The 46,008-nt window shown below is 72.4% G+C and carries 34 protein-coding genes, 1 rRNA gene and 1 pseudogene; 18 read left to right on the top strand and 18 right to left on the bottom strand.

All coding sequences use genetic code 11. The features are described 5' to 3' along the window. Positions 1-75 precede the first annotated feature (75 nt). The 4 genes from ACFV5H_RS31865 to ACFV5H_RS31850 all read right to left on the bottom strand — a co-directional run bounded on the left by ACFV5H_RS31865 (position 76) and on the right by ACFV5H_RS31850 (position 3,623). Positions 76-450 (bottom strand): RNA polymerase-binding protein RbpA, encoded by a 375-nt coding sequence (locus ACFV5H_RS31865; RefSeq protein ID WP_003977404.1) that lies wholly within the window; start codon positions 448-450, stop codon positions 76-78. Positions 451-727: 277 nt separating this feature from the next. Further along, entirely contained in the window at positions 728-2,074 is a 1,347-nt protein-coding gene (locus tag ACFV5H_RS31860; protein ID WP_385198376.1) for an MFS transporter, read from the bottom strand. Positions 2,075-2,124: 50 nt separating this feature from the next. After that, a complete protein-coding gene (locus tag ACFV5H_RS31855; protein WP_385198374.1) occupies positions 2,125-2,892 on the bottom strand; it encodes a glycerophosphodiester phosphodiesterase in 768 nt (255 codons plus the stop codon). Further along, positions 2,889-3,623 carry a YitT family protein gene (locus tag ACFV5H_RS31850; protein WP_385198372.1) on the bottom strand — a complete coding sequence of 245 codons (735 nt, stop codon included), beginning with the start codon at positions 3,621-3,623 and terminating at the stop codon, positions 2,889-2,891. The genes ACFV5H_RS31855 and ACFV5H_RS31850 overlap by 4 nt, the downstream gene beginning before the upstream one ends. Before the next feature lie 30 nt (positions 3,624-3,653). On the opposite strand from ACFV5H_RS31850, the gene ACFV5H_RS31845 reads away from it, so the two are divergent. Beyond that, positions 3,654-5,153, top strand: a complete 1,500-nt coding sequence (locus tag ACFV5H_RS31845) for a PLP-dependent aminotransferase family protein (RefSeq protein ID WP_385198371.1) — start codon at positions 3,654-3,656, stop codon at positions 5,151-5,153. Positions 5,154-5,335: 182 nt separating this feature from the next. Here the strand turns inward: ACFV5H_RS31845 and ACFV5H_RS31840 are convergent, their stop codons facing one another. Together ACFV5H_RS31840 and ACFV5H_RS31835 are read right to left on the bottom strand one after the other, a co-directional pair. Further along, positions 5,336-6,985 carry a hypothetical protein gene (locus ACFV5H_RS31840; protein WP_385198369.1) on the bottom strand — a complete coding sequence of 550 codons (1,650 nt, stop codon included), beginning with the start codon at positions 6,983-6,985 and terminating at the stop codon, positions 5,336-5,338. Between the two features lie 52 nt (positions 6,986-7,037). Next, on the bottom strand, positions 7,038-7,232 hold the full coding sequence (locus tag ACFV5H_RS31835) for a hypothetical protein (RefSeq protein WP_030832645.1): 195 nt from the start codon (positions 7,230-7,232) through the stop codon (positions 7,038-7,040). A gap of 262 nt (positions 7,233-7,494) precedes the next feature. Here ACFV5H_RS31835 and ACFV5H_RS31830 point away from each other — a divergent pair, with 262 nt between their 5' ends. The 3 genes and pseudogenes from ACFV5H_RS31830 to ACFV5H_RS31820 form a co-directional block, all read left to right on the top strand. Beyond that, on the top strand, positions 7,495-7,887 hold the full coding sequence (locus tag ACFV5H_RS31830) for an ankyrin repeat domain-containing protein (protein WP_385058003.1): 393 nt from the start codon (positions 7,495-7,497) through the stop codon (positions 7,885-7,887). A gap of 300 nt (positions 7,888-8,187) precedes the next feature. Then, positions 8,188-9,606 carry a HEAT repeat domain-containing protein gene (locus tag ACFV5H_RS31825; RefSeq protein WP_385058004.1) on the top strand — a complete coding sequence of 473 codons (1,419 nt, stop codon included), beginning with the start codon at positions 8,188-8,190 and terminating at the stop codon, positions 9,604-9,606. Positions 9,607-9,769: 163 nt separating this feature from the next. Next, a pseudogene (locus ACFV5H_RS31820) lies at positions 9,770-10,597 on the top strand (glycosyltransferase); the annotation flags it as partial. Between the two features lie 210 nt (positions 10,598-10,807). On the opposite strand, the gene ACFV5H_RS31815 reads toward ACFV5H_RS31820, so the two are convergent. The 5 genes from ACFV5H_RS31815 to ACFV5H_RS31795 are packed head-to-tail and all read right to left on the bottom strand — an operon-like array spanning position 10,808 to position 15,271. Continuing rightward, positions 10,808-11,695, bottom strand: a complete 888-nt coding sequence (locus ACFV5H_RS31815) for a biotin-dependent carboxyltransferase family protein (protein ID WP_385058005.1) — start codon at positions 11,693-11,695, stop codon at positions 10,808-10,810. Beyond that, complete coding sequence (locus tag ACFV5H_RS31810) at positions 11,692-12,315, bottom strand: allophanate hydrolase subunit 1 (protein ID WP_385058007.1); 624 nt, start codon at positions 12,313-12,315, stop codon at positions 11,692-11,694. The genes ACFV5H_RS31815 and ACFV5H_RS31810 overlap by 4 nt, the downstream gene beginning before the upstream one ends. Further along, the gene (locus ACFV5H_RS31805; protein WP_385058009.1) at positions 12,312-13,070 is read right to left on the bottom strand and encodes a LamB/YcsF family protein; all 759 of its coding nucleotides are present in this window, start codon (positions 13,068-13,070) and stop codon (positions 12,312-12,314) included. Before ACFV5H_RS31805 ends, ACFV5H_RS31810 begins: the two co-directional genes overlap by 4 nt. Before the next feature lie 39 nt (positions 13,071-13,109). Further along, a complete protein-coding gene (locus ACFV5H_RS31800; protein ID WP_385058011.1) occupies positions 13,110-13,955 on the bottom strand; it encodes a putative hydro-lyase in 846 nt (281 codons plus the stop codon). Next, positions 13,952-15,271: an MFS transporter gene (locus ACFV5H_RS31795; protein WP_385058013.1), complete on the bottom strand. Its 1,320-nt coding sequence runs from the start codon at positions 15,269-15,271 to the stop codon at positions 13,952-13,954. The genes ACFV5H_RS31800 and ACFV5H_RS31795 overlap by 4 nt, the downstream gene beginning before the upstream one ends. 134 nt (positions 15,272-15,405) lie before the next feature. Between ACFV5H_RS31795 and ACFV5H_RS31790 the strand changes: the two genes are divergently transcribed. The 4 genes from ACFV5H_RS31790 (at position 15,406) to ACFV5H_RS31775 (ending at position 23,336) form a co-directional block, all read left to right on the top strand. Then, positions 15,406-16,122 carry a GntR family transcriptional regulator gene (locus ACFV5H_RS31790; protein WP_385058015.1) on the top strand — a complete coding sequence of 239 codons (717 nt, stop codon included), beginning with the start codon at positions 15,406-15,408 and terminating at the stop codon, positions 16,120-16,122. 69 nt (positions 16,123-16,191) lie between these two features. Continuing rightward, positions 16,192-17,718: a hypothetical protein gene (locus tag ACFV5H_RS31785; protein ID WP_385058017.1), complete on the top strand. Its 1,527-nt coding sequence runs from the start codon at positions 16,192-16,194 to the stop codon at positions 17,716-17,718. 49 nt (positions 17,719-17,767) lie between these two features. Then, complete coding sequence (locus tag ACFV5H_RS31780) at positions 17,768-18,649, top strand: hypothetical protein (RefSeq protein ID WP_385058019.1); 882 nt, start codon at positions 17,768-17,770, stop codon at positions 18,647-18,649. A 34-nt stretch (positions 18,650-18,683) separates the two neighbouring features. Next, complete coding sequence (locus ACFV5H_RS31775) at positions 18,684-23,336, top strand: hypothetical protein (protein ID WP_385198368.1); 4,653 nt, start codon at positions 18,684-18,686, stop codon at positions 23,334-23,336. A 23-nt stretch (positions 23,337-23,359) separates the two neighbouring features. Here ACFV5H_RS31775 and ACFV5H_RS31770 read toward each other — a convergent pair whose 3' ends face one another. Then, entirely contained in the window at positions 23,360-24,157 is a 798-nt protein-coding gene (locus tag ACFV5H_RS31770; protein WP_385057510.1) for an IclR family transcriptional regulator, read from the bottom strand. A gap of 106 nt (positions 24,158-24,263) precedes the next feature. Next, the gene (locus tag ACFV5H_RS31765; protein ID WP_385057512.1) at positions 24,264-24,845 is read right to left on the bottom strand and encodes a hypothetical protein; all 582 of its coding nucleotides are present in this window, start codon (positions 24,843-24,845) and stop codon (positions 24,264-24,266) included. 418 nt (positions 24,846-25,263) lie between these two features. Between ACFV5H_RS31765 and ACFV5H_RS31760 the strand changes: the two genes are divergently transcribed. From ACFV5H_RS31760 to ACFV5H_RS31740, 5 genes are read left to right on the top strand one after another with little or no spacing between them, the layout of a single operon-like run. Further along, positions 25,264-28,254: a nitrate- and nitrite sensing domain-containing protein gene (locus tag ACFV5H_RS31760; RefSeq protein ID WP_385057513.1), complete on the top strand. Its 2,991-nt coding sequence runs from the start codon at positions 25,264-25,266 to the stop codon at positions 28,252-28,254. Continuing rightward, positions 28,251-28,685 (top strand): roadblock/LC7 domain-containing protein, encoded by a 435-nt coding sequence (locus tag ACFV5H_RS31755; protein WP_217129918.1) that lies wholly within the window; start codon positions 28,251-28,253, stop codon positions 28,683-28,685. Before ACFV5H_RS31760 ends, ACFV5H_RS31755 begins: the two co-directional genes overlap by 4 nt. A 9-nt stretch (positions 28,686-28,694) precedes the next feature. Continuing rightward, on the top strand, positions 28,695-29,090 hold the full coding sequence (locus ACFV5H_RS31750) for a DUF742 domain-containing protein (protein ID WP_385057515.1): 396 nt from the start codon (positions 28,695-28,697) through the stop codon (positions 29,088-29,090). 24 nt (positions 29,091-29,114) lie between these two features. Continuing rightward, positions 29,115-32,798, top strand: a complete 3,684-nt coding sequence (locus ACFV5H_RS31745) for a hydantoinase B/oxoprolinase family protein (RefSeq protein ID WP_385198367.1) — start codon at positions 29,115-29,117, stop codon at positions 32,796-32,798. Then, a complete protein-coding gene (locus ACFV5H_RS31740; protein WP_385057517.1) occupies positions 32,779-33,384 on the top strand; it encodes an ATP/GTP-binding protein in 606 nt (201 codons plus the stop codon). Before ACFV5H_RS31745 ends, ACFV5H_RS31740 begins: the two co-directional genes overlap by 20 nt. Positions 33,385-33,467: 83 nt before the next feature. Here the strand turns inward: ACFV5H_RS31740 and glpK are convergent, their stop codons facing one another. Then, positions 33,468-34,979: a glycerol kinase GlpK gene (glpK, locus tag ACFV5H_RS31735; RefSeq protein WP_385198366.1), complete on the bottom strand. Its 1,512-nt coding sequence runs from the start codon at positions 34,977-34,979 to the stop codon at positions 33,468-33,470. Positions 34,980-35,012: 33 nt separating this feature from the next. After that, positions 35,013-35,738: an MIP/aquaporin family protein gene (locus tag ACFV5H_RS31730; RefSeq protein ID WP_385057521.1), complete on the bottom strand. Its 726-nt coding sequence runs from the start codon at positions 35,736-35,738 to the stop codon at positions 35,013-35,015. A gap of 385 nt (positions 35,739-36,123) precedes the next feature. On the opposite strand from ACFV5H_RS31730, the gene ACFV5H_RS31725 reads away from it, so the two are divergent. Both ACFV5H_RS31725 and ACFV5H_RS31720 read left to right on the top strand, forming a co-directional pair. Then, on the top strand, positions 36,124-36,933 hold the full coding sequence (locus ACFV5H_RS31725) for a M15 family metallopeptidase (RefSeq protein WP_385198364.1): 810 nt from the start codon (positions 36,124-36,126) through the stop codon (positions 36,931-36,933). A 45-nt stretch (positions 36,934-36,978) separates the two neighbouring features. Then, positions 36,979-37,515, top strand: coding sequence for an NUDIX domain-containing protein (locus ACFV5H_RS31720; RefSeq protein WP_385057525.1), 537 nt, complete (start codon positions 36,979-36,981; stop codon positions 37,513-37,515). Here ACFV5H_RS31720 and ACFV5H_RS31715 read toward each other — a convergent pair. Further along, positions 37,506-39,884: a glycoside hydrolase family 31 protein gene (locus tag ACFV5H_RS31715; protein WP_385198363.1), complete on the bottom strand. Its 2,379-nt coding sequence runs from the start codon at positions 39,882-39,884 to the stop codon at positions 37,506-37,508. The two genes, ACFV5H_RS31720 and ACFV5H_RS31715, sit on opposite strands and share 10 nt — an antisense overlap. A gap of 213 nt (positions 39,885-40,097) precedes the next feature. Between ACFV5H_RS31715 and ACFV5H_RS31710 the strand changes: the two genes are divergently transcribed. After that, positions 40,098-42,074 (top strand): acetoacetate--CoA ligase, encoded by a 1,977-nt coding sequence (locus ACFV5H_RS31710; protein ID WP_385198361.1) that lies wholly within the window; start codon positions 40,098-40,100, stop codon positions 42,072-42,074. Between the two features lie 99 nt (positions 42,075-42,173). After that, a complete protein-coding gene (locus tag ACFV5H_RS31705) occupies positions 42,174-43,061 on the top strand; it encodes a hypothetical protein (protein ID WP_385198360.1) in 888 nt (295 codons plus the stop codon). 79 nt (positions 43,062-43,140) lie between these two features. On the opposite strand, the gene ptsP is transcribed toward ACFV5H_RS31705, so the two are convergent. Both ptsP and ACFV5H_RS31695 read right to left on the bottom strand, forming a co-directional pair. Continuing rightward, on the bottom strand, positions 43,141-44,811 hold the full coding sequence (gene ptsP, locus ACFV5H_RS31700; protein WP_385057532.1) for a phosphoenolpyruvate--protein phosphotransferase: 1,671 nt from the start codon (positions 44,809-44,811) through the stop codon (positions 43,141-43,143). A 77-nt stretch (positions 44,812-44,888) separates the two neighbouring features. Beyond that, a complete protein-coding gene (locus ACFV5H_RS31695; RefSeq protein WP_385057534.1) occupies positions 44,889-45,338 on the bottom strand; it encodes a PTS glucose transporter subunit IIA in 450 nt (149 codons plus the stop codon). A gap of 580 nt (positions 45,339-45,918) precedes the next feature. On the opposite strand from ACFV5H_RS31695, the gene ACFV5H_RS31690 reads away from it, so the two are divergent. Continuing rightward, positions 45,919-46,008: ribosomal RNA gene (locus ACFV5H_RS31690) — 16S ribosomal RNA — on the top strand; the annotation flags it as partial.

Genomic DNA, 46,008 nt, shown 5'->3' with positions numbered 1-46,008 from the left:
CGCCGTACGAGATGTACGGCGCCCGCGGTCCTGTACCGCTGTGCGTTTGTGGCCTCGCCCAGGTCCCCGGCGGGATCAAGCCGACTTTCGGCTGTCCCTGGGGTGAACCGCGATGTTCATCGCACCGGAGCGCAGAACGGCGAGACGCTCCTCGAGGACCTCTTCGAGTTCCTCTCGGGTGCGCCGCTCCATCAGCATGTCCCAATGCGTACGCGCGGGCTTGGCCTTCTTCTCCTCGGGGCCGTCGCCGTCCACCAGGAGTGCCTGGGCACCGCAGACCTTGCACTCCCACTCCGGCGGGATCTCCGCCTCGACCGAGAAGGGCATCTCGAAGCGGTGCCCCTTCTCGCATGCGTACTCCACGGCCTGGCGCGGGGCCAGGTCGATGCCGCGGTCCGTCTCGTAGCTGGTCACCACGAGGCGCGTGCCGCGAAGAGCTCGCTCACTCATGAATCGTGCCTCCCGGGCTTGTCGCCCACAGGACAGGTGTCGCTGTCGTCGTCATCCGGTCAACGTCCGGGCGGCGGTAAAGATTCCCGTCCGGAGTTCCGATCCGGGTCATGCGTCGCCGTCGTAGCCGCAGCCTTGTCAACCAGTGCAGTACCCCCCGACGTCCGGTTTGTCACACCTATAAGGAGATGCGACTCAGCGTTCGGCATCTTTGACGCGCAGTAACGGTACGCCTGGCAGGCCAAACGCGTACACTACAGCCCTTTCGCGCCCAACGCTAAATCCGTTCGGGGACCGGGTTGCCCGCTTCGGTGATCGCCCGCCGCACCGGCACCCGCGCGAGCAGCACGAATCCCAGGACGAAGAAGCCCACCAGGGAGATGATCGCGTCCCGGTAGCTGCCCGTCAGCTGGTAGGTGAGGCCGAACAGCAGCGGCCCGAGCCAGCTCGTCCCGCGGTCGCTCACCTCGTACGCGGAGAAGTACTCGGCCTCCTTGCCGGGCGGTACGAGATGGGAGAAGAGCGAGCGGGACAGCGCCTGGCTGCCGCCGAGGACCAGGCCGATTCCGGCCGCCAGCACGAAGAACCACACGGGGGCCCCGGCAGGCAGGAAGTACCCGGCGGCCAGGGTCAGGGTCCAGGCGACCAGGGAGCCGAGGATCGCGCGCTTCGCGCCGTACCGCCGGGCCAGCCGGCCCAGCGCCAGCGCACCCGCCACCGCCAGCACCTGGACCAGCAGCACGGCCACGATGAGCGTCGACTGTCCGAGCCCCAGCTCCTTCGAGCCGTACACCGAGGCCTGGGTGATCACCGTCTGGATGCCGTCGTTGTAGACCAGGTACGCCAGCAGGAACGCCAGCGTCAGCGGGTGCCGGCGCATGTCGCGGACGGTCGCCGCGAGCTGCCGGAAGCCCGGCAGGGCAGCCTCCCGCGCGGGAGCACGGCGGTCGCGCAGCCGGCGCAGCGGCACCAGCGCGAAGGCGCCCCACCACAGACCGGCCGACGCCAGACAGATGCGCACCGCCATGCCCTCGGAGACGCCGAAGCTCTCGTGACCGGTGTAGAGGACGAGGTTCAGAACGAGGACCAGGGACCCGGCCGCGTAGCCGAAGGCCCACCCGCGCGAGGAGACCGCGTCGCGCTCCTCGGGCGGGGCGATCTGCGGCAGGTAGGAGTTGTAGAGCATCATCGCGACCGACTGCGCCGCGTTCGCCACCACCAGCAGCAGACCGCCGAGCAGATAGCGCTCGCTGCCCAGGAAGAACATGCCCGTCGTCGCCGCGGCCCCGGTGTACGCGGCGGCCGCGAGCAGCGGCTTCTTGCGGCCGGTGCGGTCGGCGGCGGCACCCACCAGCGGCATCACCAGTACGGCCACGATCACCGACAGGGAGACCGCGTAGGCGAAGAAGGAGCCCGCGCGCACCGGTATGCCCAGCGGGTGGACGAACCCGTCCGCGTCCGCCGCGGCCTCGGCGACCGACGTCAGATAGGGGCCGAGGAACACGGTGAGCACGCTCGTGGAGTACACGGAGCACGCCCAGTCGTAGAAGTACCAGCCGCGCTGCTCGCGCCGCCGGCCGGCGGCCGCGTCCCCCGCCGCTGACCGCACGGTGTCGGTGTCCACCCGTGCCCTCGCTTCCCCGTGAGCGCGCGGAGGCGGTCGGGCGCGGGGCCTCAGACCCAGACGCCGCGGTCCTCCATGACCTTGCGCAGTGTGTCGATGTGATCGGTCATGATGCCATCCACCCCGAGGTCCAGGAGCCGGTGCATCCGCTCCGCCTCGTTGACCGTCCACACGTGCACCTGAAGCCCGTACGCGTGGGCGGCCCGTACGAACCGGTGGTCGACCACCTGGATGCCCGACTGCTGTTCGGGGACCTGGGCGGCGACGGCCGACCGGCGCACCGAGGCCGGCAGTCCCCAGGACCGCAGCCGCAGGTTCAGCACGCCCCGGGTGCCGTAGGAGGTGGCCAGCCGAGGGCCGGCCAGCCGCTGGGCGCGCACCACGCGGGCCTCGGAGAACGAGCCGAGGCAGATCCGGTCCCAGGAGTCGGTGCGCCCGATGAGGTCCAGCAACGGCAGGAGGGCTGCTTCGGCCTTCACGTCGACGTTCCAGCGCACCTCGGGGAAGGTCTCCAGGAGCTCCTCGAACAGGGGAACCGGTTCCGCACCCGCCACGCGCGCGTGCGCCACGTCCCGCCACGGCAGATCGGCGATCCGGCCCGCGCCGTCCGTCACCCGGTCGAGGGTCGCGTCGTGGAAGGCGACGAGCCGGCCGTCGCGCGTGGCGTGGACGTCGGTCTCGATGTACCGGTAGCCCGCCTCGACGGCGCACCGGAACTGCCGGACGGTGTTCTCCAGGCCGTCCGCCGCCCCGCCCCGGTGGGCGAAGGCGATCGGACCGGAACGGTCGAGGTAGGGGTGGCGTATCCGCGGGGTCACGGACGCAGTATCGCGCGCCGTGGTCGACCGGCGGCAACGACCGTGCTGCCGTCGGATGTCGAGGGGACGGCGAAGGCGCGCAGGAACAGCTGGGCGAGCGGGCCGATCGTCACCGCGTACAGCAGGGTGCCGACGCCCACCGTGCCGCCGAGGAGGAAGCCCGTGACGACCACGGTGATCTCGATGGCGGTGCGGACCAGGCGGACCGACACCCCGGTGCGCCGGTTCAGTCCCGTCATCAGTCCGTCGCGCGGGCCCGGGCCGAAGCGCGCCGCGATGTACAGTCCGGTCGCCGCGCCGTTGAGCACGATGCCCGCCGCCATCAGCGGCACGCGTACGGCCATGGCGTGCGCGTCGGGGACCAGGGCCAGGGTCGCGTCCATCGCCGCGCCGATCACCAGCACGTTGGAGACGGTGCCCAGTCCCGGCCGCTGACGCAGCGGGATCCACAGCAGCAGCACCGCCGCGCCCACGAGGGTCAGCACCACGCCCATCGACAGCCCCGTCCGCTCGGACAGGCCTTGGTGCAGCACGTTCCACGGTTCGAGGCCGAGCCCCGACCGCACCAGCAGTGCCGAACTCGCGCCGTACAGCGCCAGCCCCGCGTACAGCTGGAACAGCCGCCGCGCGAGATGCCCGTGCCGGGAGGAGTACCTGGCCAAAACGTGCCCCCTGTGGTGGAAGTGGACCGATGCGTGACACCCTGTGGCTTGGTCGATGATGTCATCCATGGCCAATCCGGGGAAGGTGGACTGATTATCATGGTGCAGTGGACCTCCGCAGTGGGGGCGGCGCAGCTCGCCCGGCTGCTCAACTCCCAGCAGGACCGCCCGGCCGGTCCCGGGACCCGCCGTCCGCCCGCCTACCGCGCGCTCGCCGACGGCATCCGCCTGCTGGTGCTGGAAGGGCGCGTACCGGTGGCCGCGCGGCTGCCCGCCGAACGGGAACTGGCCCTCGCCCTCTCCGTCAGCCGCACCACCGTCGCCGCCGCCTACGAGGCGCTGCGCACCGAGGGGTTCCTGGAGTCACGGCGCGGCGCGGGCAGCTGGACCGCGGTCCCGGCCGGCAATCCGGTGCCCGCGCGGGGACTCGAACCGCTGCCGCCCGAGACCCTCGGCTCGATGATCGACCTCGGCTGTGCCGCGCTGCCCGCGCCCGAGCCCTGGCTCACCCGGGCCGTCCAGGGCGCGCTGGAGGAGCTTCCGCCGTACGCGCACACCCATGGCGACTATCCCGCCGGGCTGCCCGCGCTGCGCTCGATGATCGCGGACCGCTACACCGCGCGGGGCATCCCGACCATGCCCGAGCAGATCATGGTGACGACCGGCGCCATGGGTGCCATCGACGCCATCTGCCACCTCTTCGGGGGCCGCGGCGAGCGCATCGCCGTCGAGTCGCCGTCCTACGCCAACATCCTCCAGCTGATGCGGGAGGCCGGCGCCCGGCTCGTCCCCGTCGCCATGGCCGAGGGCCTGACCGGCTGGGACCTGGACCGCTGGCGCCAGGTGCTGCGCGAGGCGGCACCCCGGATCGCGTATGTCGTCGCCGACTTCCACAACCCGACCGGCGCGCTCGCCGACGAGGACCAGCGACGCCGCCTGGTGGACGCGGCGCGTTCCGCGGGCACGGTGCTGGTCGCCGACGAGACGATGAGCGAGCTGTGGCTCGACCCGGACGTGGAGATGCCGCGCCCGGTGTGCGCCTTCGACCCGGCCGGGTCCACGGTGATCACGGTCGGCTCGGCGAGCAAGGCCTTCTGGGCCGGGATGCGCATCGGCTGGGTGCGCGCGGCGCCCGACGTCATCCGCAGCCTCGTCGCCGCACGCGCGTACGCCGATCTGGGCACGCCCGTACTGGAACAGCTCGCCGTGAACTGGCTGTTCGGCACCGGTGGCTGGGAACAGGCGGTGGAGGTACGGCGTGCCCAGGCCCGGCAGAACCGGGACGAGCTGGTGACCGCGGTACGGCGGGAGCTGCCCGACTGGGAGTTCGAGGTACCGCGCGGCGGCCTCACCCTGTGGGTGCGCACCGGCGGCCTCTCGGGCTCCCGACTCGCCGAGGCGGGCGAACGGGTGGGCGTCCGGGTCCCGTCCGGCCCCCGCTTCGGCGTCGACGGGGCCTTCGAGGGCTACGTACGCCTCCCCTTCACGGTGGGCGGCGCGGTGGCGGAGGAGGCGGCGGTACGCCTCTCCGCGGCAGCCCGAATCGTCGAAACGGGCGGCACATCCGGCACGGAGACCCCCCGCACGTTCGTGGCGTGACCGGGGTGCCGGTGCCGATTCGACCGCGGGCGGTCGTGCGGAGAGGCAACGGTGCCCCGCGACTGCGGGCAATCGTGCCTCCCCCGGTGCCTTGAAGGCCTGGGAGGTACTCCGGGGCGGCACGGGCGGGCGCAGCGGCACGCGCCGCACGGCCCTCCGGCAACGCCTCGTCCGGCAACCCGCTAGGAGGACGATTCCGCGACCGCCGTCTCCTCGGGCGCAGGCTCCTCGACACCCGTGTCAGCGGCGGCCTTCTCCACCGACGCCTTGTCGAGGCGCACGGCCTCCAGCCGCTCCGGCTCCTCATCCGCAGGCGTCGTCCGCGGCGGCAGCAGATCCAGCACCGCCTGCCGCTCCGCCTCACTGGTCGCGTCGTCGTACGGATCCGGCGTCGCCGGAACCTGAAGACGGTGGACCGGCCCCGAGCCCAGCCGGGCGTAGCCACGCCCCGGCGGCACCTGGTCGACCGGCGTGGTGTGCGGCGGCGCCCCCAGAACGGCCCTCAGCTCCTTTGCCGTCGCGGGCCCGAGGACGACACGCGCGCGCGTGTGCTGCCGTACCGGATCGCTGAGGCCCTCCAGACCGTCGAGCTGCTCGGCGACGACCACGGTGACGTTCGCCGGGCGGCCGTGCCGCAGCGGAATCTGGAGCAGCGACTGGGGATCCTCGCGGCCGTCCGCGGCGGCCAGGTGCGTGAACGCGCTCGGCCGGTCCAGCAGCAGCCACAGGGGACGCCTGGTGTCCTCGGGCGGCGGGTCGCCCGCCTGGTGCGCGCGGTTGGCCGCGATCAGCCGGCGCTCCGTCTCGTGCGCGGCCCACTCCAGGCTGGTCAGCGCCCCCGTCAGCCCGCACTCCACGGCGAGCACGCCGTCCCGGCCGGTCAGGCAGGCGTACTCGCCGGTACCACCGCCGTCGACGATCACCACGTCGCCGTGGTGCAGGGCCTGCAGGGCGATCGAGCGCAGCAGTGTCGAGGTGCCGCTGCCCGGCTGGCCGGTCACGAGCAGATGGGGCTCGGTGGAACGGATGCCGGTGCGCCAGACGACGGGCGGGACATCGCGCCGCTCCTCGCCGTGGACGCCGTGGGTGAGCGGCAGCGTCCGCTGCACCCCGGTGGGATCGGTGAAGCCGAGGACCGTCTCGCCGGGGGCCGTGACGAAGGGCTGGGCGGCGATGTCGGTGGGCAGGGGCGCGAGGACGCGGACCGTGAGCTGGTTGGCCTCCTCGTCCCATGCGAAGTGGTATTCGCGGCCACGCCCGGATTTCGCGCCGAGCAGATGCTCGATCCGCGCCCGGGACTCCGGCTCGCCGTCGGTGAAGTAGGCGGGGTAGCCGATCACCAGGTGCGCGATCCGGCCGGTGGAGTCGAACGCGTACTCGGAGAAGACCTTCCCCCAGTCGCCGCCGTGGGCATAGAGCGGTTCGGGGTCCTCGGCGGCGGAGAAGTACGGCACCAGGGCCTCGTAGAGCGACTTCAGGCGCTGGACCTGTGACGCGTCGGGGCCGGCGGGAGCCGAGGGGGCGCGGTCCCGGCCCTGCCAGGCCGCCGCCGCCATCAGGGTGATGACGGCGAGCAGGGGGCCGTACGGCGCGAGAGCCACGACCAGCAGGACCGACGCCACCAGGAAGATCAGCGCGCCGCGCCGGTCCTTGGGCGTGTCGGCCCATCTGCGCCGCCCGGCCGAGGCCATTCGACGCAGACCGCGCGTGATGGTGATCAGCGGGTGGAGGACGTCCGTGGCGCCGTCGGCCGCCGTCCTGGCCAGCTCCCGGCTCCGGGCGAGCTGTGCGCCGCCGTTGCTCAGGATGCGGGGGAGTGGGCGCCGGGCCACTGCTGTCTCCAGAGGGTGCGTACGGGCGGGCGGTGCTGCGGGGTCGGGCGGATCAGAATTTGAATCCGCCCAGGAGGCCGGCCAGGCTTTCGCCGCCCGCCTTGATGCTGGGTGCGATGGCCGTGCTGGCCAGATAGAAGCCGAAGAGCATCGCCACCAGGGCGTGTGATGCCTTCAGTCCGTCCTTGCGGAAGAAGATGAAGACGACGACGCCGAGCAGCACCACGCACGAGATCGAGATGATCATGTGAGTTCTCCTGGTTCGCGAGGGAAAGTCACCATGAGTACTTCCAGGATCACAGAATGTATCCATACGATAAAAGGTGCAACTGGGTCGATTCTCGGCTTTTGGGCCGGATGGGTCTGCCGTGATCATTGCCCCGGGCGCGACGGCTCATGTGCCCGGTGAGCCAGTACCCTGGCGATTCACCCGTACGGCTCTGCACCGCTCGCAGACGTACGTCCTGTCCCCGATGCGTGAAGCATGTGCAGTGAGAGGCGGTCCGGCGATGACTGAAGCCCCCGACCCCGAGGTCGTGGAGCTGGCGACCAAGATCTTCGACCTGGCCCGGCGCGGCCGGACCGAGGAGCTCGTGGCCTACGTCGACGCGGGCGTGCCGGCCGACCTCACCAACGACCGGGGCGACTCTCTCGTGATGCTCGCCGCGTACCACGGTCACGCCGAGGCGGTGCGCGCGCTGCTGGAGCGCGGCGCCGACGCCGACCGCGTCAACGACCGGGGCCAGACACCACTCGCGGGAGCGGTCTTCAAGGGCGAGACCGAGGTGATCCAGGCCCTTCTGAAGGGCGGCGCGGACCCGTCAGCGGGCACCCCCTCGGCCGTCGACACGGCCCGGATGTTCGGTCGTACGGAACTGCTCGACCTGTTCGGCGAGCGCTGAACAAGCCGCTCTGACCAGCGACGACACGGAAAACGGGGGAGGCGGTACAGGGCCGCCGAAATTTCGGTCGCGGTAGATGTGACCGCCGGGTCATCATGACGACGTGATTCACGGACGCGATGGCTGGGCAGGTGTTGCCGCACCGCGCGGGCCGTGATGCGGTCCGCATGGGCCACCGACGAGAGGCAGAGAGAGATGGTCTACAGCAAGCAGGAAACGGCGGGCGCCCCGACGTGTTGTCACGCGGCCAGGTAATGCACGTCCCCGGTTGCGTCGACGCTTGATGTGAGGCTGTTTCCCATGTTCGATCCGGTCATAGCGCCCAGCGGTACGCTGCTCGGCCTGCTCCAGCGGGGCCGTGGCGACGGCACGCTGCACGCGCTCACCGCCCCGCGCTCCGAAGCGCTCACGGCGCTGAACCACTGTGTGCTGCGCGACCCGCGCCACGACTGGCAGGTGGAGAACCGCTCCCTCTACTACGCCCGCCTCTACCTCGATCTGCACGGCGAACTGGACGCGATCGAGGCCCACCTCTTCGACCCCGAGGACGTCCTCGACACCGACGAGTCCCGCACCGGACTCGCCCTCGCGGTCCTCGGGCACCTCGCCTCCTACGGCAGGCGGGACGCCCTCGACCTGCTGCGCAGGTACGCCGCCCACGGCACCAACTGGGCCTGGGCCCTGGACGAGCTGGCCCTCCGGGACGACGACGCGGGCCTGCGCGCCCTGGCCGCCCCGGTCCTCGCGCGGTTCACCACCGACGCCGAGGGCGAGGCGGAACTCGCCGCCACCGTCCGCGACGCCTTCGAACCACGGCCCTGGCGATTGTGGGCCGACGACCCCCGCGAGGCCGTCGCCACGCGCGTGCGCGCCGCCCAGGAGGCCGGGTCCTTCGACCGCTGGCAGCGGCAGATGCGCCCCACCGGGCCCCGGCCCGGCTGGAGCGTGCAGGCAGTGTTCGAGTGGGCCCAGCAGGGCGTCGAGCGCGGTGCCGCGCTTCATGTCCCGGCCGCCCGCTGCCTCACCGCCGTGGCGGGCCCCGAGGACCGGCCCGAGATCGTCCGGGCCGCCCAGGACGGCACCGAGGGAGCCCGGTGCACCGCCCTGCGGTATCTCGCCGACGGCAACGATCCCGACGCCCTCGGCCTGATCGAGGGCGCCGTGACCACCGGCTCGACGGCCGTCGTGGAGGCCGCCGTCGACGCCTTCGAACGCATGCGCAGTCTCGCCGCCGTCGACCGGGCGCGCGGCTGGGCCCGCCGGCCCGACCCGCTCGGCGCCGCCGCCGGCCGGGTCCTCGCCTGCCGGGGCGGTGTCCAGGACCGGGACCTGGTCCTCGCGGCGCTGCGGGAGGCGGTACGGGGCGAGGGCCCCGACGCGCCCACCCTGTGGACCCTCGTCGACGGCGCCGGACGCCTCGGCATCGCCTGCGCCGCCCCCGTGCTCCGCCACATCTACCGCGAGACCGCCTCGTCCCACCTGCGGGGCCGCGCCGCCCGTGCCCTCGCCGCGACCGACCCCTCCTACGGCACCGGCTTCGCCGTCGAGTGCCTGTGGGACTGCGAGGAGTCCACCCGCGAGGTCGCCGCCCGGCACGCCGAGACCGGGGACACCCGGGTCGTCGAACGCCTGCGCAGGCTCGCCGCGGACCCGGCCGAGGAGGCCGAGGTGCAGACCGCCGTACGCAGCAGGATCGGTCCCGAGGAGACCGCCGTGTGATCCCTTCCGCCCGCGCGGTGTGAACGACGGGTGACCCGTGGGTCAGGTGTGCGTGGATGCCGCCTGACCTGCGCGGGTGAGGGAGGCAACGCTCACGGCGCGTCCCCCCGCGAGGAAAGATCCACGTTGACGTGACCACGTCCGGCGCGGCGACAACACCGGTATGCGTGTCGTCCTCGTCACCGAGTCCTTTCCCCCGATGTGAACGGCGTGGCCCACTGCGCGCTCCCAGACCGCCCGACACCTCGTCGACCGTGGCCACACCCCCTCGTCGTCGCCCCTGCCGTCGCGGGCGACGCACCCGGCGACGGGGCGCCCTGCCCCGTCGTCCGCGTCCCCTCCCTCCCGCTCCCCGGCTGTCCCCAGGTCCGCGTCGCCCTCCCCAGCCGGCGCCTGGCCGCCGCGATCGCCGGGCACCGGGCCGACGTCGTCCATCCGGCCGGCCCCTTCGTCCTCGGCGTGCGCGGCATGGCGGCCGCTGCCCGCCTGGGCCTGCCCACCGTCGCCGTCCATCCGGCCGGCCCCTTCGTCCTCGGCGTGTGCGGCATGGCGGCCGCTGCCCGCCTGGGCCTGCCCACCGTCGCCGTCCATCCAGACCGACCTCGCCGGATACGCCCGTACGCACATGGGTGCCGGCGAGGCGGCCGACTGGCGGCGCATCCGCTCCGTGCACACGGCCGCCGACGTCACCCTGGCCCCGTCCGGCGCCGCCCTGCGCGACCTGGAAGCACACGGCGTGCCCCGGGTCAGGCTGTGGCCGCGCGGTGTGGGCACCGTCCGCTTCCGGCCCGGCCTCCGCGACGAGGCACTGCGCCGCACCCTCGCCCCGAACGGCGAGCTCGTCGTCGGCTACGTCGGCCGCCTCGCCCCGGAGAAGCGGGTCGAGCTGCTGGCCGGGGTCTGCGCGCTGCCCGGAGTGCGGCTCGTGGTGGCCGGCACCGGCTGGCCAGCCCGGCGGTGCACCGACCTCCTGCCGCAGCTGATCTCGCTGGCCGCCGACGAGATACGCCACCACGCGCGGGGCACCGGCGTCCGCCTCGACCCGCGTGCCTCCGCCGCCGTCTCGGCAGCCCTGGCCGCACTGCCGACGGGGGAACGACGCCAGGGCGCCGCCCGGCCTGTCCGGACACGGGGCGTACCTGCCCTCCCGCGCGAGGGAGAGCCATGACGCCGACGCCCCCTGCCCGGCGCGACCCGGGTGTCATCCGCCGGGGAGGCGTCGACGGGGCCGTACGGCGACGAAGCGGACCGGGGTGCCGGGGGGTGCCTGGGCGGCGGCCGGGAGGTCGGCCGGGTGGACGACCGCGACCACCGGGTAGCCCCCGGTGGTCGGATGGTCGGCCAGGAAGACCACCGGCGTCCCGTCGGGCGGCACCTGCACCGCGCCCAGCACCATGCCCTCGCTGGGGAGTTCGTCCTGCCTCGCCCGTTCCAGGGCCGGTCCGGTCGTGCGCAGCCCGATGCGGTTGCTCGCCGGCGACACGTGGTACGTGCGGGACGTGAGGAGCCGTACCGCGGCCGGGGTGAACCAGTCGTCGCGCGGGCCCGGCGTCACCCGCAGCACGAGCTCGTCGGGGGGCGCCGGCTGCGGGGCCGCGTCCACGCGCGCGTGGGGCTCCCCAGGCGTTCCCAGGGGGAGCACGGCACCGTCCGTGAGGGGCGCCGGGCCGAGACCGGAGAGCAGGTCGGTGGAGCGACTGCCGAGCACCGGTTCGACGGCGATCCCACCGGAGACGGCCACGTAGGCGCGTACACCGGAGACCGCCGCACCGACGTCCAGCACGGAACCGGCACGCACGCGGACCGGCGCGCCCCAGGCGGCCGGCCGGCCGTCCACGGTGATCGGGCAGGGGGCCCCGGTGACCGCCACGGTGACCGTCGAACGGGGCCGCAGGGAGCAGCCGTTGAGGGTCGTCTCCAGGACGGCCGCGTCCGGCGGATTGCCGGCCAGCCGGTTGGCGAGCGCAGCCGCGGGCCCGTCCAGTGCCCCGGAACGGGGGACGCCGAGATGGGCGTGCCCAGGACGGCCCCGGTCCTGCACGGTGGTGAGGGCTCCCGCGCGGACGACGGCGAGCGCACGGTCCGTCATGCCGCGGCCCCCCTCACCGGGACGAAACGCACCCGCGTGCCGGGGGAGAGCAGCGCCGCCGGCACGCGCGCGGGGTCCCACAGCACGAGGTCGGTCGTACCGATCAGCTGCCAGCCGCCCGGCGAGGACCGCGGATACACGCCCGTGTACGGGCCCGCCAGCGCCACGGAGCCGGCCGGGACGGCGGTGCGCGGAGTGGGCCGGCGGGGCACGTCGTAGCGCTCCGGCAGACCGGTGAGATAGCCGAACCCGGGCGCGAATCCGCAGAACGCCACACGGAATTCGGTGCCCGCGTGGACACGGGCCACCTCCCGCGCGGGGACACCCCAGTGCGCGGCGACGTCCGCGAGGTCCGGGCCGTCGTAGCGCACCGGGATCTCGACCGTCTCCCACGCGCGCGGCGGCACGGGCGGCAGCTCACGCGAGGTCAGCTCGGCGGCCAGCCGGGCCGGATCGGACAGGCCGTCGAGCAGCACCGTGCGCGCCGCCGGGACGATCTCACCGACCGGCAACGAGCCCTCCGCGCGGCGCCGCAGCAGCTCCGCGTGGAGGGCCTGGGCCTCGTCGCCCGAGGAGACCTCGACGAGCAGGGCGTTCTCGCCGACGGGCAGCACCCTCATACGAAGGCCTCCACCCGCACCCCGGACGCCTCCAGCGCGTCACGCACCCGTCGCGCCAGATCCACCGCGCCGGGCGTGTCACCGTGCAGGCACAGGGAACGCGCCCGCACCTCGATACGCCGTCCCGAGTACGCGTCGACCTCCCCGTGGCGGGCCAGGTCCACCGAGCGGGTCACCACGGAGTCCGGGTCGGTGACCACGGCGCCCTCCTGACGGCGTGGCACCAGCGTGCCCCCGTCGGTGTACGCCCGGTCGGCGAACGCCTCCGTGACCACCGGCAGACCCGCCTTCCGGGCCAGTTCCAGCAGCCGGGAGCCGGGCAGGCCGAGCACGGGCAGCGTGGCGTCCGCCAGGAGCACCCCGTCGACGACCGCGCCGGCCTGCTCCTCGTCGCGCACCACCCGGTTGTACAGCGCCCCGTGCGGTTTGACGTACGCCACGCGGGCGCCTGCCGCGCGGGCGAACACCTCCAGTGCGCCGATCTGGTAGGCGACCTCGGCCGCCAGTTCGGCGGGCGGCACGTCCATCGCGCGCCGCCCGAACCCGGCCAGGTCCCGGTAGGAGACCTGGGCGCCGATCCGCACCCCGCGCCCGGCGGCGAGCTCGCACACCCGGCGCATGGTGGACGCGTCCCCGGCGTGGAAACCGCATGCCACGTTGGCACTGGTCACCACGGACAGCAGCCGCTCGTCGTCGGTGAGCCGCCAGCGGCCGAACCCCTCGCCGAGGTCGGCGTTCAGATCGATCGACGTCATGGGTCCTTCGTTTCTCCTGTCTCGTGCCGCACAGGTCGGTCAGGCCACGCGGAACTGCTCGTCGCGGGCGTCGCTGAGGAACATCTGCCCCGGTGCGTGCGTGATGGCGAACGGCGGACGGGAGGCCATGACCGCGGCCTGCGGGGTCACCCCGCAGGCCCAGAACACCGGGATGTCGTCCGGCTCGAAGTCCACCGGGTCGCCGAAGTCCGGGCGGCCGAGGTCGTCGACGCCCAGGCCGGAGGGATCACCGCAGTGCACGGGCCCGCCGTGCACCGCCGGCAGCAGACTGCTCTCCCGGATCGCCGCGGAGAGGTGCTCGGGCGGCACCGGCCGCATGGACACCACCATCGGCCCGCGCAGCCGCCCCGCCGGGCGGCACTGCCAACTCGTCACATACATGGGAACGTTGCGGCCCTGCTCGACGTGCCGGACCGGAACGCCCGCCGCCGTCAGCGCCCACTCGAACGTGAAGCTGCAGCCGATCAGGAACGACACCAGGTCACCGCGCCAGTGCGCCCGCACGTCCGTCGGCTCGTCCACCAGCTCGCCGTGCTCCCACACGCGGTAGCGCGGCAGATCGGTGCGCAGGTCCGCGTCCGGGGCGAGGACGGTGGCCGTGGACCCGGCGTCGGTGACGTCCAGGACCGGACAGGGCTTGGGGTTGCGCTGGCAGAACAGCAGCATGTCGTACGCCCAGTCGGCGGGCACCGAGATCAGATTGGCCTGGGTGTGCCCCGCGGCCACACCGGCGGTGGGGCCCGCCAGCCCTTCCCGGAAGCGGGCGCGCGCCGTGTGCGGGCTCCACGCGCGCGCGTGCTCGTCGGCCAGTGTCACAGGGCGGTCGTCCACCACGGTCGGCGGACGGTCGTCGGTGTGGTTCACTCCAGTTCCTTCCCACGTGTCTCCGGCAGCCCCAGCAGCGCCAGCGCCGCGATGCCGTAGCCGATCGCGCCGAAGACCAGCGCCCCGCCCACGCCCCAGCCGTCGGCCAGGAAGCCGACCGTCGTGGGGAAGACGGCACCCACGGCGCGTCCGGTGTTGTACGTGAAGCCCTGTCCCGTACCGCGCACCGCCGTCGGGTACAGCTCGCTCAGATAGGAGCCGAAGCCGCTGAAGATCGCCGACATGCAGAACCCGAGCGGGAAGCCGAGCACGAGGATCACGGTGTTGGCGCCGTTCGGGATGTTCGTGTACGCCAGGATGCAGATCGCGGACAGCAGCGCGAACAGCCAGATGTTGCGCCGCCGGCCCAGCCGGTCGGTGAGGTGGCCGCCGGTCAGATAGCCGATGAAGGCACCCGAGATCAGGAACGTCAGATAGCCGCCGGTGCCGACGACCGACAGGTCGCGCTCCGTCTTCAGATAGGTCGGCACCCAGGTGGCGAGGGTGTAGTAGCCGCCCTGGACCCCGGTGGAGAGCAGCACGGCGAAGAGCGTGGTGCGCAGCAGGCCCGGTGCTCCCGGCCGGCCCGGCCGGAAGATCGTCGCGAACGAGCCCTTCCGCGCGCTCTTCTCCCGCGCGGCGGCAGCCTCGGGAGCGTCCCGCACGCTGCGCCGCACCCACACCACGAGCAGCGCCGGCAGCGCACCGGTCCAGAACATCACGCGCCAGGCCAGGTCGTCGTCCACCAGCGAGAAGACCGCCGTGTACACGATCACGGCCAGTGCCCAGCCCACGGCCCAGGAACTCTGGACCGCGCCGAGGGTGCGGCCCCGGTGCCGGGCGCTCGCGTACTCGGCGACCAGGATCGCGCCGACCGCCCACTCACCGCCGAAACCGAGGCCCTGCAGCGCGCGGAACACCAGCAGCGTCTCGTAGTCGGGCGCGAAGCCGCAGGCCACGGTGAACACCGCGTACGTGATCACGGTCAGCAGCAGCGCCTTGACCCGGCCGATGCGGTCGGCCAGCACACCGGCGAGGGCGCCGCCGACCGCGGAGACCACCAGGGTGACGGTGGTGAGCAGACCGGTCTGGCCGCTGTCCAGATTGAAGTACGCCGACAGCGCGACCATCGTCAGCGGCAGCGTGAAGTAGTCGTACGAGTCCAGGGCATAACCGCCGAACGCGCCGCCGAAGGCGCGCCGGCCGCGCGGTCCCAGTGCGTGCAGCCAGCCGAACGCCCCGTCGTCGGGGGCGTGTTCGGGCGGTGCGGGGCGTGGGGTGTCGGTCAGGGCCCGCGGGGGAGGGGGCGTGCTCATGAGCACCTCGCAGAGGGAGGACGGAGGGTGCGGGAAGGGGTGAGCCGTGCCACTGCCCAGCAAGGTAGAGGATCGTTGAACGATCCTTCAATACCCATGTTGTCTCGTACTTCCGCGTGCGATTGAATTCCGGCATGGCAGAGCGGATGGGCGGACTGGCCGACGACCGTGCCCTGTTGGGCCGTACCAGCACCGCCGAACGGGTCGCGGACATCCTCAGGAGCCGTATCGCCGAGGGCTACTTCCCGCCCGGCACACGGCTGTCGGAGGACAGCATCGGCGGCGCGCTCGGGGTCTCCCGCAACACGCTGCGCGAGGCGTTCCGGCTGCTCACGCACGAACGGCTGCTCGTCCACGAGCTGAACCGGGGTGTGTTCGTCCGGGTGCTGACCGTCGAGGACGTCGAGGACATCTACCGCACCCGCCGCCTCGTCGAGTGCGCCGTCGTGCGCGGGCTCGGCGACCCGCCCTACCCGCTCGACGCGCTCACCGAGGTGGTGGAACAGGGGCGTGCGGCGGCGCGTGAAGGTGACTGGAAAGGCGTGGGTACGGCCAACATCCACTTCCACCGGGAACTGGTGGCCCTCGCCGCCAGTGAGCGCACGGACGAGCTGATGCGCAGCGTCTTCGCCGAACTGCGGCTCGCCTTCCACGTCGTGGACGAACCCCGACGGCTGCACGAACCGTACATCGCCCGCAATGTCGGCATTCTTCAGGCCTTGCGGGACGGGGACCGCGACAGGGCCGAGGCGCTGCTGGCGGCCTACCTCGAGGTCTCGCTGGAGCGGGTCGTCGAGGTGTACCGGCGGCGCGTCGGCGAGGACGGCCAGGACGGCCGGCCGGTGGTGTGACGACCGTCGCGCCGGGGCGCAACACGGTCGTTTGGGTCGTTGTCAGACCGAGGACCTAGTCTGTGCACCGTGACTTCGCCTGCATCGACGGACAGCGTTCCGCCCCAGCTCAGCGCGGGGCCGCGGCCCGCGCCGGGCCCGGCCGCCGACGAAGGGCTGGCGCGGCGGCTGCGCGCGCTCGCGTGCACCGCGCCGCTGCACGACCTTGACGCGCGCAAGGCCAACCTCGCCGGCGAGTACTCGGTGTACGGCATGGCGGAGATCGCCCTCGCGGGCATCGACCTCGTCACCCTGAACATGGACTTCGACACGGGCGCCGACCACGACCAGATAGTCGCCCGGCTCATCCCGCGCATCGCCGCCCAGGCGCCGCGCCGCCCCGCCGCCGAGCACGAGCGGGTGGCCCGCTGGGTCCTGGAGAACCTGATCAACGTCGGCAGCGTCGACCGCGGCTTCCGCGCGGTGTACGGCGTGTTCGGGGCGGACGGCACCTATGTGCGCCGCGACTACGACTTCAAGCTGATCGAGGAGGTCCCCGGCCCCGGTGGCACGGTGTACCTGCGGACCACCGACGAGGCGGTCAACGTCCTGGTCGGAGCCCTGGACACCGATGTCACCAGCGCGCAGATCGCCGCCGAGGTCAAACTGGAGGTGCTGATCAGCCGGGGCAGGCTCGCCGACGCCCAGCTCGCCGCCGAGCAGGCCCGCTACCGGACCGTGCAGTACTCCGAGACCCTGCGCCGGGCCCTGGACGCCACCCGCCGCAACGTCCGCGCGGTGGACTGGCTGAGCGCCGTGCCCGACATGATCGCCGAGGCCCTCGACCACGTGGCGGACCGCTACCGCCACGAGAACGCGATCCTCACCAACATCCGCAAGGCCCGCGACGAGACCGAGGAACCCGAGCACAAGCGCCGGGCGGCCGAGCTGGTGGACATCGTCAAGGACTGCATCCGGCGCCACACCCAGCTGCAGTCCCGGCTGCTGGAGGCCGGCCCGCTGTTCCGCGCGGAACAGGACCGGCAGGCCTTCGCCACCCCCGCGTCGGCCTCGGGCACCGACCTCTACGGCCACCTCCTCGCGCCCCTGCTGCCGCTGCCCGTGGAGCGGGCGGCCCGGGTCACCGACGCCTTCTTCGCCCACGGCACCGGACTGCGCACCCCGGTCTCCGTCCGGGTCGCCGACCTCGTCGAGATCCTGCTGACACCGCCCGTGGAGCGGGAACACCTCGGCGCCGAGATGCCCGAGCCCGACCTGATCGCCACGCCCGACGACAGCCGCTTCAGCGAGGAGCAGCTGGCGGCCGCCACGGAGCTGCTGGACCTGCCGGCCGACGCACCGCGCCGGCTCTCCGGACTGCTCGCCGACGCCCGCCGCCAGGACCCCGAACTGCCCTACCTGGTCGCCCTGCTGGCCATCCACGCCGCCAGCCCCCCGGTCGGCACCGCCTACCGCCAGGGCGAACCGAAACTGCTGTTCGCCGTGGACGACGGAACCGACCTCGACGACCCCGAGTTCGGCGGCGCCGACCTCATCGTCGGCACGGCCCTGCTGGACGCGGCGGGGATGGCCGCGGACCGGTCGGAGGCGGCATGACGGAGCAGGCAGTCCGAACCGAGGTGTCCCAGAACAAGGAGTCCCGACCGTGACCGAGCACGTCGAGTGGAGTGAGCCGGAGGCCGTAGCCGCACCGGCGAGCGCCGCCGTCACACCCGCCGACGCCGCCGACGCCGCGCGGCTCGTCGCCTTCGGCCTGCAGCCCAAGCTCCAGCCCGCCCGCGACCAGGAGTACGCCGACCTGCTGCGCCGCTACCGCGAGGACCCGCCGTTCGCGCGGCTCGCCGACGCCGTGGCCACCGGCCTCGGACTGATCGTGCTGGAGGTGTCCCCGCGCGCCGGCATGGCCGTCACCGCCGCCGAGGACTCCGTCTTCGCCGTCCGCATGGGCGACTACGCGCGCCGCACCTCCGCCGACGGCAGCGACAGGTTCCTGCACGGGCTCGCCCACCTCGCCGTCGCCGCCATGGCCTTCCCGCGCCCCGAGGACCTCGTCGACGACGGCTACATCGGGCGCGTCACGGTCAACGGTGTCGACGCCTTCGTCCGCCAGGCCTGCCACCGTCTGGAGGAGCGGGCCGCGGAGCAGGGCGAGAACACCGATCCGGCCAGCGACGCCCCCGGCCTGGAGGCCGCGTGGCGGATCTGGGCCAGACGCAGCTCGACCGGCGCCACCAAGGACGCACGCCGGCTCGCGGGATCGACCACCGGCATCGTCGCCAAGGCCGTCGGCTTCCTCACCGACTCCGGCTTCCTGCAGCGCACAGGCGACGACAACGGCGGCACGTACCGCACCACGGCCCGCTACCAGCTCCAGGTCCGCGACATGGCGGGCGGCGCCGCCATGGCCGAGCTGCTGGAGCTGGGCGTCGTCCCGGTCACCGACGGGACGCCCACCCTGCTGCCGCCCGAGGACGGCGACGACCTGGAGCTGGTCGCCGACGCCGGCCTGCCGTTCCACTCCGCCTGAACCCCCGTCTCACGAAGCCTCACGAGAGTCCGCCATGTACGAGCTGTCCCGGGTCCGCCTCTACTCCATCGGGCCGGCCGGTGCGCGCTACGCCGACACCGTGCTCGACCTGCGCGGTGTCGGCGGGGCCGTGCCCGACCCCGCGCCGACGCAGGCGGAGTTCTTCCAGGAGGAGCCCGTCGGCCCGCCGCGCCGGCCGGCGCCCGCCGGGGTGCTCTTCCTGGAGAACGGCGGCGGCAAGTCGGTCCTGCTGAAACTGATCTTCTCCGTGATGCTCCCGGGTCACCGCAACACCCTCGGCGGCGCCAGCTCCGGTGTGCTGCGCAAGTTCCTGCTCGCCGACGACTGCGGCCATGTGGCGCTGGAGTGGCAGCACGTGCAGACCGGCGAGTGCGTCGTCGTCGGCAAGGCCAGCGAGTGGCGGGGCCGCCAGGTCTCCAACGACCCCAGGAAGTTCGCCGAGGCCTGGTACTCCTTCCGGCCCGGCCCCGGTCTCAGCCTGGACAACCTCCCGGTCGCCGAGTCCACGGCCGTACGGCCGCCGGTCGAGGGCCAGTCGGGCGCGCGGGGACGGCGCCGCACCATGAAGGGCTTCCGGGACGCCCTCACGGAGGCCGGCAAGAACTACCCGCACCTGGAGGTGCACTGGGAGGAGATCCACGAGCGCTGGACCGAACACCTCGGCGAGCTGGGACTCGACCCGGAACTCTTCCGCTACCAGCGGGAGATGAACGCCGACGAGGGTGAGGCAGCCGGTCTCTTCGCGGTCAAGAAGGACTCCGACTTCACCGATCTGCTGCTGCGCGCCGTCACCGACACCCGGGACACCGACGGACTCGCCGACCTGGTCGGCGGCTTCGGCAACAAGCTGGGCCGGCGCGCCGAACTGATGGCCGAACGCGACTTCACCGCCGGGTCCGTCGACCTGCTCGGCCGGATCGTCGAGGCCGCCGAGGCCCGCACCCGCGCGCGGGAGATCCACACCGCCGCCGAGCGCCGCACCCGCACCCTGGCCCGCAGGCTCTCCGCGCGCGGCGCCCGGGAACGCGTCCGCGCGGCCGACCTGGCCGGGCGGGTCACCGCCGCCGCGTACGCCGTCACCCACGCCGAGTCGGCACGTGAGCACAGTGCGCTGATCTCCGCCGAACTCGCCTACCGGCACGCCTCCCTGGCGCTCGCCGCCGCCGAGAAGTCCGCCGCCGCCCAGAAACGCGAACTCGCCGACGCGCGCACCCTGTACTCGGCCTGGCAGGCCGCCGAGGCCGTGCTGCGCCACCGCGCCGCCGCCGACCGCGTCGCCAGGGTGTCCGCCGCCATCCAGGAGGCCGAGCGGGACGCGGCCCCCGCGCTGGCCGCGCGCGCCAAGGCCGCCGTCGACCTGGTACGCGCCCTGCACGCGGCCGCGCAGAACGCCGAGGACCTCGCCAACGAGGAGGAGGAGCGGTCCGCCGCCCTCCAGGAGGTCAGCGACGGCGCCTACCGCGACTCCACCGCCGCCGCCACCGAGGCACAGCGGGCCCGCAGCGAGGTCGGGCACCTGCGGCAGCGGCTCACCGAGGTCGAGCAGGAGACCGCCGAGGCCGTGCGGGCCGGCTGGCTCGACGACAGCGCTCCCGACGCCGACCCCGCCAGGGCCGCCCTCGCGGCCAGCGACGCCGAGAAGACGGCGGTCGCCGCCTGGGACACCGCCCGCGAGGCGGCCCGCCGGGCCACCGAGCACGCGCGGGAGGCGGCCGCCGCCGAGAGCCGCGCGGAACTCACCGCGGCCCGCGCGGCGGACGCGGCCACGGCGGCCGAGCGCGCCCACGAGGGCGAGCGCGGCACGGCCGAGGCCCTCGCCGCCGAGCAGCGGCTGGCGGAACTGCTGAGCCTGCCGGGAGCCACCGGCAGGCAGCGGGCGAATGTGTCGGGCCGACGCACGGACGCCGACCGCGTGGTGGGCGATCCCGACACCGGATCCTCCCCCGGCGAGGGCGCCCTGACCGCCGAGGAACTCGACCGCTTCGCCGACGAGCTGCGCGAACTGCTCGACGACGCCGTCTCCTCCGCCGAGCGGCAACTGTTCGACCTGCGGACCGCTGCCGCGGACGACGCCCGCATCCTCGGCGCCCTCGGCGACGGCGGGCTGCTGCCGCCCGGCCCGGACGTGCTGGCCACGGTCGAGTTCCTCGGCGAACACGGCATCCCGGCCCTCCCGGGATGGCGCTACCTCGCCCAGGCCGTCGACCCGGCCGACCACGCGCGCGTGCTCGCCGCCCGCCCCGAACTGGTCGACGGCGTCGTCATCACCGACCCGGACTCCCACCTCCGCGCCCGCGAGGCACTGAGCGACGCCGCGCTGCTGCCCCGGTCCGCCGTGGCCGTCGGCACCGCCGCCGCCCTGCTCGCCCCCACCCCCGCGCCGGGCACGGACACCGGGGACGTCTTCCTCGTACCGCCGAACCCGGCCATGCACGACGAGCACGCCGCCGACGAGGAACGGCAGACCCTGCGCGCCCGGGCGACCGAGCGGGACGAGGAGATCCGCGCGCTCGCCGCCCGGCTCGGCAAGGACCGGGAGCTGGCCGCGCGGCTCGCCTCCTGGCGCACCGGCTGCCCCGCCGGGCGGCTCACGGAGCTGGCCGGTACGGCCCACGAGGCACGGGCGTTCGCCGAGGAGTCCGAGGCCGAGCTGGCCGAGGCGCGCACCGTGCGGGCGGAGGCCGAGGAGGCCGCCGCCGAGGCCGTCGGCGTCCGTGACGAGCGGCAGGAAGCCGCGCAGAAGGCCCGGCGCGCGGCCGACGCCCTCGCCGGACTCGCCTTCCGGCTGCGTGAACGGGCCGGCTGGCAGGTCAAACTGCGCGAACTCGCCGACGACGCGACCGAGGCGGAAGCCCGCGCCCAGACCTGCCTGGAACGGGCGCGCGCCGCCGACGAGGACCGGCGCGGCGCCCAGCGGGCCGCCGACGACGCCCGGCGCACCGCCCGTGCGCTGCGCGCCGAGCGCTCCGAGATCGCGGGCGCCCCCGACGACGTGCCCGAGGACGGCACCGGAGTGCCGCAGTCTTCCCTGCCCGCCCTGCGCGAGGCCTACCGTGCCGCGTCCCAGGTGTACGAGAAGGTCGGCGTCGGCGCCGATCTGCGTGCCGAACAGGCCCGCGCGGAGAGCGACGAGAGCGCCGCCCGCGCCGAACTGGACCGGCTCAGCAACAAGGTCCGCACCCGCGCCGAGCAGTTGCTCCAGTCGCCCGACGGCTCCGACGGACCCAGCCGGCAGGCCGCCGCCGCCCGTGCCGAGGAGCTGGTGCAGCTCCTGGAGACCCGCATGTCCAGCGCGAGCGAGCAGCTCGGACGGCTGCGCGGCGAGGCCGAACGGCTCGCGCCCGAGGACGGCGAGGCGCACACCGGGCTCCCCGAGGAACTGGTGCCGCGCGACGCCGAGCACGCACAGGCCCTCCTGCGCACCGCCACCACCGAACTCGCCTCCCGCAGCGAGGCCCTGAGTCAGGCCCGGGAGGCCCACGCCGAACTCCTCGACGCGCACCGCGCCGCCGAGGACGCGGCCGGCGGCTTCGACGAGATCGCCGCCCTGCTCCGCGACCTGCTGCGCGAACACGCCCCCGAGGAGGAGCAGGAGCAGCCCGAGCCCTACCCGGGAGGCCTGGACGAGGCCCGGCAGTCCGCCGCCGAGTCCCGCCGCTCGCTGCGCGGCTGCGCCGCCGATCTGTCCGCCGCCGAGTCCGCCGTGCGCGAGGCGAGCGACATCCTCGTCCGGCACGCCAACTCCACGCGCTACGAGCAGGTCCGCACCCCCGCACGTCAGCAGATCCGCGAACTGCCCGCCTCCGCGCTGCCCGAGCACGCCCATAAGTGGGCGGACGCCTTCGCACCCCGGCTGCGGGTCCTCACCGACGAGCTGGAGCAGCTGGAGCGCAACCGCGACTCGATCGTGGACCGGCTGCGGGGCCTGGTCGAGTCCGCCCTCGCCACCCTCCGCTCCGCCCAGCGGCTGTCCCGGCTGCCGGAGGGCCTCGGCGAGTGGTCCGGGCAGGAGTTCCTGCGCATCCGCTTCGAGGAACCCGACCAGGCCACCCTCACCGAGCGGCTCGGCGAGGTCGTCGACGAGGCGACCCGGGCGGCCGTCAGGAAGAACTCCGACCTGCGGCGCGACGGCATGTCCCTGCTGCTGCGCGGGGTCGCCGCCGCCCTCCAGCCGAAGGGCGTCGCCGTCGAGATCCTCAAGCCCGACGCGGTGCTGCGCGCCGAACGCGTCCCCGTCGGCCAGATGGGCGACGTGTTCTCCGGCGGTCAGCTGCTCACCGCGGCCATCGCCCTGTACTGCACGATGGCCGCACTGCGCTCCAACGACCGCGGCCGGGACAAGCACCGCCACGCCGGCACGCTGTTCCTGGACAACCCCATCGGCCGCGCCAACGCCACCTACCTCCTGGAGCTCCAGCGCGCGGTCTCCGACGCGCTCGGCGTCCAGCTCCTTTACACCACCGGTCTGTTCGACACCACGGCGCTCGCGGAGTTCCCGCTGGTCATCCGGCTGCGCAACGACGCCGACCTGCGGGCCGGCCTGAAGTACATCAGCGTGGAGGAACACCTCCGGCCGGGACTTCCCCAGCAGGACCCGGCGGAGGAGGCGCACAGCGAGATCACGGCGACCCGCATGTTCAAGCGGCCCGCGGCGGCGAGCGGCTGACCAGGCGGCGTCCCGGACACGGCTCAGAAGCCGTAGCCCATGCGCCGGGACAGCTCGGCCGCCGCCGTCGCCGTCCGGCTGCCCAGCTCGGGCAGCCGGTCCGCACACAGCCGGTACACCGGCCCCGAGACACTGATCGCCGCCATCACCGTGCCGTCGTGCGAGCGGACCGGCGCCGCGACGGCCGCGAGCCCCAGTTCCAGCTCCTCGAGCGTGGCGCCGTACCCCCGCTCGACCACCGTCTCCAGCTCACCGCGCAGTTCCGACGCCGCGACGATCGTCCGCTCCGTGAACCGGCGCAGCGGGCGGGCGAGGTGGCCCTCACGGACGGCGGGTGGCAGGTGGGCCAGGAACACCTTGCCGCCGGCGGTGGCGTGCAGCGGGGTGCGCCTGCCGAGCCAGTTCTGCGCGGTGACCGACGCCGTGCCCCGGGCCTGCATGATGTTGACGGCGGCGTCGTCGTCCAGCACCGCTATGTTCACCGTCTCGCCCAGCTCGTCGGCGAGCTCCCGGCACACGGGGACGCCCTCCTGCGAGATGTCCAGCCGCACGGCGGCCGCTCCCGCGAGGCGCAGCACACCGGCACCCAGGTGGTACTTGCCGCGGTCCTTCGTCTGGGCCACAAGACCGCGGTTCTCCAGGACACCGAGCAGCCGGAAGGCCGTGGACTTGTGCACGCCCAGTTCGCCGGCGATCTCCGTGACCCCCGCCTCGCCGTGCCTCGCCAGGATCTCCAGCACACTCACCGCACGGTCCACCGACTGCACGGCACTCGTCGTGCCCCTCCCGTTCCCCCCGGGCTGTTTCCGCTCGCCGGTCATGGCTCGGCTCTCACCATCTGTCGGTAACCGTTGCGCAGGGCACCCTCCGGCGCGCCATGTGCGACTTCAGCGTATCGAGGGCCCCTGCCACGGCGAGCGAGCGGTCTCAGGGGTGCGACAGCTGCCCGGCTCCGCCCCGACGGCGTATTCGAGCCTGCGCCCGCTGGGCGGCCCGCTGCTGACGGCGGGCGCGGCGCCGCTCGCGCCGCAGGGCCCGCGCGGTGCTGCTGGGCGCGGACACCACGCCATTGCGCTGATTCCAGACCTGACGGGTCACCCAGACGTCCAGGACTCCCCAGGTCGCCAGGATCGTACTGACGACACTGCTGATGACCATGGGGAACGCCAGCCAGGACTCGGCCAGCGTGCACAGGAAGGCCACCATGGCCTGAATCAGCGTCACCGAGATGATGAGCACCGCCCGCACGGCCGCCGTCCGCACCGGGTCCGGCAACCGGCGCCGCCGGGCCGGCTCCTCGACCCACAGCGGCCGGTATGAGGCCTTCCCGCTGAAGCCGCCGGGCTCGCCGGTACTCCCTCTGTTCCCCCGCGCCGCGGCGCCGCGTTCGCCGGCCGTCCCGCGCCCGGACGCGGCTGCACCGGATCCGGGCGCCCCGGCATCCGACCGCGTCGTCACCTGCGCCGCCGCGCCCTCCTCGGGCGCCTCGCGCCGCTCCGCCGTGCCCATCAACGTGTCACTCCCCACCGCCAGCAGACCGCCCACTCGTGTCCGAAGACCCGGATCTCCAGTGGCTGCCCGGCTTGCGCCGTTCTACGCCGCCCAGGTGCGGGACACGGCTCTTGTGGCCGATTCCGCCCCCATTTCCCACAGAGAAGGACGAACGGCACGCCGTGAAGATTCCCGACTTGAAAAGAAACCGGCCAACCGTCCTCTCCTGTCCCGGAGATCGACCCCAGGAAGGTGCCCCGGATTCCGGGAGGCAATCTCCCGCAATGCCCGGACAACTCCCCATCTCCCGCCCCAGGTACGGAACTACAGCTTCCGGACGGCTCTTCGAGTTCACCCCGGCGCGGTAGTAGGCTCGCGCCGTTTGTTGACGCACATGTGTACCTCCGGCCGGTCGGGGGTCGAGCTGGGGGAGGCCATGCGCTTTCGCGGGAAGTCCATCCGCCGGAAGATCGTGGCGCTGCTTCTCGTGCCGCTGTTGTCCCTGACGACGATCTGGGCCTTCACCACGGTACTCACGGGCCGCGAGGCAAGCCATCTCTTCGACGTGTCGTCGGTGATGGAGGAGGTCGGCTATCCCGTCGAGGACACCGTCCGCGTCCTCCAGCAGGAGCGCCGGCAGACCCTCGTCTACCTCGCCGACCCCCGCGCCTCCGACGGCCTCGCCGCACTCCGGCGCAGTCGCTCCGCCACCGACGACGCGGTCGCCGGCGTCCGCAGGAGCGCGGTGGACACCGATGTGCGCGAGGCCATGCACGGGGACTCCGACGAGCTGAGCGCGGTACTGGACTCCTTCGAGGGCATCGAGTCCCTGCGCCGCAGCGTCGAGGACGGCACCGTCGACCGCTCCCAGGCCCTCGACCTCTACAACCGGCTGATCGACCCGTGCTACATCCTGCTGGCCAGTCTGCACGTGGTCGACGACGTCGAGCTCGACAAGCAGTACCGCGCCCTGGTCAGTCTCGCCCGCGCCCGCGAACTGCTCTCCCGCGAGGACGCCCTGCTCGGCTCCGCCCTGATCGTCGGCGAACTGTCCCGTGCCGAAGTGCGGGACATCTCCGACCTCGTGGCCCAGCGCACCCTGATGTACGACGCCGGTCTGCCGCAGCTGCCCGCGTCCGAACGCGACCGCTACGAGACCTTCTGGAAGAACGCCGCGTCCGCTCCGCTGCGCGTCGGCGAAGAGGCGGCCGTCTCCTCCGGCGCCGGGGAGCCCCGCGGGATCACGGCCAAGAGCTGGGACATCGCCGCCGGTAATGTGCTCTCCGAACTCGGCACCCTCAACGACCAGGCCGCCGACCGCTACCAGGACCGCGTCCGCCCCGTCGCCATGGGCGTCATCACCCAGGCCGTCATCGCCGGTGTCCTCGGACTGATCGCCCTCCTGGTCTCCCTCGTCCTCTCCGTGCGCGTGGGCCGCGGACTCGTCCGGGACCTCCGGCAGCTGCGCCTGGAGGCCCACGAGGCGTCCGGCGTGCGACTGCCCAGCGTGATGCGCCGCCTCTCGGCGGGCGAACAGGTCGACGTCGAGACCGAGGTCCCGCGCCTGGAGTACGACAAGAACGAGATGGGAGAGGTCGGCCAGGCCCTCAACACCCTCCAGCGCGCCGCAGTGGAGGCCGCCGTCAAGCAGGCCGAACTGCGCGCCGGTGTCTCCGAGGTGTTCGTCAACCTCGCCCGCCGCAGCCAGGTCCTGCTGCACAAGCAGCTCACCCTGCTGGACACCATGGAACGCCGGACCGAGGACACCGAGGAACTCGCCGACCTGTTCCGGCTGGACCACCTCACCACCCGTATGCGTCGGCACGCCGAGGGTCTGGTGATCCTCTCCGGTGCCGCGCCCTCCCGGCAGTGGCGCAAACCCGTCCAGCTCATGGACGTCGTACGCGCCTCCGTCGCCGAGGTCGAGGACTACGAACGCATCGAGGTCCGCCGGCTGCCGAGGGTCGCCGTCACCGGCCCGGCCGTGGCCGACCTCACCCACCTCGTGGCCGAACTGCTGGAGAACGCCACGGTGTTCTCCCCGCCGCACACCGCCGTCCAGGTCCTCGGCGAGCGCGTGGCCAACGGCTTCACCCTGGAGATCCACGACCGCGGGCTCGGCATGGCGGCCGACGCCCTCCTGGACGCCAACCTCAGACTCGCCGAGACCCCCGAGTTCGAACTCTCCGACACCGACCGGCTCGGACTGTTCGTGGTCAGCCGCCTCGCCCAGCGACAGAACGTCCGGGTCTCCCTGCAGCCCTCCCCGTACGGCGGCACCACAGCGGTCGTCTTCATCCCCGACGCGCTGCTGACGGACGACGTCCCGGACACCAACGGCGTCGGCTTCCGCCTCGACCGCCCCCGGCGCTCCACGGACCGCGAACCCGAGGAGAGCCGCCGCGCCGCCCTCTCCCAGGTGCCCGTACAGCTGCCCCGGCTCCCCGCCTCGCTGCTGGACGGCCCGGTCGAACTGGAGGCCCCCGTCGATCTGGACGCGCTCGACGGCTTCCCCGGAGCCCTGGGCGACGAGGACAGCCGGCGCGGCGGCCTCTTCCGCTCCCGCCGCTCCCTCACCGGCACCCAGGAGGAGCGGCCCGGCCGCGAGCACCATCAGCAGACCCCCGACACGTCCGAGGGCGCGGATCCGGACGGGGACGACCGGAGTGCCCCGGTTCCGTTGACCCGCAGGGGAGCACCCAAGCTGGTCAGCTCCCACGGGCGCCCGGTCCGTGAGGCGCGCGCCCGTGCGGAGCGCACGGAGGAGGGCACGCCCTCCGCGTCCACCCGGCCCGAACTGGAAGCAGCGTCTCCGCTGCCCGCCCGCCGACGCGGTGAGGACCCCGCGGGACGCCGGGGTACCGGCCGCCCGGGTGCGGAGGAACTGTCCCCGCTCCCCGCACGCCGCCGCACCGAACGGCTCTCCTCCGACGCCGAGCGCGAACAACCGGACGCGGAGTCACTGCCTCCGCTGCCCGCCCGTCGACGGGGCCCCGACCCCTCCGGTCCCAGGACCGGAACCGGGGACCGGAGCGACACTCCGGCGCCCTCCGGCCCCGTGCGCGACGACCGGCCGGAGCCTCCTGCCGGCCTTCCCCGGCGCACCCGCCGTCCCGCCATCGCGGCGAGCGGCCCCGACGACTCCTCACCGGCCACGGACGGCGAGGACACCGACGCCGTACGACCCGACGGCGGATCGCTGCCCCGGCGTGTACGGCAGGCCAGCCTCGCCCCGCAGCTCAAGCGCGGTGCCGAACCTCGGAACGAGGACAGGGCCCGGCCCGTTGAACGGGATGCCGACGAAGTCCGCAGCCGCATGGCCTCGCTCCAGCGCGGCTGGCAGCGCGGCCGCGAGGAGAACGCCGCCGGCGACGAAGCCGACAGCGGCACAGCACCACGACGAACGAACAAGGGGGACGGTCGATGACCGCACCGAGGGCCACCGGCCACACCACGACCGACAAGGGGGAGCTGAACTGGCTCCTCGACGACCTGGTGGACCGCGTCGCCAGCATCCGCAAGGCGATCGTGCTCTCCGGCGACGGCCTGCCCACGGGCGCGTCGAAGGACCTCACCCGTGAGGACAGCGAGCATCTGGCCGCCGTCGCCTCCGGCTTCCACAGCCTCGCCAAGGGTGTGGGCCGCCACTTCGAGGCCGGTGACGTCCGGCAGACCGTCGTCGAACTCGACGAGGCGTTCCTCTTCGTCACCGCCGCCGGCGACGGCAGCTGCCTCGCCGTCCTCGCGGACGCCGACTCGGACGTCGGGCAGGTCGCCTACGAGATGACGCTCCTCGTGAAGCGGGTCGGTGTGCATCTGGGCGCCGCTCCGCGCACCGATCTGCCCTCGGGCGGGTAGTGGGATGACATGAGCGCTGACGGGCAGAGCAGGAGCCACTGGTTCGACGACGAGGCCGGACCGGTCGTCCGTCCGTACGCCATGACGCGGGGCCGCACCACCAGTGCGGCCCAGCACCGCCTCGACCTGATCGCGGTGGTCGTCACGGAGCCGCACGCGGACGATCCGGAGGACGATCCCACGCTCTCCCCGGAGCACGTGGACATCGTCGAACTGTGCCGCGACACCTCGCAGACGGTCGCCGAACTCTCCGCCGAACTCGATCTGCCGATCGGAGTGGTCCGGGTCCTCGTCGGAGATCTCGTGGAATCGGAATTGGTCCATGTGAACCGGCCGGTACCCCCGGCCGAGCTGCCGGACGAGAGTATTCTGCGCGACGTGATCAACGGCCTCCGGGCGCTGTGACCGGCGCGGAAGCGGGATAGTGACGTGACAGGCTGGCAGTTCTGGGTCGACCGAGGCGGCACCTTCACCGACATCGTCGCGAGGCGCCCCGACGGCCGGCTGCTGACGCACAAGGTGCTGTCCGACAACCCGGCTCCGGAGCACACCCGGCGCCACGGGGGCCGGGGGACACGCGGCACCGACGCGGCGGTCGTGGGCGTCCGCGAACTGCTGGACGGATCCGACGACCCCGTCGACGCCGTACGCATGGGAACCACCGTCGCCACCAACGCCCTCCTCGAGCGCAAGGGCGAACGGACCCTGCTGGTCGTCACCCGCGGCTTCCGCGACGCGCTGCGCATCGCCTACCAGAACCGCCCGCACATCTTCGCCCGCCGCATCGACCTGCCCGAGCTGCTGCACGAGCGGGTCGTCGAGGTGGACGAACGCATCGCCGCCGACGGCACCGTCCTGCGCGCCCCCGACCTGGACGCCCTCACCGGACCGCTGCGACAGGCGTACGACGACGGCATCCGGGCCGTCGCCGTGGTCTGCGTGCACAGCCATCTCCACCCCGCCCACGAACGAGCGGTCGGGGAACTCGCCGCCCGCATCGGTTTCCCGCAGATCTCGCTGTCCAGCGAGGTCAGTCCCCTGATGAAGCTCGTCCCGCGCGGCGACACCGCCGTCGTCGACGCCTACCTCTCGCCCGTGCTGCGCCGCTACGTCCGCCATGTCGCCGACGAACTCGACGGCGTACGGCTGATGTTCATGCAGTCCAACGGCGGCCTCACCGAAGCCGGCCAGTTCCGCGGCAAGGACGCCGTCCTGTCCGGGCCGGCCGGCGGCATCGTCGGCATGGCCCGCATGTCGCAGCTCGCCGGCTTCGACCGCGTCATCGGCTTCGACATGGGCGGCACCTCCACCGACGTCTCGCACTTCGCGGGCGAGTACGAACGCGTCTTCACCACACAGATCGCCGGGGTCCGGCTGCGCGCGCCCATGCTGGACATCCACACCGTCGCCGCCGGCGGCGGTTCGGTCCTCCACTTCGACGGCTCCCGCTACCGCGTGGGGCCGAACTCGGCGGGCGCGGACCCGGGACCCGCCTGCTACCGGCGCGGCGGCCCGCTCACGGTCACCGACGCCAACGTCATGCTCGGCCGTGTCCAGCCCGCCCACTTCCCCACGGTGTTCGGCCCGGACGGGGACCAGCCCCTCGACGCCGCGCTCGTCCGTGACCGTTTCACGGACCTCACCCGCGAGATCCACGAGCGGACCGGCGACAACCGCACCCCCGAGCAGGTCGCCGAGGGCTACCTGCGGATCGCCGTCGCCAACATCGCCGGCGCCGTGAAGCGGATCTCCGTGCAAAAGGGCCACGACATCACCCGGTACGCCCTCACCACCTTCGGCGGAGCGGGCGGGCAGCACGCGTGCACGGTCGCCGACTCCCTCGGCATCCGCACCGTCCTCGTCCCGCCCATGGCCGGTGTCCTGTCCGCGCTCGGCATCGGCCTGGCCGACACCACGGCCATGCGGGAACAGTCCGTCGAGGCCCCCCTGGAACCGGCCTCCATGCCCGGCGTCCACAGGACCGCCGACGACCTCGAAGCCGCGGCCCGCGCGGAACTCCTCGCCGAGGACGTCCCCGAGGAGCGCGTCGAGGTCACCCGCCGCGCCCAGCTCCGCTACGACGGCACCGACACCACTCTTACCGTCGAGCTGACCGAGCCCGGCACGATGCGGCACACCTTCGAAGAACGTCATCGCGCCACGTACTCCTTCACGCTCGACCGCCCGATCGTCGTCGAAGCCCTCTCCGTCGAAGCCACCGGCATCACCGAACCCCCCGATCTCTCCGCCCTCGCTCCCTACGAAGGCACCCCCGGGCACCGCGCCGAAATCCCACGGACCGTCCGCCTCCACACCGGCGGCACCTGGCGCGACGTACCCCTCCACCGCCGCGAGGACCTTCCCCCCGGCGAAACCGTCACCGGACCCGCGATCATCACCGAGTCCGGCGCGACGACCGTCGTCGACGACGGCTGGCGGGCCGCGGCGACCGACGACGGGCATCTGGTCATGGAACGCGCCGCGGTCACGCAGAGTTCCGAAGTGGACACAGAAGCCGACCCGGTGCTGCTCGAGGTCTTCAACAACCTCTTCATGTCCATCGCCGAACAGATGGGCGCCCGTCTCGAGTCCACCGCCCAGTCCGTCAACATCAAGGAGCGCCTGGACTTCTCCTGCGCCCTCTTCGACCCCGACGGAAACCTGGTGGCCAACGCCCCGCACATCCCCGTCCACCTGGGCTCCATGGGCACGAGCGTCAAGGAGGTCATCCGGCGGCGCGGCCCGGCCATGCGCCCCGGCGACACCTACGCCGTCAACGACCCGTACCACGGCGGCACCCACCTGCCCGACGTCACCGTCATCACCCCGGTCTTCGGCACCGGGCCCACCGACGGCACGGAGAGTGACCGGAAGGTCCTCTTCTACGTCGCCTCACGCGGCCACCACGCCGAGATCGGCGGCATCGCCCCGGGCTCCATGCCGGCCGACAGCCGTACCATCGACGAGGAGGGCGTCCTCTTCGACAACTGGCTGCTCACCGAGAACGGCCGCTTCCGCGAGGAGGAGACCCTCCGCCTCCTCACCGAGGCCCCCCACCCCTCCCGCAACCCGAGGACCAACCTCGCCGACCTGCGCGCCCAGATCGCCGCCAACCACAAGGGCGTCGACGAGGTCGGCCGCATGATCGAGAACTTCGGACTCGACGTCGTCCAGGCCTACATGAAGCACGTCCAGGACAACGCCGAAGAGGCGGTGCGCCGCGTCGTCGACGCCCTCGACGACGGCGCGTACGCCTACGAGACCGACTCGGGCGCCGTCATCCGCGTACGCGTCCGCGTGGACCGCGACAACCGCCGCGCGACCATCGACTTCACCGGTACGTCCGCCCAGCTGTCAACCAACTTCAACGCCCCCTTCTCGGTCGTCAACGCGGCCGTCCTGTACGTCTTCCGCACCCTGGTCGCCGACGACATCCCGCTCAACGACGGCTGCCTGCGCCCGCTGGACATCATCGTGCCGCCGGGCTCCATGCTGGCTCCCGAGCCACCGGCCGCCGTCGTCGCGGGCAACGTGGAGACCTCCCAGGCCATCACCGGCGCCCTGTACGCGGCCCTCGGCGTCCAGGCGGAGGGCTCCGGCACCATGAACAACGTCACCTTCGGCAACGCCCGCCACCAGTACTACGAGACCGTCGCCTCCGGCTCGGGCGCCGGAGACGGCTTCCCCGGCGCCTCCGTCGTACAGACCCACATGACCAACTCCCGGCTCACCGATCCCGAGATCCTGGAGTGGCGACTTCCCGTCCGCCTGGAGGAGTTCGCGGTGCGCCGCGGCAGCGGCGGCGCCGGACGGTGGCGCGGCGGGGACGGGGCCGTGCGCCGGATCCGCTTCCTGGAGCCGATGACGGTCTCCACACTGTCCCAACACCGCAGGGTGCCCCCGTACGGCATGGCGGGAGGTGCCCCCGGTGCACCGGGCGCCAACCGGGTCGAGCGAGCGGACGGCACGGTCGTCCCGCTCGCCGGCAGCGACTCGGCGGACGTCGGCACCGGCGACGTACTCGTCATCGAAACCCCCGGCGGCGGGGGATACGGCCCGCCGCCCGAACCCCATCGAGCAGGAGAAGAGATCGATGATCTTCGGGCGTTCTGAGCGCGGCAAGCCCCCGGTCGAGCCCGTCACGCTCAAGATCCTGGTGGCCGGCGGCTTCGGCGTGGGCAAGACCACGCTCGTCGGCGCGGTCAGCGAGATCAGGCCGCTGCGCACCGAGGAACTCCTCACCGAGGCCGGGCGCCCGGTCGACGACACCTCCGGTGTGGAAGCGAAGAACACCACCACCGTGGCCATGGACTTCGGCCGCATCACGCTCCGCGAGGACCTGGTGCTGTACCTCTTCGGCACGCCCGGCCAGGAGCGGTTCTGGTTCATGTGGGACGAGCTGTCCGAGGGGGCCCTCGGAGCCGTCGTCCTCGCCGACACCCGGCGCCTGGAGGACTGTTTCGCGGCCATCGACTACTTCGAGCGACGCGCCATCCCGTTCCTCGTCGGCGTCAACTGCTTCGAGGGAGCGGCGCGCTACCCGGCCGGCGACGTCCGCCGCGCCCTCGACCTCGACGACCACGTACCGCTGCTGATGTGCGACGCGCGGGACCGCGAGTCGGTCAAGGAGACCCTCATCGGCGTCGTCCAGCACGCCATGGCCCAATCCGCACAGCGACGCCAGACGGTCACCACCTGACACGCCGGCAGGTTCGCGGCCCGTACTCCCGCCGACCGGAGTACGGGCCGAGGCGCGGGGAACGACGCACCACGCGAGCGTGGTCAGCCGTCACCCTCCTCCATCCAGCCGAAGCTCTTCTCCACCGCCCTGCGCCAATTGCGGTACTCCCGGTCCCGCACCGGCGCCTCCATGGCCGGCGTCCACTCGGCGTCCTTCCGCCAGTGCGACTTCAGCTCGTCCAGGCCGTTCCACACGCCCGTGGCGAGCCCCGCCGCGTAGGCGGCGCCCAGACAGGTCGTCTCGGAGACCCGGGGCCGGATCACCGGCACGTCGAGCACATCCGCCTGGTGCTGCATCAACAGGTTGTTCTTCGTCATGCCCCCGTCGACCTTCAGGGTGGTGATCCGCACCCCGGAGTCCTGGTACATGGCGTCCACGACCTCGCGCGTCTGCCAGCTCGTCGCCTCGAGCACCGCACGCGCGAGGTGCGCCTTCGTCACGTACCGGGTGAGTCCCGTGACCACACCGCGTGCGTCGGAGCGCCAGTACGGTGCGAAGAGGCCGGAGAACGCGGGCACGACGTAGGCGCCGCCGTTGTCCTCCACGCTCGCCGCCAGCGGCTCGATCTCGTCGGCGGTACGGATGATGCCGAGCTGGTCGCGGAACCACTGCACCAGCGCGCCCGTGATGGCGATCGATCCCTCCAGACAGTAGACGGGCGCCTCGTCGCCGATCTTGTAGCCCATCGTCGTGAGCAGCCCGCTCTTCGACGGCACCGGCCGGCTGCCGGTGTTGAGCAGCAGGAAGCTGCCCGTGCCGTAGGTGTTCTTCGCCGAGCCCACGTCGTAGCAGGCCTGCCCGAAGACCGCCGCCTGCTGGTCGCCCAGCGCGGAGGCGACGGGTACGCCGGAGAGTTGGCCCACGGCGGTGCCGTAGACCTCGGCGGAGGACCTGATCTCCGGCAGCATCGCCTCGGGCAGGTCCATCGCGGCGAGGATGGACGCGTCCCACCGCAGCGTCTCCAGGTTCATCAGCATGGTCCGCCCGGCGTTGGTCACATCGGTGACGTGCCGTCCGCCGTCGGTGCCGCCGGTGAGGTTCCAGATCAGCCAGGAGTCGATGGTGCCGAACGCGATCTCGCCGTTCTCCGCGCGGGCCCTGAGCCCGGGCACGTTGTCGAGCAGCCAGGCAGCCTTCGGCCCGGAGAAGTAGCTGGCCAGCGGCAGCCCCGTCTGCTCGCGGAAACGGTCCTGGCCGTCCGAACCGCCGAGTCGGTCGCAGAGCGCGGCGGTCCGCGTGTCCTGCCACACGATCGCGTTGTGCACGGGCTTGCCCGTGTCCCGGTCCCACAGGACCGTCGTCTCCCGCTGGTTGGTGATGCCGAGCGCGCTCAACTGCTCGGCGCGCAGACCGGCCTTGGCGAGCGCCCCGGCGACCACGGCCTGCACCTTGGACCAGATCTCGGTGGCGTCGTGCTCCACCCAGCCCGGCTTCGGGAAGATCTGCCGGTGCTCGCGCTGGTCGACGGCGACGATCGCGCCGTGCCGGTCGAAGACGATGCACCGGCTGGAGGTGGTGCCCTGGTCGATCGCGGCGACGAACTTGTCCGTCATGACGTCCCCTTTGTCGTATGTGCGGAGGTCCGTTCAGAATGCTGCCTTGAAGACCAGCCCGGACAGTGCCCCGCCGATGAGTGGTCCCGCGATCGGAATCCACGCGTAGCCCCAGTCCGAGGTGCCCTTGTTGGGAATCGGGAGCAGCGCGTGCACGACGCGCGGCCCGAGGTCACGGGCCGGGTTGATGGCGTACCCGGTGGGGCCGCCGAGCGACAGGCCGATGCCGACCACCAGGAACGAGACGATCAGGATCGCCGTGCCCGACTCGCCGAGCCCCTTGGTGAGCCCGAACGCCAGGACCGGCAGCACCAGGCCCATGGTCGCGATGACCTCGGTGACGAGATTGGCGACGGGGTTGCGGATCGCGGGGGCCGTGGAGAAGATCCCGAGCGTCGGCTGGGCGATGTCCTCCTCGGCGTTGGCCTGGAACTGCGCGTAGTAGACCAGCCAGCACAGCACGGCGCCCAGCATCGCGCCGACCATCTGCCCGGCGACGTAGACGTGGACGTGGTCCCATTCCCCGGTGTCGATGGCGATCCCGAGGGTGACCGCCGGGTTGAGGTGCCCACCCGACAGCGGGGCGGCGGTGTACGCCCCGGCCATCACGCCGAAACCCCAGCCCAGCGCGATGACGACCCAGCCGGCGTCCTTCGCCTTCGAGTAGTTGAGCACGACGGCGGCGACCACGCCGGCGCCGAACAGGATCAGGATCGCGGTGCCGATGGTCTCCCCGACGAATATGTCTCCGTTGCTCATGGCGGCTCCTAGGCCCCGGCCCGGGACGATCCGCCCCGGACCTCGCGTGCAGGGTGCGTTTCCCATGGCGACTTCAGCCGGAGGCGGGGAGGATCCGCGCCCCGCCCGGCGTCCGTGACGAGCGTGCCGTCGCAGCCGAATCGCCCGTGGGGGAGCCTTGTCACAGGAGAACCCAGCGGTGGCGTGCCGGAATGCGCCGAGATGTACGGCGATGTCGACTGACACCGGGAAGTGTTCACCGGCACTCGGGGGGCGTCAAGGTCGCCGACCGCAACGGTTATCGGCCACCCGGCCGGAAGCGCCACCTCCGTGGCGGCGCGGACACTCGGTGGTCGGGGAACGGGTCCTTCCCCGGAGGAGCCGACTCCTGATAGATGCAGGAGACATGACACGACTCTCCCGCGCGGTACGCGGTCTGGTCACCGCCGTCGCCGCCCTGCTCGCCACGACCGCCGCCTCCGCCACCGCCCAGGCGAAACCCGAACCCAAGGCGCCCCGCGACTTCGTGGCACTGGACAGCGTGGACCCGACGATCATCCAGGAGATCCGTTACTTCACTCCGCACAACTTCGTCGGCGAGCCCATCGACGGCTACCGGCAGCCGCTGTGCATCCTCACCCGCCCCGCCGCCGAGGCCCTCCACACGGCGCAACAGCAACTGCTGCGCGAGGGCTACTCCCTGAAGGTGTACGACTGTTACCGGCCGCAGCGCGCGGTGGACCACTTCGTGCGCTGGGCCGAGGACCTCGACGACCAGAGGATGAAGGCCGAGTTCTACCCGAACGTCGACAAGACCCGGCTGTTCGCCGACGGCTACATCGCGGAGAAATCCGGCCACAGCCGTGGCTCGACCGTCGACCTCACCATCGTGGAACTCCCAACGAAACCGACCAGGCTCTACCATCCCGGACAGTCCCTCACCCCCTGCTTCGCCCCCGAGGACGAGCGGTTCCCCGACACCTCCGTCGACATGGGCACCGGCTACGACTGCTTCGACACCCTCAGCCGCACCCTCGACCCGCGCGTCCAGGGAGAACAACGCGCCAACCGGCTGCTCCTCAAGGGCACCCTGGAGGACCTCGGCTACGTGAACCTCGCCGAGGAGTGGTGGCACTACACCTTCAAGCCGGAGACCCACCCGGACACCTACTTCGACTTCCCGGTGTCCCGAAGGTCACTCACCGGCCACAACTGACCGACCCCCGGAGACGCCCCCACCGTGATCGGATACAGTCCGCGCGTGTCCGAAACTCATGCCATGGCTCCCAACTCCGCGCCGGACTCCCACTGTTCGAGCTGCGGCACGGCCTTCGGAGAGGGCGTCTCCGGCTGGCCCCGCACCTGCCCGTCCTGCGGCACCGTCGCCTACCGCAACCCGCTGCCGGTCGCGGTCGCCCTCCAGCCCGTGTACGACACACAGGGCACCGGCCTCGTCGTCATCACCCGCACCATCGCACCCGCGCGCGGGCGTACGGCCCTGCCCGGCGGTTACATCGACGACCGGGAGGACTGGCGTCAGGCCGTCGTCCGTGAACTCGAGGAAGAGACCGGCATCAGCGCGGCGAGCCGCGACGTACGGCTCGCCGACGCCATGAGCTCGCCCGACGGACACCTGCTGCTGTTCGGACTCCTCCCGGAACGCCCCGCGGAAGACCTGCCGCCCTTCACCGCCACCGACGAGACCGAGGACCGCCACCTGCTGCGCCGCCCGGAGGAACTCGCCTTCCCCCTGCACACCCTGGCCGCACGGGCCTGGTTCGAGGGCCGCTACATCTGACCCCCGCCGGTGCCCACCCCGCGGACACGCACCGGGCAGGACGGCTCGACCCCGCCGTCCTCGCCCTCCCGCTCCACGACGACCCGCGGCCCCGACCACCGCACCGTGTAACGCTCGATCTCCGGCTCCTCCCACCCCTCGCCGGCGTCCGGCACCACCAGCCCGCTCCCGGTCCGCCCCCGGGCCGGTGCCCACACCTCCAGCTCCGGACCACCGTCCTCCCCCAGCACCGGAAGAACGGCGCCCCCGCGCGCGAACACCGGTATCCGTCCCAGCGGCGCGTCGACCCACACCAGGGCCGGCCCGTCGTACGCCCGTCCCGTCGCCGTGTCGTACCACCGCCCGCGCGGCAGCCGGACCGCCCGCCGCTCCACACCCGGCGCGAGCACCGGCGCCACCAGCAGACAGTCACCGAGCAGAAAGGCGTCCTCACAGTCGCGCAACGCGCGCTCCTCGGGCGCCGACCACCACAACGGCCGCACGTACGGCGCTCCGGTACGCCGGGCCAGATGCGCCAGCGTCATGAAGTACGGCAGCAGCCGCCGGCGTTCGACGAGCGCCACGCGCGCGTGCTCGAGAACGTCCGCGCCGGACTCCCACGGCTCACCCCGGCCCGCCCGCGCCCCGGCACGGGTGCGGAAGAAGGGAAGATAGGCCCCCAACTGGAGCCCGCGCAGATACAGCTCGGGCGACGCCTCCCCGTCGAAGCCGCCGACGTCCGGGCCCACCTGGGGAACACCGCACAGGCCCAGCCCCAGCACCACCGACAACGCCGCCCGCAACCCGGGCCACCCCGTCATCACCCCGCCGGACCACACCCCGCCGTGACGCTGCATACCGGCCCACCCGGAACGCGAGAGCACGAACGGCCGCTCGGAGGGCGTCCACTCCCGCAGTCCCTCGTACGCCGCCCGGGCCATGCACAGCCCGTACACGTTGTGCGCCTCACGATGGTCACCGCCGCGCCCGTCCAGCGCGTGACGCGCCGACCGCGGCAGCGTCGGCTCGCCGAAGGCCGCGAAGGACGTCGGCTCGTCCATGCTGTGCCAGACACCCGCGAACCCCTGCGCCAGCCGCTCCGTGTACAGGCCGCCCCACCACGCACGCACGCGCGCGTGCGTGAAGTCCGGAAAGACCACCTCCCCGGTCCACCCGACCCCTTCCACGACCTCCCCGGAGGCGTCCCGCACGAACGCGTCCCGCTCCACCCCCTCGTCGTACACGGGGGTGCCGGGCGTCGCGCCGACCCCCGGACCGACGACCGACACCAGCCTGATCCCCTCACGCCGCAGCTCGTCCGCGAGAACCGGCAGCTTGGGGAACCGCTCCTGGTCCACGGTGAACATCCGACGGACATCGAAGTGCTCGACGCCGAGGTGCACGGCGTCGAGCGGCAGCCCGTGCTCCCGGTACCCCGCGACGATCCGCCGCACCTCCTCCTCGCCACCGGAAGACCCTCGCGCGTGATGGTGACCGAGCGCCCACGCGGGCGGCAGCGCCGGAGCACCGGTGAGCGAGGCCCAGGCGAGCAGTACCCGCGCGGGAGCACCCACCATCACCCAGCAGCGCAGCGGGCCACCGCCCATGCGCAGCTCACTCGTCCCGGCCCGGTCGTGCCCCGAACCGGCACCCTCCTCACCCTCCCGCAGCGTCACGGTGCCGTCCCACGCGTTGTCGTAGAACACCAGATGCGTGCCCGCGTCGGCCACCACCATCTGCGCCGGCATCGTGACGGACAGCGGATCGTCACCGGGGCCGACAGCACGACCGGGCGCGGCGTTCCACAACCTGTACGTGCCGTCCCGCAGCCGGGGGCCCGACGCACGCCCCCCGAGTCCGAAGAAACGCGCGTCGGCCGGCACCTCGGACCGCTGCATCCAGCGCGCGGCACCACCGCCCACCGGCTCCCACCACCGCGGCGGCAGATCGCGCCGCAGCATCACACCCCCCGGGGTGAGCACCTCCACCGCGCCGTGCCGCGAGACCACCACCGTCACCCGCTCGGCCACCACCCGCCAGCCACCGTCTTTGTCCGGCTCCAGCGCGGCCCGCGGATCCGGATCGGGACAGCGGCCGGCCAGCGCGTACGACGGATCCGGAGCAGCCCCGTCCCAGCCCCAGAAGACCGCCCCGTTCACCGCCACGAAGATCCGCAGCTCCGAGCGGCCGAACCTGATCAGCCCGCCACCGAGCCCCGGCTCCACCTCCCGTACGGTCCCGGGCACCCGCGCCCGCACCGGCTCCCGCGGCGGCAGCCCGGTGGCGTCGGCACGCCGCCTGCGCCACGCTGCCCGTACGGTACGCAACCCCTGAGCCGCCCCCACCGAACCGACCGATTTCACCGAACGCACCAGGTCACGACCGTCCATGCTGCTCACCCTGCCATTGACCGCGCCCCTCATGCGTGTCGTTCAACTGCCGTTCACCTGTGATCGGAGCACATCTTCACGACACGGACTATGTGGGGGACGCCCTGGTGCGGAAGTCGATCACATGGCATCGTCCCTGTCAGCCGCGTCACGCGCACACCCCAGCCCGTGCGCGGAGGACGCACACGACGCGCACAGTCCGGGAGCCGCCCCATGTCGACCGTGAACCCCCAGCCGCTCTGGCAGCCGAGCCGGGACCAGATCGCCCAGGCACGGATCACCACGTTCCAGACGTGGGCCGCCGAACACCACGGCGCTCCCGCCGACGGCGGCTACGCGGCGCTCCACCGCTGGTCCGTGGACGAGCTGGACACCTTCTGGAAAGCGGTCACGGAATGGTTCGACGTCCGTTTCTCGACTCCCTACGCGCGCGTGCTGGGTGACCGCTCGATGCCCGGCGCCCAGTGGTTCCCCGGAGCCACGCTGAACTACGCCGAGCACGCGCTGCGCGCCACCGCCTCCCGCGCGGACGAAGCCGCGCTGCTGTACGTCGACGAAACCCATGACCCCCGCCCCGTCACCTGGGCCGAGCTGCGCCGCCAGGTCGGCTCCCTGGCGGCCGAGCTGCGCTCCCTCGGCGTACGCCCCGGAGACCGCGTCAGCGGTTACCTCCCGAACATCCCGCAGGCCGTCGTCGCCCTCCTCGCCACGGCGGCCGTGGGCGGCGTGTGGACCTCCTGCGCACCCGACTTCGGCGCCCGCAGCGTCCTCGACCGCTTCCAGCAGGTCGAACCCGTCGTCCTGTTCACCGTCGACGGCTACCGCTACGGCTGCAAGGAACACGACCGCCGCGACACCGTCGCCGAACTCCGCCGCGAACTGCCCACCTTGCGCGCCGTCGTGCACATCCCCCTGCTCGGCACCGAGGCCCCCGACGGAGCCCTGGACTGGTCCGCCCTCACCGCCGCGGACACCGAACCGGTCTTCGAACAGGTGCCCTTCGACCACCCGCTGTGGGTGCTCTACTCCTCCGGCACCACCGGACTGCCCAAGGCGATCGTCCAGTCCCAGGGCGGCATCCTCGTCGAACACCTCAAGCAACTCGGACTCCACTGCGACCTGGGCCCCGAGGACCGCTTCTTCTGGTACACCTCCACCGGCTGGATGATGTGGAACTTCCTCGTCTCCGGCCTCCTGACCGGAACGACGATCGTCCTGTACGACGGCAGTCCCGGCTTCCCGGACACGGGCGCCCAGTGGCGCATCGCCGAACGCACCGGCGCCACCCTCTACGGCACCTCCGCCGCCTACGTCATGGCCTGCCGCAAGGCCGGCGTGCACCCCTCGCGCGACTTCGACCTCTCCGCGGTGAAATGCGTCGCGACCACCGGCTCCCCCCTGCCCCCCGACGGCTTCCGCTGGCTGCACGACGAGTTCGCCGAGAACGGGGCCGACCTGTGGATCGCCTCCGTCAGCGGCGGCACGGACGTCTGCTCCTGCTTCGCCGGAGCCGTACCGACCCTTCCCGTCCACATCGGCGAGCTCCAGGCCCCCGGCCTGGGCACGGACCTGCAGTCCTGGGACCCCAGCGGCAAGCCCCTGACCGACGAGGTCGGCGAACTCGTGGTCACCAACCCGATGCCCTCGATGCCGATCCACTTCTGGAACGACCCCGACGGCACCCGCTACCACGACAGCTACTTCGACACCTACCCCGGCGTCTGGCGGCACGGCGACTGGATCACCATCACCTCCCGCGGTTCCGTCGTCATCCACGGCCGCTCCGACTCCACGCTCAACCGCCAGGGCGTCCGCATGGGCTCCGCCGACATCTACGAAGCCGTGGAACGCCTCCCCGAGATCAGGGAATCCCTCGTCATCGGTGTCGAACAGCCCGACGGCGACTACTGGATGCCTCTGTTCGTCCACCTGGCACCCGGAGCCACCCTCGACGACGACCTGCGCGGCCGCATCAAGAAGACCATCCGCGAGCAACTGTCACCGCGTCACGTCCCCGACGAGATCATCGAGGTACCCGGCGTCCCGCACACCCTCACCGGCAAACGCATCGAGGTCCCGGTCAAGCGACTCCTCCAGGGCACCCCGCTGGAAAAGGCGGTCAACCCGGGCTCCATCGACAACCTCGGCCTGCTCGCCTTCTACGAGGAACTCGCCCGCAAGCGCGCCTGACCGTCCCGGGAACATGACCGGCTCCCCCTCGGCCCACGCCGTTGTCAGTGCCGCCGATTACTGTGAGTGAGCATCGATCGACTGTGCACAGGGGGAGACATGACCTACACAGACCACCGAACCTTGCGACGCGTCCTGCGCCGCGAAGTCGCGGGCACCATCGGCCTGCTGGCCGACGAGCACGACTTCCGCGCCATGCGGCGCTACGACAGCTTCGTCTTCGACGACCACACCACCTACCTCAAACACATGGAAGCCGTCCTCAGGACGCGCGCGCTGCAGGGCAGCCACACCACGGTGGCCCTCTTCGACCCCGAGGACTACGCCGAGTACTGCGCGGAAACGGGCCTCGACCCCGACAGCCACACCAGCCGCACGCGGTTCACGGCCGCACTCGCCTCCACCGGCCCCACGGTCCCCTATGACGGCCGCCCACTGGCCGACCTCCTGCCCACCCTCGTCGACGAGGCCGTACGCCACGCCACCTGGGAGTACGCGACCACGCTCCTCGCCCGCCTCGGCACCTGCGCCTCGTGCGGCGAGGACCTGGGCCGCGCCGCCTTCATCCGCGCCTCGCACCTCCTCGTCCGCATCCTCGACACGGCCCCACCCGGCGAGCGGCACCTCGTGTGCAGCGTCTCCGGATCACCCGAAACGCTCGTCGCCGTCCTGCACGCCGACGACATCGCCGGCCGCATGGAACTCGACGAGTCCGAAGCCCTCGAATTCACCACCGTCCTGGCCGTCGGCCTCGCCACCGAGAGCCCCGGCGGACTGGTCATGCGGACCAGCAAACCCGGCAGCCCCGACCGTATCCACGGCTGGCGACTGCGCGCCTACGGCCTCGAACCTCTCACCGCCGGCGAGGTCTTCGACGCCTACTGCACCGACGCCGAGTCCGGAGACCTCATCTCCCCGGAGTCCAACGTCGACTACTGCGAGCCGCCCGACCTCGGCGAGGGACCGAGCCCGGCCCACCGCCACTGAGCCGCAAACGCCCGAGGGGCACCCCACCTCCAGGTGGGGCGCCCCTCGGGGACACCCGTCGCCGACCGGTCCGGTCCGGCTACTCGCCCGACAGCACCGCCTGAGCGGCGGCACGGGCATCCGCGGCACTGTCCGCCGCCCGGGCCGCCGCCGCGGCCCGCTCACACTGCGCCAGCGTGAACTTCGCCAGCGACGCCCGTACGTACGGAATGGACGCCGCCCCCATGGAGAGAGAGGTGACCCCCAGACCGGTCAGCACACACGCGAGCAGCGGGTCGGAGGCGGCCTCACCGCAGACACCACAGCTCTTGCCCTCGGCCTTCGCCGCCTCGGCGGACAGCGCCACCAGGTCGAGCAGCGCGGGCTGCCACGGATCCTGCAGCCGGGAGACCGCACCCACCTGACGGTCCGCGGCGAACGTGTACTGCGCGAGGTCGTTCGTGCCCAGCGACAGGAACTCCACCTCCTGCAGCACCGAGCGCGCCCGCAACGCGGCCGACGGAATCTCGACCATCGCGCCGAACTTCGCCCGCAGCCCCGCCTCCCGGCAGGCGTCCGCGAAAGCCTTGGCATCGGCCCGGTCCGCCACCATCGGGGCCATGACCTCGAGGTGGACGGGCAGCCCCTCGGCAGCCTTGGCCAGCGCCGTCAGCTGCGTACGCAGCACCTCGGGGTGGTCGAGCAGCGTCCGCAGACCACGCACGCCCAGCGCCGGGTTCGGCTCGTCCGCCGGAGTCAGGAAGTCCAGTGGCTTGTCCGCGCCCGCGTCCAGCACCCGCACCACGACACGGCCCTCGGGGAACGCCTCGAGCACCTGACGGTAGGCCGCGACCTGCTTCTCCTCGGAAGGAGCCTTCTTGTCGTCGTCCAGGAACAGGAACTCGGTACGGAAGAGACCGACGCCCTCGGCACCCGCCTCGACGGCGGCAGGCACATCCGCCGGACCACCGATGTTGGCCAGCAGCGGCACCTTGTGACCGTCGGCGGTCGCACCGGGCCCGGTCGACGCCGCCAGCGCCGCCTTGCGCTCGGCCGCCGCCGCCTCGAGCTGAGCCTTCTTCTCGTCACTCGGGTTCACGAAGATCTCGCCGGTGCTGCCGTCGACCGCTATCAGCGTGCCCTCGGCGAGTTCACCGGCACCGGGCAGGGCGACCACGGCCGGGACACCGAGAGCGCGGGCCAGGATCGCGCTGTGACTGGTCGGGCCGCCCTCCTCGGTCACGAAGCCGAGCACCAGCGTCGGGTCGAGCAGCGCCGTGTCCGCCGGCGCGAGATCACGGGCCACGAGGACGTACGGCTCGTCGCTGTCCGGCACACCCGGCATCGGCACCCCGAGCAGCCGCGCGACGATACGGTTCCGCACGTCGTCGAGGTCGGCCACGCGGCCCGCCAGATACTCACCGGCATTCGCGAGCAGCTCGCGGTACGCGGCGAACGCGTCGTACACCGCACGCTCAGCGGTGCTGCCGACGGCGATGCGTCGCTCCACGTCGGCCATCAGCTCGGGGTCCTGAGCCATCATGGCCTGCGCCTCGAGCACCGCCTGGGCCTCGCCCCCGGCGAGGTTGCCGCGCGCCATCAGATCGGCCGCGACCGCCTCCACGGCCTTGCGGGCACGCCCTTGCTCGCGCTCCGCTTCCTCCGCCGGGATCTGCTTGGCCGGCGGCTCGAGCACCGCTGTACCCATGTGCCGTACCTCGCCGATCGCCACACCGTGGCTGACACCGACGCCTCGCAGCGTTGTCTCCATCTCACCCGTCTCCGGTAGAGCGGCGGGTTCCGCCGCCGCGTTGGTTGTCCTGGTGGCCGTCACGGGACGGCGCCGCGTCACTTCCAGAGGAAGAGGGTGTCGCCGGCCTTCACATCACCGTCGTCACGAAGATCGGAGAGAGCGTCCGCCGTGGCCTCCAGGGCAACGACCGGGCACACCGGGGACTTACCGGCGGCCTCGACGGTGGCCGGATTCCAGCGCACGATGCTCTGCCCGCGCGTCACGGTGTCGCCCTTGTTGACGAGCAGCTCGAAACCCTCGCCGTTGAGCTGCACGGTGTCGATGCCGAGGTGGGTGAGCACGCCGTGTCCGTTCTCGTCGACGACGACGAACGCGTGCGGGTGCAGGGAGACGATCACACCGTCGACGGGGGAGACGGCCTCGGAGGGCTCCCGCGCGGGGTCGATCGCCGTACCCGGGCCGACCATGGCCCCGGAGAAGACCGGGTCGGGCACGGACGCCAGTCCGATGGCCCGTCCTGCAAGCGGGGACGTCACGGTGGTCATGGGAAGCCTCCCAGGCGTGGAGATCTGTACGTACGCCGCCGTCACTGCCTGCCTCCGGCGCGCTGTTCAGCAGCGTATGTCATGTGACGTACCGGTTCCGGGGGACAGGTCCGGATCAGTGGTCTAGACGATAGGTCTAGACCACCCACTCTAATCGATTTGCACGTGGTCCGCGACCCCGTGTAGAGTCGTACTCCTGCTCGGGGATGAGCGGCGCGAACAGACGCCCCTGACTCGACAGCAATCCAACTTGTCAGATCCTAACTTTGGATCACTTTCTGCGTGTCTGCAGGAGGGTGGTCAGAGGGCCGGAAAAACACTGATAGAGTCGGAAACGCAAGACCGAAGGGAAGCGCCCGGAGGAAAGCCCGCGAGGGTGAGTACAAAGGAAGCGTCCGTTCCTTGAGAACTCAACAGCGTGCCAAAAGTCAACGCCAGATATGTTGATACCCCGACCCGGTCGGTTCGACCGGGTTGAGGTTCCTTTGAAGAAAAACACAGCGAGGACGCTGTGAACCGCCGGACTATTCCTCCGGTGGTTCCGCTCTCGTGACGTGTTCGTCCCGATTACGGGAAAACATTCACGGAGAGTTTGATCCTGGCTCAGGACGAACGCTGGCGGCGTGCTTAACACATGCAAGTCGAACGATGAACCACTTCGGTGGGGATT

This window comes from Streptomyces sp. NPDC059787 (assembly GCF_042732315.1).
GTDB lineage: Bacteria > Actinomycetota > Actinomycetes > Streptomycetales > Streptomycetaceae > Streptomyces > Streptomyces atrovirens.
This window is presented reverse-complemented; position numbering and strand designations above follow the sequence as displayed.

Coding starts and splice junctions, on each gene's coding strand:
- ACFV5H_RS31865 (WP_003977404.1), bottom strand. CDS start 450: ATGAGTGAGCGAGCTCTTCGCGGCACGCGCCTCGTGGTGACCAGCTAC.
- ACFV5H_RS31850 (WP_385198372.1), bottom strand. CDS start 3,623: ATGGATGACATCATCGACCAAGCCACAGGGTGTCACGCATCGGTCCAC.
- ACFV5H_RS31845 (WP_385198371.1), top strand. CDS start 3,654: ATGGTGCAGTGGACCTCCGCAGTGGGGGCGGCGCAGCTCGCCCGGCTG.
- ACFV5H_RS31835 (WP_030832645.1), bottom strand. CDS start 7,232: ATGATCATCTCGATCTCGTGCGTGGTGCTGCTCGGCGTCGTCGTCTTC.
- ACFV5H_RS31830 (WP_385058003.1), top strand. CDS start 7,495: ATGACTGAAGCCCCCGACCCCGAGGTCGTGGAGCTGGCGACCAAGATC.
- ACFV5H_RS31825 (WP_385058004.1), top strand. CDS start 8,188: ATGTTCGATCCGGTCATAGCGCCCAGCGGTACGCTGCTCGGCCTGCTC.
- ACFV5H_RS31815 (WP_385058005.1), bottom strand. CDS start 11,695: ATGACGGACCGTGCGCTCGCCGTCGTCCGCGCGGGAGCCCTCACCACC.
- ACFV5H_RS31810 (WP_385058007.1), bottom strand. CDS start 12,315: ATGAGGGTGCTGCCCGTCGGCGAGAACGCCCTGCTCGTCGAGGTCTCC.
- ACFV5H_RS31805 (WP_385058009.1), bottom strand. CDS start 13,070: ATGACGTCGATCGATCTGAACGCCGACCTCGGCGAGGGGTTCGGCCGC.
- ACFV5H_RS31795 (WP_385058013.1), bottom strand. CDS start 15,271: ATGAGCACGCCCCCTCCCCCGCGGGCCCTGACCGACACCCCACGCCCC.
- ACFV5H_RS31790 (WP_385058015.1), top strand. CDS start 15,406: ATGGCAGAGCGGATGGGCGGACTGGCCGACGACCGTGCCCTGTTGGGC.
- ACFV5H_RS31775 (WP_385198368.1), top strand. CDS start 18,684: ATGTACGAGCTGTCCCGGGTCCGCCTCTACTCCATCGGGCCGGCCGGT.
- ACFV5H_RS31770 (WP_385057510.1), bottom strand. CDS start 24,157: ATGACCGGCGAGCGGAAACAGCCCGGGGGGAACGGGAGGGGCACGACG.
- ACFV5H_RS31765 (WP_385057512.1), bottom strand. CDS start 24,845: ATGGGCACGGCGGAGCGGCGCGAGGCGCCCGAGGAGGGCGCGGCGGCG.
- ACFV5H_RS31760 (WP_385057513.1), top strand. CDS start 25,264: ATGCGCTTTCGCGGGAAGTCCATCCGCCGGAAGATCGTGGCGCTGCTT.
- ACFV5H_RS31755 (WP_217129918.1), top strand. CDS start 28,251: ATGACCGCACCGAGGGCCACCGGCCACACCACGACCGACAAGGGGGAG.
- ACFV5H_RS31750 (WP_385057515.1), top strand. CDS start 28,695: ATGAGCGCTGACGGGCAGAGCAGGAGCCACTGGTTCGACGACGAGGCC.
- ACFV5H_RS31740 (WP_385057517.1), top strand. CDS start 32,779: ATGATCTTCGGGCGTTCTGAGCGCGGCAAGCCCCCGGTCGAGCCCGTC.
- glpK (WP_385198366.1), bottom strand. CDS start 34,979: ATGACGGACAAGTTCGTCGCCGCGATCGACCAGGGCACCACCTCCAGC.
- ACFV5H_RS31730 (WP_385057521.1), bottom strand. CDS start 35,738: ATGAGCAACGGAGACATATTCGTCGGGGAGACCATCGGCACCGCGATC.
- ACFV5H_RS31725 (WP_385198364.1), top strand. CDS start 36,124: ATGACACGACTCTCCCGCGCGGTACGCGGTCTGGTCACCGCCGTCGCC.
- ACFV5H_RS31715 (WP_385198363.1), bottom strand. CDS start 39,884: ATGGACGGTCGTGACCTGGTGCGTTCGGTGAAATCGGTCGGTTCGGTG.
- ACFV5H_RS31710 (WP_385198361.1), top strand. CDS start 40,098: ATGTCGACCGTGAACCCCCAGCCGCTCTGGCAGCCGAGCCGGGACCAG.
- ACFV5H_RS31705 (WP_385198360.1), top strand. CDS start 42,174: ATGACCTACACAGACCACCGAACCTTGCGACGCGTCCTGCGCCGCGAA.
- ptsP (WP_385057532.1), bottom strand. CDS start 44,811: ATGGAGACAACGCTGCGAGGCGTCGGTGTCAGCCACGGTGTGGCGATC.
- ACFV5H_RS31695 (WP_385057534.1), bottom strand. CDS start 45,338: ATGACCACCGTGACGTCCCCGCTTGCAGGACGGGCCATCGGACTGGCG.